The following is a 57,671-nucleotide window of genomic DNA, read 5'->3' as shown; positions in this document are numbered from 1 at the left end:
CATGGTCGGCGGCGTTGCAGCCCTTGTCGGTGCTGCAATCCTCGGTCCCCGTATCGGCAAGTACACTAAGGATGGCAAGGCTCGTGCAATCCCGGGTCACTCCCTGACGCTCGGCGCTCTCGGCTGCTTTATCCTGTGGTTCTGCTGGTTCGGCTTCAACGGCGGCTCTACCGTTGCACTGTCGGGCGGCGGCGCTGAGGTCGCATCCCGTGTATTTGTAACCACCAACATGGCAGCTGCTGTTGCAACCGTAACCGTTATGTGCATCACCTGGATCCGCTACAAGAAGCCTGATGTTTCCATGACGCTGAACGGCTCTCTGGCAGGTCTGGTAGCTATCACCGCAGGCTGCGATGTGGTTACTCCGTTCGGTTCGGTTATCATCGGTATCTGCGCAGGCTTTGCCGTTGTATTCGGTATCGAATTTGTCGATCAGAAACTCAAGGTCGATGATCCGGTCGGCGCTGTCGGCGTGCACTGCATCAACGGCGCACTGGGCACCATCCTTACCGGCCTGTTCGCTTACTATAATGGCACTGAGGTTGAGCCCCTCGGCGTATTCTACGGCGGTGGCTTCCACTTCTTCGGCATTCAGGTTCTCGGTGTCGTTGCAGTCATTGCATGGGTTGCAATCACCATGACTATCGTATTCAATGTTATCAAGCACACCATCGGCCTGCGCGTAAGCGAGGCTGAGGAGATCATGGGTCTGGATAAGCCGGAGCACGGCCTGTCCTCCGCATACGCAGACTTTATGCCGGTCGTTCCTGCTGTTCTGGGCACCAAGGCTGGCGAAACCGCTGCAAAGATCAAGGACACCATTCCGGTTGCAGTCGAGAAGGCTGTTCCGGTCACCAAGGTGACGACCGAGGGCGCTTCGCACGAGCATAAGCTGAGCAAGATCGTTATCATTGCAAAGCAGTCCAAGTTTGAGGTTCTGAAGGAAGCGCTGGCATCCATCGGCGTATCCGGTATGACCGTGACCAACGTAGTCGGCTGCGGCGTACAGAAGGGCGCTCCTGAGTATTACCGCGGCGCTGAGGTTGACGTAACCCTGCTGCCCAAGATGAAGATGGAGGTTGTTGTATCCAAGGTTCCGGTTGAAACCGTTGTTGAAACGGTCAAGAAGGTTCTGTACACCGGTCATATCGGTGACGGCAAGATCTTCGTTTACGATGTGGAGAACGTCGTAAAGGTTCGTACCGGCGCAGAAGGCTTTGATGCCCTGCAGGACGATAACTAAATCGCATAAAGGAAAACGCTGAGCGGTGGCTCAGCGTTTTCTTTTTGCGGAATGAAACCGTTGTGTTCATTCTCCGTTTTCCATTACTCACGGCTTGAAATTCGGAAAATACTTCTTCACGAACGGAATATCTTTAACCTTAAAGGTTTTTCCGTTGAGGTACTGCAAGGCTCCCGCGTCCTGCGCGAATCGGAAGGTGAGGGAATAGGCATAGAGCGCCTGACCGGTCTCGCCGTAGGGACGGTTGAGTTCGTTCGTGCCGTATTTGCCGTCGCCGAGCAGCGGGCAGCCGATGGACGCCATATGTGCACGGATCTGGTGCGTACGGCCGGTCAGCAGTTCACACTCCACGAGCGACAGTCTGCCGTGCGACGTGAGCGTGCGGTAGCGCGTGCGTGCGGTTTTGGCACCCGGCACGCGGGTCCTGTGCAGCGTGACCTGCTTGCGCTTTTCATCACGACGGAGATAGTTCTCAATCAGCCACTCGGGCGGCTTGGGTCTGCCGTGCACGATGCACAGATACCGCTTTTCCATCTCGCGGTCCTTGATCTTATCATTTAATATGCGCAGCGCTTCAGCGGTCTTTGCCGCGATGACGATGCCGCCGGTGTTGCGGTCGATACGGTTGCACAGGGCTGGTGCAAATGACGCAGCATCATCCGGATTCCACGCACCGGACTGAAACAGGTACGCCTGAATGTGTGCGATGAGCGTATCCGTGTCGCCGTGCTCATCTGCGTGAACGACCATGCCCGGCGCCTTATCCGCCAGCAGGATGTGCTCGTCCTCGTACACGACGCGCACGCGCGGTGTTTTGATGCGGCGGAAGGCTTCTTCCTCCTTGGGCGCGTCAAAATATTCATCATTGAGGTAAAGCTGTACGGAATCGCCCTCAGCGAGCTTGTAGGCAGCTTCAGTGCGCTTGTTATTGACCTTAATGCGCTTTAACCGCAGGTATTTATGCATCATGCCGCCGGATAAAAGCGGCACGGCTTTTTCTAAAAATTTATTCAGACGTTGTCCACTGTCGTTTTTTGTGATATAATATTCTCTCAAGGCAGGGTATCCTTTTCCGTTGATTTGCCCGTTTGGGTGAAACCAGTATACCGCATTTTCCGAAAAAAGAAAAGTGCGGGCGGACAGTTCGGAAAAATACCGTGTTTTGTAGATTTTTTGGTTGACAAAGACCGATTGTTTGTAGTATACTATCTTAGTACCATGTGAGGTTGACATGAAGATTGACTTAAAAAAGCTGAACGCGTCTGCACATGCGTCGATTCCGTTCGATGAAACGATCGACCTGACGGACGAAAAGCTCTATGGCGCGAAGCCGTTTCAAAGCCCTGTCCACATCAAAGGCGTGGTTTCCAATGAAAGCGGTGTTGTGAGACTGGCGGGTTCGATCGAAACGATCTACTCCACCGAATGTGCACGCTGCCTGAAACCGCTCGAGATTCCGCTCTCAGCCGAGGCTGACATGATGCTCTCGGATGACCCCGAGGCGGAGGAAGAGGACGATCTTTTTGTGCTGACCAGCGACAGCGTGGATCCTGCGGACGTATTGGTGCCGGCATTGATCCTGCAGGTACAGATGACCTATCTGTGCAAAGAGGACTGCAAAGGCCTCTGTCCGCACTGCGGCGCCGACCGCAATGTGACCGACTGCGATTGCGACAAAAAGCAGATCGATCCGCGATTTGCCGCGCTGCGCGCCCTGCTCGATTCCGACAAGGGCGAATGAGTTTGTATTGAAAAATAAGACGATAGAGTAGGAGGTGTATCCAACATGGCAGTACCTAAGGGTAAAATTTCTAAGGCACGCCGCGACAAGCGTCGTAACTCCCACTGGAAGCTCTCTCTGCCCGGCATGGCTAAGTGCCCGAAGTGCGGCGAGATGAAGCTGGCGCACAGAATGTGCAAGGCCTGCGGCTATTACAACGGTCGTGAGGTTAAGTCCGTTAAGGAAGCGTAAGCCTTAAAACAGAACAGGAAAAATGGAGAAGGCCGGATAGCTTTCTCCATTTTTTTTCAGGTTTCGATGAAAAGGTTCGCCTTTGCATCGAGAAGGGACGTACCGAGCACGGCTCGGATATGTCCCGGGCGCAAATCGGCGCGTCCTTGCGGCACACTGATTTGCTTTCTTGCATAAAAAGTCACATACATGCTGCGGCTTTTTATGGATTTGCGGAGCAAATTCGATTGAATGCGCGCTGACGCGCGACTTTTAACGAATTTCTTGCTTGTAATTTGTTTGCAAATGTCTTAAACTGACCTTAAAGGAGGGGAATTTATGGCAAAGCCTATTGTTGCGATCGTCGGTCGTCCGAATGTCGGCAAGTCGCAGCTGTTCAACCGCTTGGCGGGCAAGCGGCTTTCCATCGTTGAGGATACGCCGGGCGTTACCCGCGACCGTCTGTACGCTGACAGCGACTGGCGCGGTCGCGATTTCACTGTCATCGACACCGGCGGCATTGAGCCGTCGAACGATAACGAGATTCTGCAGTTCATGCGCTTTCAGGCAGAGACTGCGATCTCGCATGCGGATGTCATTATCCTGATCACCGACCTGCGCACTGGCATTACTGCCGCCGATCAGGACGTTGCGTCCATGCTGCTGCGCTCGGGCAAGCCGCTCGTGCTGGCTGTCAACAAGTGCGACAAGCCGGGTGATCCTCCGGCGGAGTTTTATGAGTTCTACAACCTCGGTCTGGGCGAGCCGTATGGCATTTCTGCACTGCACGGCTACGGTGTCGGTGAGCTGCTGGATGCGGCTTACGAATACTTCCCGCCGGCAGACGAGGAAGAGGAGGACGCGGACCGCATTCGCGTGGCTCTCATCGGCAAGCCGAACGTCGGCAAGTCCAGTCTGCTCAACCGCGTGCTCGGTGAGGAGCGTGTTATTGTCTCCAACATCGCGGGCACGACCCGCGACAGTGTTGATGCCGATGTGGATAACGCGCACGGCAAGTTTACGTTCATCGACACCGCCGGTATCCGTAAGAAGAGCAAGGTGGACGAGAAGATCGAGAAATTCTCGGTTATGCGTTCGCTGCTGGCGGTAGAGCGCGCCGATGTATGCGTTATCATGATTGACGCGACCGAAGGTGTTACCGAGCAGGACACCAAGGTGGCCGGAGAGGCGCACAACGCCGGTAAGGCGTGCATCATCGTGGTAAACAAGTGGGATCTGGTTGAGAAGGACGGCTCCACCATGAAGGAGTACACGCTGCGTGTCCGTGAGGGTCTGGCATACATGCCGTATGCACCGGTGCTGTTCATTTCCGCGCAGACCGGTCAGCGCGTGGACAAGCTGTTCTCGCTCATCCATGAGGTATATGAGCAGAACCATATGCGCATTCCGACCGGCCGACTCAACGCCATTCTCGCGGAGGCAACCGCACGCGTGCAGCCGCCTACGGACAAGGGCCGCCGTCTGCGTATCTTCTACATGACGCAGGCCTCTACCTGCCCGCCGACATTCGTCTGCTTCTGCAATGACGCGCGTCTGTTCCATTTCTCCTATCAGCGTTATCTGGAAAACCAGATCCGTGAGGTGTTCGGTCTGACCGGTACGCCGGTACGCATGGTCATCCGCGAGCGCAGCGACAAGTCGCAGTAAGGAGAGGGCAACATGACACTTACGCATTTTGCGATCATTGCCGTGTGCGCGTATCTGCTCGGCTCGCTCAGCTTTGCGATCATTGTCAGCAAGGTGACGCTTGGCAAGGATATCCGCAACTACGGCAGCGGCAACGCCGGTCTGACGAACGCGTACCGCACGATGGGTGCGAAAAAGACGCTGTTCGTTCTGCTCGGTGACATTGCCAAGGGTGCCGCAGCGGTTTCGGTCGGCTGGGCGCTCGGCGGTCCGGTTGGCAAGCTGACAGCGGGTATTTTTGTTATCCTCGGCCATATGTTTCCGCTGTATTTCGGCTTTAAGGGCGGCAAGGGCGTGCTAGTCGGCGCGGTTATGCTTGCGTTTTTTGACTGGCGCGTGTTCGCCATTGCATTTGCGCTGTTCATCCTGTCGGTCGTGCTGACAAAGTGGATCTCGCTCGGTTCGATCCTCGGCGCGGTCAGCTTTCCGATCACGACATGGCTGTTCTATCGCGATCCGGTGCTGACGGCGATGGCGTTCGGCATGGCGGCGGCAGTTGTTTTCATGCACCGCTCGAATATCGGACGCATCCTGCACGGCACGGAAAATAAATTCTCTTTTAAGAGCAAAAAGACGATCGAAGCATCGCCTGACGGAGAGGAGAAGTAACATGAAGGTTTTTGTACTGGGTACCGGTGGCTGGGGCATCGCACTGGCGATGCTGCTGCACCAGAACGGACATGAAGTAACCTCGTGGACCTATCTGCAGGAGGAGTGTGACCTGCTGCACCGCGAGCGCTGCAACGAGAAGCTGCTGCCGGGTGTTGTCATTCCGGAGGGTATTGAGATTACGACCGACATGTCCGGCGCTGCCAAAGCGGATCTGGTCGTGCTGGCGGTGCCGTCCTTCGCGGTAGCGAGCACGGCGGAGCAGCTGGCGAAGATCGTGCCGCCGCATACGGTTATCGTCAACGTCGGCAAGGGTCTGGACTCCAAACACGGCTACTGCCGGTTCTCCGAGACCATCTCGAACGCGATGAACGGCAGCAATCCGGTCGTTGCACTGACCGGTCCGACGCACGCCGAGGAGGTTGCACGCGGCATTCCGACGGCTATCGTAGCCGCTTCGGAGAGCCGTGCGGCGGCTGAGCTGACGCAGGCGGCGTTCATGAACGATACTAATTTCCGCGTGTACACCTCGTCCGACATTATCGGCTGTGAGCTGGGCGGTGCGTTCAAGAACATTATTGCGCTCGGTGCCGGTATTTCGGATGGTCTGGGTCTGGGCGACAACTCCAAGGCGGCATTTATGACCCGTGGTCTGACCGAGATCGCGCGTCTGGGCGTCAAGTTGGGCGCCAAGCAGGAGACATTTGCAGGCCTGTCCGGTGTGGGCGATCTGATCGTAACCTGCTGCTCTATGCACTCGCGCAACCGCCGTGCCGGTATCCTGATCGGCAAGGGCGCAACGGCGCAGGAGGCGATGAAGGAGGTCGGCGCAACGGTCGAGGGCTATTACGCGACCGAGGCAGGCTACCACCTTGCGCAGCAGCAGGGCGTGTCCATGCCGATTACCGAAGCGATGTACGCCGTGCTGTACGGCGGCATGCCTGCACAGGAGGCGATTCGGCATCTGCTCAATCGTCCGCGCCGCGGCGAGCACGAAGAGGTCTGGGTGCACTGAGAAGCTGAAAGGAAAAAGGGAAAGAGAAAACCGACGGTGTGCGCCGTCGGTTTTCTGTACTTCGGAAAAATTTACGAAAAAAGAAAGAAAAGTGTTGACAGGGGACACGTTAACTGATATAATAAATCTTGCTTTGAGGCGGTAAGCCAAAAGCGAGATGAAAGGAATATGCGGCTGTAGCTCATCTGGTAGAGCGCCACCTTGCCAAGGTGGAGGTAGCGAGTTCGAGCCTCGTCAGCCGCTCCAGTTAGTCCACTTGCGAAAGCAAGTGGATTTTTTGCTTTTTCTGTTCGCTGAAGATTGAGGAATGGGCGCCAATCTTTGGCGGGAAGTCGCCGCACCCTGCGGCGGGGCAAGAGGGTAGACACCAAGGTTTCTACCCTCTTAACTCCCACTTCCTTTTGTTTGTTAGTCTGGCGCAGATCAGAGACCGGCGACCGCTTCGAAAAAGGGGAACAGCAGAGGATTTTTATTACCGCAGGGGAGCACAGTGTGCTCCCATTTCTTTACCTCTGCGCAGTGCCGGATTCCGTACTGCTACACATATCGGCAGCTCTACGCAGGCGCGACATACCCGTGTCGCGCAACTCGTTTGCTCGGTGGTCATGGACGGCATCTGCGGGTTTTGTTTGATAACGGATGATACCGTAGGGTGCGACCTCGGCGCACCGCTTGTAACCCATCTGCACCTTGCGTAACCGCAGGGGCGGCCGTTGGCCGCCCGCACAACGCTTTACCGCTGCGTAATTCTCCATTCTCCATTTTCAATTCTCAATTTGCAGAATCTCCTCCGCAAACTGTCCCCGAACACCTTCTTTATCTGAGAGAAAATCATTCCACCGGAACAACCCTGTATGCGGATTCTCAGACAGCTTCCCATAAACTGAATACGGCAGCAGCTGCGCCTGATATCTTGCGCTCCATCTCAAATACCGCTGCATAAAGCGTTCTGCAAGCCGATACGCCTGACAGTTCTTATCCGCATCACTCGCGGGATTGAGCGCGCTGAGCTGCACGCCGCCGCCTTTACAATCGGTTTTACTGGGCGAGGGCGTAGAGTGCGCGATGACAATGCTGCCGTCTCGGCAGGGACCGATGCACAGCCACACATGACCGTCCATGCTGAAGATATCGCCGGGACGGAACGAGGACGGCTCCTGCAGGCCGTTGCCGCAGTTCTGACGGGAAAGGGTACCCCAGGCTCTTTGGGCAAGCATATGGGCAAACTCGGCGGCGGGCGTGACATAGCCATCACAGTCGGAGACAGACGCACTCTCGGTATGCAGGGTATTGTACAGCGTCCAGCCGAGGTAGCCCGAGCAATCCAGACCGGAATAGCCGTACTGGTTCCAGCCGCCGGTCGGGTAGTAGCTGTGCGCGGGATTGCTGTCGCTGCGGTAAGTATAGCAGGCGTTCTGACAGTCGAAGAAGTCGATCCAGCTTTGCGGCAGGCCAATGTGCATGGCAGTATTGCCGGAGCCGGTATCCTGCCAGTTCCAGCCGCCGCCGTAGACGTACAGCGCGGTGCCGACGGGCATCAAGGCGGTTCGGAGCAGGTTCTGCAGCGTGCGCCGACCGGGAGTGCCGTGAACCGGCGGATGGTACATCTGCGGAGCAGGCCGGATATACGCAGCACCGCCGAATACCTGTGCATAACTTCCGACGATCCGGCCGGTGAGAAAGCACGGCAGAACGACAGCGCCGCCGGCTCGTGTGCGGATTTCAAACACAGCGCGGCAGGGAAGGTGCATGCCGTCTACTGTGATGGAATTGCCGCTAACGGCATGGATTACGCCTTGTGCGTCTGGACGGCTGAGAATGGCCTGTATTACCGTTCCCTGCCGGATGGTCAAATAATACGCCTGACCTTCCTGCAGGCGGTTCTGGATGGCGTATCGGCCTTTATCGCACACGGCATAGCAGCATACGCTGTCGTCCTGCCGAAACCGATGCGCAAACCGATCTTTATCCTCGGCACGGGCGCAGCCGTAGCCTTGTACCCCTAAGTAAATGGACAGACCCATTTCATCACACTCCTTACCATCACAGTATAGGGCAGAGGAACGCGGAATATGAAAACAGCGTCCCGAGCGGAACGCTGAATGCAAAAAACGAGCCTGCTTTCACAGACTCGTTTTTGTTATGCAATTAAAGTGCAGCCTTAGCCTTCTCAGCCAGTGCAGCGAATGCAGCCTGGTCGTTTACAGCCAGGTCAGCCAGCATCTTGCGGTTCAGGTCGATACCAGCCTTCTTCAGACCGTTCATGAAACGGCTGTAGTTGATATCGCAGGTCTTGCAAGCTGCAGAGATGCGGGTGATCCACAGACGACGGAAGTCACGCTTCTTGTGCTTACGGCCGATGTAAGCGTACTTCAGGCTCTTCATTACAGCCTGGTTGGCTACACGGTAGTGGGTAGACTTGGAACCCCAGTAACCCTTAGCACGCTTCAGGATCTTCTTTCTTCTTTTACGGGTCATCATTGCGCCCTTAACTCTTGCCATTGTGTTTGCCTCCTATATGAAAGATGTTGTTTTCTAACTTACTTGTACGGCAGCAGACGCTTCAGCTGTGCTACGTTGGTAGAATCTGCGAAGCCTTCCTTGCGGAGGTGGCGCTTCAGCTTAGTGGTCTTGCCATGGCCGTTGAGCAGGTGGCGCTTGCCAACGTGACCGCGCTTGAACTTACCGTTCTTGGTAACGGAAAATCTCTTTTTTGCACCGCTGTGCGTTTTGATCTTAGGCATAAGGTTTTGCTCCTCTCTGAATTTGCGCTATATATGCGCGTTGGTTTTACTTGTCCTTTGCGGGTGCCAGAAACATCAGCATCTGGCGGCCTTCGAGCTTGGGCTGCTTTTCTACCGTGCTGCACTCCGAGCACAGCTCCGCGAAGCGATGGAGCAGATCCTGACCAAGCGACGCGTGCGTGACCTCACGGCCACGGAAGCGAACCGAAACCTTGACCTTGTTGCCGTCCTGCAGGAAGCGGCAAGCGTTCTTTACCTTGGTGTTCAGGTCGCCGATGTCGATATTAGGCGTCAGGCGAATCTCTTTGATCTCCACGACACGCTGATTCTTTCGCGCTTCCTTCTCGCGCTTTGCCTGCTCGAAGCGGAATTTACCGTAATCCATGATCTTGCAGACAGGCGGCTTAGCCTGCGGCGCGATTTTGACCAGATCCATGCCCTTTTCTACGGCGATATCCTGTGCCTGCTGAATAGGCAGAATGCCGAGCTGTTCGCCGTCGTCACCGATCAGACGAACTTCCTTGTCGCGGATCTCTTCATTGATTTGATGTTCCATGCTGCTGATTGGTAAGCACCTCCAAACGAAATCGGTTTAAGACAAAAAGAAAAAGGACTGATCATTCAGACCGTCCTCCAAATAAAATCGCAGAGCGCGCAAAGCGGCTTCTGTGCTTTATTGACCCGTTTGCTTCGCTGCGGGTGAGGACATGCCTTCTTCCTTGTTACCTCAACTACTATACCAGAATTAATTTGCAAAGTCAAGGCTTTATTTCATGTTTTTTAACTGGTATGATTATTACAGCAACAGACATACTATGATCGTGTAAAGTGTAGTGCTGAATGCACAACATAAGGCTTTACAAATACGTCATAATTTGTTATGCTTAATACAAGGGACAGGAAACACCTGATTGCTCCCCTTTACTATGAATTTAAGGAGGTGCCGGACCCATGAGCGAGGAATACGGCAATGATTTTGTAACCCTGATCGACGAGGACGGCAACGAGGTCGAGTTTGAGCATATCGACACCGTGGAATATAATGGCGTGACCTATCTGGCGTTTATCCCTGCAGAGATCTCCATCGAGGAGGATGCAGAGGTCGTTATCATGCAGATCGTTGAGGAGAACGGCGAAGAGCTGCTCGAGGCGGTCGAGGATGACGAGATCGCAGATGCAGTGTTCAACATCGTTATGGAACGCGCCGAGGCAGAGGAGGAGTAATTCTCCGACCGATGGCATAAAATAAGAGTAAACAGCGCAGCTTCGTTATCGGAAGCAAAGCATTTTATTTCGGTAAGATCCTGCCCTGTTCGACAGCAGTCCTTTTTTAACCCACATTTTTAGTACGGGACTTCGGAAAGTTTTGATACTGAGCAGCAGGCCTCCCGGGTATACACGGAAGTTGGAAGCGCAGAGGTATCAAACAGAGGACCCACCTGCATGAGTCGTGCAGGTTACTAATTGGACTGCATCGGCAGGGTGGGGTTTTATTTTTGCATGAGTACGGAAATCGAACTTCGAGTTTGTTAAATCGTTATATACGAAGGTTTGTCGCTTGCGAAGCGAACGAATCTTGCCTGCCCGGCAGGGGCACAAGAGGGTAGACACCAAGGTTTCCACCCTCTTGTGAATCACCCCTTTCCTTTGGGATAGCCTGGCGAAAATCGGAGAGCGGCGACCGCTCCGAAATAGGGGAACGGCAGAGGATTTTTATTACCGTAGGGGAGCACAGTGTGCTCCCATTTCTTTACCTATACGCAGTGTCAGATACTTTGCTGCTACACATAAGGGCAACTCTGCGCTGGGTGCGGCACAAGGTGAATTGCCCGAAGGGCAAGAGAGGGTCCCCTGGGGGATAGCAGTGCCGCACAATTCGTTAGCGTGTTATTACAGACAGCACCTGCGGATTTAATCTTTGAAATTTATATTATATCATATCCGTAGAGCACCCCGCCCTACGATAACATTTAACTGTATATGTCATTCGCAGGCGCTGTTCGTAATCTCTAGACTAACAGAAAAGAAAACACCCGAGGCATTAAAAATGCTTCGGGTGTTACGTTTTTGTCCGTAACGCGGGACTGGATGATTCCATTTTTATATGTTTCCTTTCAAAAACAGGTATAAAAAAACCACGCGGCTGCTGTTTCTCTGCAAGCCCTGCGTGGAACCGATCAAAAAGTGCGGTTACTTTTCGCTCTGCGTCTTATGGTCATCACCAAAGATCAGATCGTCGATGTCCGGACGGTCGGGCTTCTGCGGAATAGAAAGTCTTCTCATGATGTCATGCCTCCTTGCTAATTTACTCTATATATCATTATAGCATGTTATTCTAAAATTGCAAATTAAATTCCTGTAAAGTTACACAAATTTCACAAAAGATAAGGGGCGGCTAACGATAAGCCGTCCCTTCTTTTGCCATTTCGTATGTAGTGCTTAGCGGCCGAAGTAGCTGAAGTGCATGTAGTCGCGCTTGGTGCGCCAGCCGTTGCCGCCCCAGGTAAAGCCGTACTTGGTGAAGGCATTGTAAACATCGCCGCCCTCGGGGATGGAGTACGGATCAATATACGGCGTCCAGTGGGTGCCGCAGGTCGGAGACAGGGAACCGTCCGAGTTGATGGTAGCTTCCATGTTCTCGTCCGGGTTGATATCAACTGCGGTGCCCTGCGAGTGCTCGCCGGTGCGCCACGAGTAGCAGCCTACATCATAGATCGGGAACTTCTCGGAGCCGTTGAAGATCTCCTCAAAGATTGCCTGATAGATGGAAGCCAGCGAAGCGTTTACCTGCAGATAAGCCTTGGAGGCCACCTTGGTGCCGTCGGACTGCAGATGCCATACCGGAACCACGATCTCTACCATGTGAGCCTCAGCCTCAGCTGCGGACTGGTACTTGCCGTTGCCTGCGCCGTAAACGTAGGTCATCTTCTCAGCCTCGGTCTTCGGCAGACCGGTGATGGTGGTTGCGGCAGAGGTGGAAGAACCGGCGGTGGTCGGCAGGTTAGCGGAGCCGTCAACCGCTGCGATCGGCGTCTTATCCGGCTTGAAGGCGGTGCAGAAACGGTTTGCCATGATCAGCGCCTGCTCACGGGTGGTGGTGCCGGACGGAGCCAGAATGGTGGTGTCCGTGCTGGTATCGGTGATGCCGTTGATGACCGAATGATCGACCATGGTAACGACCGGCTGCATTGCGTAATCGCTGATCATGCTTACATCGGGGTAATCCTCGATGCAGGCATCACCTGCGATCTCGGTTGCTTCGATATCGGCAGCGGCGAGGATGTTGTCGAGTATGGTGCACATTTCCTCACGGCTGATCTTGGCATCTGGATCAAAGTTGCCGTTGGTGCGGCCGTTTACAATGCCGAGCAGGTAAGCTGCGGTGACATTGGGATCCGAGCAGTCCTCGAACGGCTTTTTGCCCGAAACATAGACAGCCTTGCCGCTGACAGCCTTGTAGGCGTTCAGCGCAACGGCACAGAACTCTGCGCGGGTGATAGAGCCGGAAGCGGCACTGTTGGCCAGGGACGAAGGTGCCAGACCGGCATTCTGCGCAGCGGCAACGCCTTCCTGCGCCCAGCTGGACACATCGGATAATGCTCCCGCGCTTGGCATGAGCATTGCGGCAGTCAGCGCAAGCATACCGGCACGGCGAGCGATAGGATGAGACATTGAATTTTTCCTCCTGACTGGTTGTTGGTTTGCGGATAAAACAAACCAGTATGTTAAGGCAACACCGCACAATTAAAGCGGCGGTGCTTTGCGGAAATTTTGTGCCCTGATTTTGTTGCAGTTTCACGGTAATACATCAAGTATTACCACAAAACTGCGCCTCGTCAGTACGCAAAATTTACTCGCAAATCACTCTTGTTCAATTATGCGGTATTGCCTTAAATAAAACGAAATGGTCGAATTTAGACGAAGTTACAGTAATTGTAAATTTATACACATCATCCACAGACTTTTCCACAAGCTGTCAAGAACCTGCGGCCCTGTCGAGTGAACGGTACTGCAGAGCCTCGGCGAGATGTTCTGCCTCGATGACATTGCTGTCGGCCAGATCGGCGATCGTGCGGGCAACACGCAGTACGCGGTCATGCGCACGAGCGGTCAACCCCAGTCGCTGAAATGCGGCCGCAAACATACGAGACGCATCCGCGCTCAGCGGGCAGTGCTCGGCAAGCTGCGGCGGCGGAATGGCGGCGTTGCACACGTCGGCGCCCTGCCGGGCATACTGCCGCTCGCGCGCGGCGAGCACGCGGGTACGAATGTCGGCGGAGTGCTCCTCACTGACCTGACCTCGTGCAGCAAGCGCGGCGTATTCAACCGGCTGCACAGCAACCTGCAGGTCGATTCGGTCGAGCAGCGGACCGGACAGACGGTGCAGATACTGCTGAACGGCGGACTTGGTGCAGGTGCAGCGTTCCGTGCCGTACCAGCCGCATTTGCAGGGATTCATCGCGGCAATGAGCTGAAACCGTGCCGGATACGTCACTTGGCCGGCGACACGCGAGATGGTAACTCTGCCGTCCTCAAGCGGTTGGCGCAGGGTTTCGAGCACATCGCGGCGGAATTCCGGAAATTCATCCAGAAACAGCACACCGCGGTGCGCGAGCGTGATCTCGCCGGGGACGGGCAGCCGGCCTGCGGCACCCGAACCGCCTGCCATCGCGTTGGCCGAGGAATTATGGTGCGGTGCACGGAACGGCCGTTCGGCACGCTCGACCGCCTCCTGCCCTCTGCCAATGGCGGACCAGACACGGATAACCTCCAGCCGTTCGCTGTCGGATAGCGGCGGCAGGATGGTGGAAAAGCGTTTTGCAGCCATGCTCTTACCCGAACCGGGCGGTCCGGAAAGAAGCACGTTGTGTCCGCCTGCGGCCGCGATCTCAAGCGCGCGTTTGACCGCGTGCTGACCGAGCACATGCGCAAAATCCAGCGCATCGTCCTGCGGTTCGGGTCTGGGCGGAGGAGCACACGGCGTGAGCGGCTTTCTGCCGTTCAAATGTCCGAGCAGCTCATTTAATGTACGGATCGGAAACACCGTCACACCGGAAGCATAGGATGCTTCGGCGGCGTTCATCGCGGGAACGAATACGGTTTTGAAACCGGCATCACGCGCAGCAAGTGCCATGGAAAGCGCACCGCAGACAGGCCGCAGCTCTCCGGTGAGGGAAAGCTCGCCGAAGAAGAGAGCGTTGTCGGGCGGTGCGTCGATCTCGCCCGCTGCCGCCAGAATGGAAAGCAGAAGGGGCAGATCGTATGCTGTTCCTGCCTTTTTGGTGTCGGCAGGTGCGAGGTTGACGGTCAGTCGGGATACGGGCCAGTCAAAGGCACAGGCCTTTGCGGCGGCACGGACGCGCTCTCCGGCTTCGGATACCGCGCCGGTCGGCAGACCGACGACATCCAGCCGGGGAAGACCGCCGGAGAGGAAGCACTCGACGGTGACAATGTAGCCGTCAATGCCGCTCAGTCCTGCGGAGAATACGCGAGATACCATGCCGATCCCTCCGATACGTATGACATAACCAGATAACTATACATCTAATACTATACTATGTGTCATCAGATTACGCAATAAAAAACACGGAAAAAACACAGAAATTCCATGATAAAAAGTTTGTATGCGTTTCATAATATGAAACATCTTATCAAAATTTGAAAAATAGTGCGGAAAATAGTACATTTACTGTTTACAACTTTGTGCGTGAGTGCTACAATGAAGGGGCAGGTAAGGCTTAGTTTAGGTTAAAATACACCAAAACGAGGGCTTTTAATTCCGATTGAGAATTATAATTTTTTATAGGAGGACATCAACATGGCAAGAAAGATGAAGTCCATGGACGGCAACACTGCGGCCGCGCACGTATCGTACGCGTTTACCGAAGTTGCGGGTATCTATCCGATCACCCCGTCCAGCCCCATGGCAGACAGCGTTGACCAGTGGGCTGCCGCAGGTCAGAAGAACATTTTCGGTACTACCGTTAAGGTAATCGAAATGCAGTCCGAGGCAGGTGCGGCGGGTACCGTACACGGTTCTCTGGCAGCAGGTGCGCTGACCACCACCTACACCGCTTCTCAGGGTCTTCTTCTGATGATCCCGAATATGTACAAGATCGCAGGCGAGCTGCTTCCGTGTGTATTCCACGTTTCCGCTCGTACCGTTGCATCTCATGCACTGAACATCTTCGGTGACCATTCCGACGTTATGGCTTGCCGCCAGACTGGTTTCGCTATGCTGGCTGAGACCAACCCGCAGGAGGTCATGGACCTGTCTGCAGTAGCACATCTGGCTACCATTAAGTCCCGCGTTCCGTTCATCAACTTCTTCGACGGCTTCCGTACCTCCCACGAGATCCAGAAGATCCAGGTTTGGGATTACGAGGATCTGAAGGAAATGTGCGACATGGATGCTGTTGAAGCATTCCGCAAGCGCGCACTGAACCCGGAGCACGCTATGATGCGCGGCTCTCACGAGAACGGCGACGTATTCTTCCAGCACCGCGAGGCTTCCAACAAGTTCTATGAAGCTGTTCCGGGCATCGTTGAGGAGTACATGGGCAAGGTAAATGCCAAGCTCGGCACCAACTACCAGCTGTTCAACTACTACGGCGCTGCTGACGCTGACCGCGTTATCATCGCTATGGGCTCCATCTGCGACGTTGCAGAGGAAGTTATCGATTACCTGAACGCACACGGCGAGAAGGTCGGCCTGGTTAAGGTTCGTCTGTACCGTCCGTTCCGTGCTGACAAGCTGATCGCAGCTATCCCGGAGACCGCTAAGAAGATCGCAGTCCTCGACCGCACCAAGGAGCCGGGCTCCCAGGGCGAGCCGCTTTACATGGACGTTGTTACCGCTCTGGCTGATGCAGGCATCACCGATAAGGTAGTAACCGGCGGCCGTTACGGTCTGGGTTCCAAGGATACGCCCCCGTCCTCCGTATTCGCTGTATACGAGGAGCTGGCTAAGGCAGAGCCGAAGAAGATGTTCACCCTGGGCATCAACGACGACGTTACCTACCTGTCCCTCGAGGAGAAGCCGGCACCGAACACCGCAGCAGAAGGCACGACCGAGTGCAAGTTCTGGGGTCTCGGCGGCGATGGTACCGTTGGTGCGAACAAGAACTCCATCAAGATCATCGGTGACCACACTGACAAGTTCGTACAGGCTTACTTCCAGTACGACTCCAAGAAGACCGGCGGCGTAACCGTTTCGCATCTGCGTTTTGGCGACAAGCCGATCCGTTCTCCTTACTACATCAACAAGGCTGACTTCGTAGCATGCCACAACCCGTCCTACATCACCAAGCACTTCCCGATCGTGCGTGACGTTAAGCCGGGCGGCGTATTCCTCATCAACTGCCAGTGGACTCCGGAAGAGCTGAGCAAGCATCTGGCAGCTTCCGAGAAGCGCTACATTGCTAAGAACGACGTTCAGCTTTACACCATCAACGCTATCGACCTCGCTATCGAGATCGGCATGGGCAAGCGCACCAACACCATTCTGCAGTCTGCATTCTTCGCACTGGCTAAGGTAATGCCGAGCGAGCAGGCTATCCAGTTCATGAAGGACGCTGCTACCAAGTCCTACCTGAAGAAGGGCCAGGACATCGTTGATATGAACCACAAGGCTATCGACATCGGCGCTACCGCATTCAAGAAGATCGACGTACCGGCTGACTGGGCTGACGCACAGGACGAGGCTGATACCCGCGATCTGCAGGGCCGTCCGGAAGTTGTCAAGATGGTCAAGGACGTTATGGAGCCGATCGGCCGCATGGACGGCGACTCCCTGCCGGTATCCGCATTCGCAGGCGAGCATGTTGACGGCTCCTTCGAGCACGGCGCAGCTGCTTACGAGAAGCGCGGCGTAGCAGTTACCGTTCCGCAGTGGAACGAGGCTACCTGTGTTCAGTGTAACCAGTGTGCTTACGTTTGCCCGCACGCTACCATTCGTCCGTTCGCTCTGACTGAGGAAGAGGCTGCTGCTGCACCGGCTTCCACCAAGCTGGTTGACATCAAGGCCGGCAAGGGCAAGGGCGTTTACAAGTACACCATGGCTGTATCTCCGCTCGACTGCATGGGCTGCGGCGTATGTATCGGCGTTTGCCCGACCAAGTCCCTGACTATGGTTCCGCAGGCTGACGAGGCTGCTCAGCAGGATGCATTTGATTACTGCGTAGCAAAGGTTTCCGAGAAGGCCGACATGATCTCCACGAACTCCGTAAAGGATTCGCAGTTCAAGAAGCCGCTGCTTGAGTTCTCCGGTTCCTGCGCAGGCTGTGCAGAGACCTCTTACGCCCGCCTGATCACTCAGGTTTGCGGCGACCGCATGTACATCTCCAACGCTACCGGCTGTTCGTCCATTTGGGGCGGTCCGGCTGCTACCTCCCCGTACACCGTTGATGCAAACGGCCACGGTCCGGCATGGGCTAACTCCCTGTTCGAGGATAACGCAGAGCACGGCCTTGGCATGTACTACGGCCAGGAAGCTCTCCGTGAGCGCCTGATCTCCAAGCTCGAGGTTATGGCTGGCTCTGAGAACGCTACCGACGACTTCAAGAACGCTGTCAACACCTTCATGGATACCAAGGACAACGGCGCTGCTAACGCTGAGCCGGCAAAGGCACTGGTTGCAGAGCTCGAAAAGGGCGCAGCAGCAGGCTGCCCGGACTGCAAGGATGTTCTGGCTCACAAGGAATACCTCGCTAAGAAGTCCGTTTGGATCTTCGGCGGCGACGGCTGGGCATATGATATCGGCTTCGGCGGTCTGGATCACGTTCTGGCATCCGGCAAGGACGTAAACGTTATGGTATTCGATACCGAGGTTTACTCCAACACCGGCGGACAGGCTTCCAAGGCTACCAACATCGGCGCTGTTGCACAGTTCGCAGCTTCCGGTAAGACCACCAAGAAGAAGAGCCTTGCTGAGATCGCTATGAGCTACGGCTACGTTTACGTTGCACAGGTAGCTATGGGCGCTAACCCGGCTCAGACCCTGAAGGCCATCGCTGAGGCTGAGGCTTATCCGGGCCCGTCGCTGGTAATCGGCTATGCTCCGTGTGAGATGCACTCCATCAAGGGCGGCATGACCAACTGCCAGGCTGAGATGAAGAAGGCTGTTGACTGCGGTTACTGGAACCTGTTCCGCTTCAACCCGCAGCTGGCTGACGAGGGCAAGAACCCGTTCATTCTGGAGTCCAAGGAGCCTAAGACCGAGGATTACCGCAAGTTCATGATGAACGAGGCTCGTTACTCCGCACTGACCCGTGCATTCCCGGATCGTGCAGAGGGCCTGTTCGAGCGTTCCGAGGTAGAGTCTACCAAGCGTTACGCTCACCTGAAGCGCCTGCAGGATCTGTACGCTCCCGAGGCGTAAGATCGCGCAAAGCGCTTGCTGAAATAGCATAATAAATCCCGCAGAGGTTTTCTCTGCGGGATTTTTTTGCGTTTATTTCATAACATACGCGAATTATATCCGATGTTAGACTTTACCATAGGGTGCGGCAAGGTGAATTGCCCGTCAGGGCAAGAGAAGGTGCCCTGGGGTGCGACCTTTCGGCTCACCGCCTGTAAATTCATCTGCACACGCGCAATCGTAGGGGAGTACAGTGCGCTCTCGCATCACCGACAACCAGACGCGGACAAACGATTTTGCCGCTGCATGATACATTTCTGTTTCAAAATACAAAGAGATATATCCTTCCGGAAAAATTTATGCTATACTGAAACCAGATAAGACAGGCAGGACAATTAGATAGAGAAAGGCGGATGTTTATGAACAGAGATCTGCTCAAACGTGTGGGAATGTTGACGGCGGCAACTGCCGCCTGTACAGCCGGTGTTTTCGGGGCGCTGGCGGTGAATGGCTTACGCTACATGAGGCCAACGGCAGATAACTGGTGGCTGCTGCCGTGGGTCGCACCGGCGGAACGCATCGAGCAGTGCGTTATGGACTTCGGTGAGGGCGACCCGACCTACACTGTCACCGGATACGATGCACAGAACCGCGAGATTTGGTCGCGCACGACATTCGGCAAGCTGGCATCGGTCGGCAGCAGCCGTGATGTGTACATCGGCAATATATCGGCGCGGTATTTCTTCGGTCAGGGCGGAAAAGCGGACTCGGTTTGCCAGTATGATGAACAGGGACGGCTTATCCGTATGGAAACCGACTATGGCGGCATATCGACGTATTACTACCGCGGCGATGCGACTGAAACGTATCTGGAGGAAACGCACAACGCGCAGGGCGCGTTGACCGGCCGCAAGATCACCGAAACCGACCCGCAAACAGGCAGTACCGTCACCAATATGGACATATACGAAGACGATGGTACCTATCTTGCCTCGCAGTACTGCATACTGGATTCGCATGGCAACATCGTAAAGCAAGTGCATGTCAGCGCGGGCGGACAGATGAGAACCTGTGACTATCAGTGGACGTATGACGATGCCGCGCGCACGGCCACCTGTGTGGACGAGGCGGAGGGCACGACCGAGAAATACTGGTATGACGAACAGGGACGCTGGATAAAAAATGCATATAGCTTTTCGGAGGATGGTTTTTCGCGTGAGATTACAACAACATACACCGATGTCACCCGCTGAGGAGGTGTTTGGGTGAAGCTGAACATTCTTAAACGAGCCGGAATGCTGGCGGCGAGCACTGCCGTCTGCTGCGGCGTTGTTTTCGGCGGCTTATCGATGAACGGACTGCGGTATGTCCGTCCGACAGCGGAAAACTGGACACTTTTGGCGTATATGCAGCCTGCTGCTCGGATTGAACAGCAAAAGACAACGCGCGTGATACCGGATGAGAAGGAATGGTCCTATCTCAGAATCACCGGCTACGATGCGCAGAACCGCGAGATCTGGTCGCTGAATTGCAAGCGTCCGTTCGGTGTGAGTTCCAGCGAACGCAAGGTTTACAGCGGCAGCCAAATGACATGGTATTCCACAACCTGCGGTGTAAAGACGGTTTCTTACACAGAGTATGACGAGCAGGGGCGTATCATTCGCACAGCGAATGCGGACGGAATAGAGACTTACACCTATCGCGGAGACGAGGAAGAACCGTATCTGGAGCAGAGTTACGACACGGCGGGCAACATGCAGTCACAGGCGGTGTCGGAATACAATCCCAAAACCGGAGAAACGACCAGAACCAGTACGGTTTTCGAGGGTGTGCTGACCGGTGCATGGATTACGGTGAAGGATGCACGCGGCTCCACGCTGCACATGGAAAATGATGTGCATGATCCGAATTACGAAATGATGCAGGACAACGAGTGGACGTATGACGACGCTGAGCACACCGCAGTCTGCGTCAGCAGGGACGGCGTAACCGAGAAAATATGGTATGACGAGCAGCAGCGCGTCCTGCGGGATGAATACTACACGCCGGACGGTATGCTGCAGACCTGCACCGTCAATGATTTTTTTGACATTACCCGATAAATCTGGGAACCTTTTGCAGATACCAACGTCAAATACAATGCAGCGATCAGAAAACAGCGCGCGATACCGGGAACAAAGAAAACACATCACTGACCGCTGAATTAAAAGGAGGATTTTCTATGAAACGAACGATTGCAGCGATTTTATCTGCGGCTATGCTGGTAACGGCAGCTGCGGCAGCGGAAGCGCCGAGCAGTTGGGCCAAGTCGGCGGTGGATACCGCGCGGAACGCGGGCATTGTGCCGGAGCAGGTCGATCAGGCGTACACGCAGAGCATCACCCGTGCGGATTTCTGCGCGCTGGCGGCAGCGGTTTACCACACTTGGGAAAAGAGCGGCAACGTAAAATCCGTTGATAAGGCTGTGGTCTCCTTCTCGGATACCAAGGATGAGGATGTGCTGCTCTGCGCGGCTCTGGGCGTGGTAAACGGTGTCGGCGGCGGAAAGTTTGCACCGCAGCAGCAGCTGACCCGTCAGCAGGCGGCAAGCATGCTGCACCGTCTGGGCAATCTGCGCAAGAATGCCAAGGACAACGTAAAGGACCGTATGCCGCACGTTTTCGCGGACGGCGCGGATATTCAGGCGTGGGCACGGAATGATGTGTACTGGGTCTACAATCAGGGCGTAATGAACGGCGTCAGCGGCAATCGTTTTGCACCGAATAACAGCTATACACGCGAGCAGTCCATCGCGACCATGCTGCGCCTGTATGATACCAAGTATGCCGAGGTGCCGAGCGGCGAGACTGCGGCAGAGTACGCCGTTGTCATGGACGATGAGGGCGGTGCCGGTGCACGGTCGCAGATGCACATCGAGAACGCAAAGGGCAAAAAGCTGCTGACCGATTATAAGGATACCAAGGGCACCTTCGAGAATATTACTATGCTCGGTGTATGGGCCGGTGTGACGATGGAAAACGGCACGAAATATGACGTGGTGAACCTCAAAACCGGCGAAAAACTGGAGGATTACCGCATTCTTGTCGCAGACGGCGAGCAGGCAGGCTGGCTGTGTCCGATGGACATCACCAAGGTGACTTACGGTAAGGACTACATTGCGCTGGCTGACGGCACTAAGAGCACGGCGACTTATGATCGCATGACCAACTTCAAGGACGGCAAGGCGGTTGTCAACGTGGACGGCAAGACTATTCGTGCCATCGACACCACCGGCAAGACCCTGTGGAGCATGAATTTTGCGTTTGACCGCAGCAAGATGGAGATTCGTGATGGTGCGGGAGACCGCTTTACTGTGTGGGGCAATAATTCGGCTGCCATTATCGCAGGCGGCAAGCGCATTGCATCCAGCTCGGGCGGTCTGTATCTCAATCAGTACAGTGATACCTACATCTACTCCGAGAATACAGGCTACTATGCGCTGTACAACTTTAACGGCAGAAAGCTGACAAAGACCTATCAGAATGCGTTCGATGAGGTCGGTCAGAACATTTACAGCCACTGGATTAACGACAAGGAATACGAGTACATCCGCTGTGACGCGGACGGCACGAACAAGGTTCTGTTCCGCGTGAAGTGCCCGAACGGCCGTCCGGGCGCACTGCCGACCGACGGCGCAGGCGTGTATGCGCTCCGCACGGATGAGCATACCGTTACCTGCTTTGACCGCTTCGGCACGACGCTCGGCACCATCAAGCAGGATGGTGAAATCACGCTGGAACCCACCTTTGAAAACGGCTGTGTCCGCGTGATGGATAAGCTGTACCTCCCGACCGGCGAGGAAATCTGATAAACATGAAAAAGGCACCGATTCGGTGCCTTTTTCATTTGCTGTGCCTTGTAACCGAGCAATGAAACGGTTATAATAGAACCTGTACGACAAAAGACGAAAAAGGAGGAATTTCCTTGCAGTTAGAACAAACGCTGCGGACGCTGTGCGCGCTGCCGGCGGTCAGCGGCTTTGAAATGCAGGCGGCAAAGGCCGTCGCGGAGCTGTTCCGGCCGTACTGCGACACCGTGGACGCGGACAAGAACGGCAATGTGATCGGCAGCTTGTCCTGCGGTAAAGAGGGCGCGAAAACCGTCCTTCTGGACGCGCATCTCGACCAGATCGGCTTTCTTGTCACCGAGGTACTGGACGGCGGCTTTCTGCGGTTCGCGCCGGTCGGCGGTGTGGACCCGCGCATGCTGCTCGGCGGTGAGGTGACCATTCTCGCAGACGAGCCGCTATACGGCGTGGTATCCTGCATGCCGCCGCATCTGCTCAAGGCAGGTGAGCAGAACAAGTCCGTCCCCATCGACCAGATGGCGATCGACACCGGTCTGCTCGATGCCAAAAGCCGCATTCGTGTCGGCACGCCGATCGTGTTCGCGCAGCAGCCGATCAAGCTGGCGGGCGGTCAGCTTTGCAGCAAGTGCCTTGACGACCGCGCAGGCGTTGCCGCCATCCTGCTGGCGATGGAGAAGCTGCACGCGGCAAAGGACAAGCTGAAGTGCAATGTCGCAGTGCTCATCAGCACGCAGGAGGAGGTCACCGAGCTGGGTGCACAGACCGGCGCGTTTACGGTTCAGCCGGAGTACGCCATCGCGGTGGACGTGACCCACGGCAGAACGCCGGACGGTCCGTCGGACGGTGTGTTCGACCTCGGCAGCGGCGTGGCAGTCGGCATGGGACCGAACCTGCATCGCGGCTTTACCAAGGCGCTCATCAAGACCGCCAAGGCGAACGACATCGACTATACGCTTGAAATCATGGAGGGCAACACCGGCACGAATGCGTGGACGATGCAGATCGTCGGCCGCGGTATCGCAATGGGTCTGCTGTCCATTCCGGAAAAATACATGCATACGCCGGTCGAGGTTGTGGAGCTGTCTGATGTGCAGGCAGTCGCTGACCTGATGGCAGAATTCCTGCGCGAATTTGACGGGGAGGTGGGCGCATGATCGAACTGATGAAGCAGCTGTGCGCGCTGCCGGGGCCGTCCGGCTGTGAGGATGCGGTGCGCGAGTTTGTGCTCGAGAAGGTAAAGCCGTTCGCGGACGAGATAAAGACCGATGCCATCGGCAACATTATGGTGTTCCGAAAGGGCAAAAAGGCGCTCGAGCGTCCGGTCGTTGTGTGCGCACACATGGACGAGGTCGGCGTTATCATCAAGCAGATTACGGACGACGGCATGCTGAAGTTCGGCTTTGTCGGCGGCGTGGACCCGCGTGTTGTCATCGGCCGACCGGTTCGCTTCGGTGATGTGCAGGGCGTGATCGGCATCAAGGCAGTTCATTTGACGACCGCAGCAGAGCGCCGCACCATGCCCAAGACCAAGGATTTGTATATCGACATCGGTGCAGCGAGCAAAGCTGCCGCCGAGGACAAGGTTTCGCTTGGCGATTACGGCGTGTTCGACTCGGCGGTTGTCGAGTTCGGCGACGGTCTTATCAAGGCCAAGGCGATTGATGACCGCGTCGGCTGTGCTGCGCTCCTCAAGCTCATCGAGGACGAGCCGCCGATCGACACCTGGTTCTGCTTTACTGTGCAGGAGGAAGTTGGTCTGCGCGGTGCGGCAAGCATGGCGTATGCGCTCGACCCAGGATTTGCAATGGTGCTCGAGGGTACGACAGCTGCTGATCTCGCAGAGGTGGAAGGCGGCAAAGCTGTTTGCCGTGTACGCGGCGGTGTGGTTCTGCCGTTCATGGATGGCGCGACTATCTACGATGCGGAGCTGTTTGAACTTCTGCGCAATGCCTGCGACAAGCGCGGCATCTGCTGGCAGACGAAAACGCGCGTAGCTGGCGGCACGGACGCAGGCCGCATCCACAAGAGCCGTGCGGGCGTGCGCGTGTGCGCGGCTGCGGCTCCGGTACGCTATATTCACTCGCCGTCCTCGGTGGCGGCAGTAGCCGACTGCGAAGCGGTGCTCGCTGCCGCACGCGCATTTCTGGAAGAACTCGGAGGGAACGACGAATGAGCAAGATTTTTGATTTATGGAACACGGTCGCGGGGGCATTCGGCCCTTCCGGCCGTGAGGATGCGGTCCGCGAGACCATCGCGGAGATTGCAGGCGCGTATATCGACGATGTGACGACGGATGCACTCGGCAACCTCATCTGCCGCAAAAAAGGCGCAAAGAATGGCAAAAAGCTGTTGTTTGCCGCGCATATGGACTCTATCGGTGTGGTTGCCACCTATATTGAGGACAAGGGCTTTATCCGTTTTTCGCAGATCGGCGGCCTGTATGTCGGCGACCTGCTGAATATTCAGGTGAAGTTTGCCAACGGCACGCGCGGCGTGATCTCGTACGAGGAAAAGACGCCGCTCAAGGATTTGACACTGGATAATCTGTTCATCGACATCGGTGCAAAGAATGCCGATGAAGCGCGCAAACTGGTGCAGATCGGCGATTTTGCCGTGTACGAAGCACCGCGGTTCGAGCAGAACGGCGTGCTGTGCGGCCCGTATCTGGACAACCGCATCGGCTGTGTGACACTCCTGCTGATGATGGAGCAGTTGGCGGACAAGGAAATCGAGAACGACCTGTACTTCGTGTTTACGGCACAGGAGGAGGTTGGCCTGCGCGGCGCAGGCGCGGCAGCGTTCGCAGTTGAGCCGGATGCGGCTATCGCAGTGGACGTGACCGATACCGGCGACCTGCCGGAGATGAAGTCCGCGATGGCGGTCGAGCTGGGCAAGGGACCGGCAGTCAAGGTGATGGACCGCTCGGTTATCTGCACACCGGCGGTTGTAGATGCGCTCGAGCAGGCGGCGAAGGACTGCGGTGTATCCGCGCAGCGCGAAATCCTGCTGTGCGGCGGCACGGATACGTCGGCGCTGCAGAAGGCGCGCGCAGGCGTGCAGGCAGGCGCGGTCTCCATCCCGACTCGCTATATCCATTCTCCGAGCGAGCTGTGTGCGGTTTCCGATGTCGAGGACGCGGCAAAGCTGCTGGCACAGTACGCACTCCAAAAATAACCGATAGAGTTACTGGGAATTTTGTAAAAAACGACAGGTGACAAGCTGCCGATTTTGCAGTATGATAAAGACACAGCAAGGGGGCTGATACCGATAAAAGGTGCAGGACTCTTGCTGTTTTTTTATACCTTTTCTCATTTCGACCACATCTTACTTACATACTACTCTTTGCCTGAAGCTGTTCTACCTTATGGTAGAGCGGCTTCGGGCATTTTACGCTCTTTATTCGGCAAAACGTGCACGTTGTCCGTGCTATACTGAATCTTGTTCGGGAGGTGCGGTATGGTCGTCTATCTGGATGTGCTGTTTGCCGTCAACGCGCTGATGGATGGCGCAACGCTGCTTGCGGCGGCTCGCTTAGGCGGCGTGCAGGTGCGGAAAATGCGGCTGATTTTCTCAGCAGCACTCGGCGGCGGTTATGCCGTGCTGGGTGCGGTCTGGCCGGTGCTGACACTCGCGCCGCTGCGCCTGCTTGCAGGACTGGGCCTGTGCATGGTCGCTTTCGGCAGAGAGCGGCACCTTGCGCGGCTGTGTGCACTGTACGGCGTGGTCGCGGCCTCGTTCGCCGGACTGGCGGCGGCGCTGAGTGCCGCAAGCGGCAGGAGGCTGCTGCTCTCGTGTGGGTACTACTTTGCGGTGCCGATACAGGTGCTCGTGCTGGCGGCAGCTGTCGGCTACGCGGCAAGCGGGATACTCCTGTGCGGAGACGCGAAGCACGGCGCGCTGCACCGCGAAACGGAAACGCTGACCATCCGGTTCGGCAATCGGCAGACCGCCGTGCGTGTGCTGCACGACACGGGCAACGACCTGATCGAACCGGTATCCGGAAAGCCGGTCGTGGTGCTCGAGCGCAAGGCCGCCGAGTGCCTGCTGGGCACGAAACTGCCGTTTGGCAGTGCGTCCGCGCAGTTGGCGGCTCTGTCGGAAAATCTGGCTGCACGCTGCGGTCTGCTGCCGTTTCACGCGGTCGGCACGGATGGCGGTCTGCTGCTGTATTTCCGGCCGGACAGCGTGCTGAGAGCGGACGGCACGGCACTCGACTGTGTGTGTGCAGTCGGTGCGGTCTCCATCGGACAGGGCGCGTACGAGGGACTTATCGGGGTGTGAAAGGGAGAGCAAAAATGAAAATTCTGCAGTGGTTAAAGATGGTTTTGCGGCGGTTTCGAGCGCAAGGCGTACATTATATCGGCGGCAGCGATGTTCTGCCGCCGCCGTTGTCTCCGGAGGAGGAGGCCGCCGCCGTGGAGGCGAACAGCGGGGGCGATGTTGCGGCGCGCAACCGTCTTATCGAGCACAATCTGCGGCTGGTGGTGTTCCTGGCGCGCAAGTTTGAGTCGAGCGGTGTGGGAACGGAAGATTTAATTTCTATTGGAACGATCGGACTCATCAAGGCGGTGAGCACCTACCGGAGCGACAAAAACGTCAAGCTGGCGACGTATGCGTCGCGGTGTATCGAGAACGAGATCCTCATGCACCTGCGCAAGATCGCCGGACGGCGGAGCGAGGTTTCCATCGACGAGCCGCTGTCCTCGGACTGGGATGGCAACGAGCTGCTGCTGAGTGATATTCTCGGCACCGAGCCGGACAGCGTCATGCGGCCGCTCGAGGATGATGTGGACAAAATGCTGCTGCATCGTGCACTGGGTCATCTGCCGCCGAGAGAGCGGCAGATCATCTCGCTGCGGTTCGGCATCGGCACGCCGAAGGCGCTGACGCAGAAGGAGGTCGCAGATTTGCTGGGTATCTCGCAAAGCTATATTTCAAGGCTGGAAAAGCGGATTATCGCGCGAATGCGAAAAGACATTTTGAAGTATTCGGCGTTTTAAGGCAATACCGCATAATTGAACAAGAGTGATTTGCGAGTAAATTTTGCGTACTGACGAGGCACAGTTTTGCGGTAATACTTGATGTATTACCGTGAAACTTCGGCAGCGCGGACGGAACTCGCGCAAGGAACCGAAGCCAAAGTCAGGACACAAAATTTCCGCAAAGCACCGCGGCAGCGCGACCGGAGCCTGCGCAAGGAGCCGCCGCTTTAATTGTGCGGTGTTGCCTTAAGAAAGAGCGAGGAGTGAAAAGTTGAGAGGGGAGAGAACGCAATGGGTTATCGTTCGGCAAGTCGCAGATAATTCACAAATGCTGTGCAGAATATTCTCCAGACCAACGAGTTGCGCGACACTGTCATGCATGCCGCGCTTGCGGAGAGTAACCTGCATGTGTAGCAGTAAGGTATCTGACGTTGCGTAGAGGCAGAGAAATGGGCGCACACTGTGCGCCCGCGCGGCGTCAGCGCGTTTCCGCGGTTTGCAGCCGATGCGACAGTTTTCTTTTCTCCTGCACTATGCTATAATAAGAGAAAACCCAAGGGATGAGATACCATGCAGATCGAAATTCGGCAGTACGAGCAGCGTGACGCTGCACAGGCAGCAGAAATTTGGAACGAGGTCGTTGAGGACGGCAAAGCCTTTCCGCAGATGGAAAAGCTGGACGAGGTGACCGGTCATGCCTTTTTCACTGAGCAGACCTATACCGGCGTGGCGTACAATACGGAAACCGGTGAGTTGGTCGGTCTGTATATTCTGCACCCGAACAATGTGGGCCGCTGCGGTCATATCTGCAACGCAAGCTATGCAGTTAAAAAGTCTGTGCGCGGACAGCATATCGGTGAAAAACTGGTAAAGCACTGCATTGCACAGGGAAAAACGTGCGGATTCCGCGTGCTGCAGTTCAACGCAGTCGTCAAGAGCAACAAGGGCGCACTTGCGCTGTACAAAAAGCTGGGATTCACACAGCTTGGTGTGATTCCGGGCGGATTTTTGAACAAGGACGGCGAATACGAGGATATTATCCCGCATTACCATGTTCTGTAAAGAGAAAAGGAGAAAACAATGCTTTTTTGCAACATTGATCTGTTGGATGAGAATTTTGCGCTCAAACGCGGGCAGTACGTCGGTGTGAAGGACGGCAAGATCGCCTATATCGGTGACACCGAGCCGCAGGAGGACTACGGTGAGCGTTACGACGGCAGACACCGTCTGCTGATGAGCGGCTTCTACAACGTCCACAGCCACGCGCCGATGACGCTGCTGCGCGGCTACGCGGAGAATCTGCCGCTGCAGCGCTGGCTGGGTGAGAAGGTATTTCCGTTTGAGGACAAGATCGATGACGAAGCGGCGTACTACGGCACGCAGCTTTCCATTGCGGAAATGCTGGCGAGCGGTACGGTTTCGTTCTCGGATATGTATTTCTTCTTCGACGGCATGATGCCCGCGATCCGCGAGAGCGGCATCAAGTGCAACCTCAGCCGCGGCCTGACCGTATTTGACGACAGCGACTACGAGAGCCTTGCCGCCTACAAGGACAATCTGCGCCTGCTGAACGGGTGGAACGGCGAGCTGGGCGGCCGTCTGATCGGTGATCTGTGTATCCACGGCGAGTATACCTCGACACCCAAGGTGGTCGAGGCGGTAGCCGCTCACGCGAAGGACGCGGGTGCGCGTATCCACATCCACCTGTCCGAGACGCAGACCGAGCACGAGGAGTGCAAGCAGCGTCATGGCCTGACGCCGGCGGCGTACATGGAGGCACACGGCATTTTCGATTCTCCGACCACGGCGGCGCACTGCGTCTGGCTGGAGGACGAGGATTTCGATATCCTCAAGAAGCACAATGTTTCGGTCGCCTGCTGTCCGGCGAGCAACCTCAAGCTGGCATCCGGCTACGCGAACATCCCGAAAATGCTGGAGAAGGGCATCAATATCGCGCTCGGCACGGACGGCGCAGCCTCCAACAACAACCTGAATATTCTGCAGGATATTTACCTGTTCGGCGTGGTATACAAGGGTTTCTATCACGATTCCACACTGCTGACGCCTGCACAGGTGCTGCACACCGCAACGCGCGCCGGTGCGCTCTCGCAGGGACGCACTGACTGCGGCAAGCTGGCGGTTGGATATAAGGCTGACTTGTGCGTCATCGATACCGATACGCCGCAGTTTACGCCGATGACCGATGCCGCCTGCAACGTGGTCTATGCGGCTCAGGGCGCAGACGTTCGCCTGACCATGGTAGACGGCGAGGTGCTGTACCGCGATGGTGAATTCAAGACCATTGACATTGAAAAGGTAAAGGCGGAAACGCAGAAGCGCACGGACGCTATCCTGCGTCGGCTGTAAGGAGGGACAACCTATGCTGACAAAAGCAAATGTAGTGGAATCTGCAGCATATCTTAAAGAAAAGCTGCCGTTTGTGCCCGAAATCGCACTTGTGCTCGGCTCGGGCATCGGCCCGCTGGCAGATGAGGTGGAGAACCCGACGTATGTACCTTACGGCGAGATTCCGCACTTCAAGGTATCCACCGCGCCCGACCACGCAGGACGCATGGTGTGCGGCACACTGGCCGGACGCCGCGTTATCTGCATGCAGGGCCGTCTGCACGGCTACGAGGGCTACGCGCCGGACGAGGTGGCATATCCTGTTTATGTGCTGAAAGAGTTGGGTGTGAAGGCGCTTGTCGTGACGAATGCCTCCGGCGGCATCAACACCGGCTATCATGCGGGTGATTTTATGCTGATCACCGACCACATCAACATGACCGGTAAAAGTCCGCTGACCGGCAAAAACGATCCTGAACTCGGTACTCGTTTTCCGGATATGACGTTCGCCTACAGCCATGAGCTCGGTGAAAAAGCCCTGCAGGCCGCTGCGGACTGCGGTCTTAAGCTGCATCAGGGTGTATACTGCGGCGTAAACGGCCCGCAGTTTGAGACACCGGCGGAGATCCGCATGTTCCGCACGCTCGGCGCGGATGCGGTCGGCATGTCCACCGTGTTCGAGGTCATTGCGGCCGCGCATTGCGGTCTGCCGCTCGTCGGTATTGCCATGATCACCAATATGGCGGCGGGCGTGCTTATGCAGCCGCTCTCGGGCGCTGAGGTCAACGAGACTGCCGAGCGCCGCGGCGCAGAGCTGCGCCGTCTGGTGGCAAAGCTGCTCGAGAAAATTTAAGGAAAATTTCAAAAAAGTGTTGACAGAAAGCGATTTCTGCGATATACTAATAAAGCTGTCACGGAAAAGCGTTGGCAGCTTGATTTCGAGGTGTGGCTCAGCTTGGTAGAGCGCTTCGTTCGGGACGAAGAGGCCGCAGGTTCAAATCCTGTCACCTCGACCACAGAAACTCTGAAAACCACATGGTTTTCGGAGTTTTTTGCTATCTGATGAAAATTTTACTTACCACTTAATATATCGAAAGAGAGGACGGCATTGATGCAGAACGCAGAACAGAAGACCGCACTCATTGCGATGAGCGGCGGCGTAGACAGCTCGATCGCGGCTTACCTGATGCGGCAGGCGGACTTCCGCTGCATGGGCACGACCATGCGGCTGTACCGCAACGAGGATCTCGGCGCATGTAATTTCCGCACCTGCTGTTCGGAAAAGGATATCGAGGACGCAAGTGAGGTTGCGTTTCAGCTGGATATTCCGTATGAGGTGCTGGATTTTACACTGGATTTTCAGGAGAAGATCATCGGCAAGTTTGTCCGCACCTATGAGGCAGGCGGCACGCCCAATCCCTGTATTGACTGCAACCGCTTTATGAAGTTCGACAAGCTGCTGGATTTTGCCGAGCAGCACGGCCTGTATTACGTTGTCACGGGTCACTATGCCCGCATTGAGCAGGATGAACAGACCGGTCGCTGGCTGCTCAAAAAGGGCGTGGACGCGGGCAAGGACCAGAGCTATGTGCTGTACACGATGACGCAGCGGCAGCTTGCGCACACCAAATTTCCTCTGGGCGACCGCAACAAGCCGGAGATCCGCGAGCTGGCGGAGCAGCTCAGCTTCTGCAACGCACGCAAGCACGACAGCCAGGATATTTGCTTTGTGCCGGACGGCGATTACGTCAAGTTCATGGAGCAGTACACGGGCAAGCACTATCCGGCAGGCGATTTCCTCGATTTAGACGGCAAGCCGGTGGGAAAGCACGAGGGTGCTGTCCGCTATACCGTCGGTCAGAGACGCGGCCTCGGTCTTGCGATGGGTGAGCCGGTGTACGTCTGCGGCAAGGATATGGAGAAGAACACGGTTTCGGTCGGACCGGAGGCGGCGTTGTTCTCGAACACTGTGATCGTAGATGACATGAACTGGATTTCGATTCCGGAGCTGACCGAGCCAATCCACATCAAGGCGAAGATTCGCTACCGCCATGCGGAGCAGCCGGTGACGGTTTCTCCGATGGAGGACGGCCGTGTCAAGCTGGTGTTTGATGAGCCGCAGCGAGCCGCAGCGATCGGTCAGGCGGCGGTGCTGTATGACGGCGATGTAGTTGTAGGCGGCGGCACCATCGTGGATGTGCCAAAGCAGGCAGGCAGGTGAGGCGCGGCATGAAATTTCTCATTGCATCCGATATTCACGGCTCGGCATACTACTGCGAACAGCTGCTGCAGGCGTTCGAGCGCGAGCAGGCTGCGCGTCTGCTGCTGCTCGGCGATATTCTTTACCACGGTCCGAGAAACGATCTGCCGCGCGATTACGCGCCAAAGAAGGTGATTGCCATGCTGAACGGCATGGCGGATACAATCCTATGTGTGCGCGGCAACTGCGACACCGAGGTGGATCAGATGGTGCTCGAGTTTCCAATCCTCGCGGACTATGCCGTCCTGCCGACAGGGGAGCGGCTGGTGTATGTCACGCACGGACATCAATTCAACACGAAAACACCGCCGCCGTTGCGTAAGGGCGATGTGCTGCTGCACGGGCATACGCATATTCCGGCATGGGAGCCGTTTGGCAGGGAAAACCTGTATCTGAACCCGGGTTCAGTGTCCATCCCGAAAAATGATACCGCACATGGCTATATGACACTCGAAAACGGTGTTTTTACATGGAAAACGCTGAGCGGCGAACCATATCACACGCTTGCATTGTAAAAAAGAGGCTGACAGTTCACAGCTGTCAGCCTCTTTTTTATTGAATGTCGGTTTGCTTGCAAACCGCGTCCGCTAAAAGGCTTTGCCTTTTTATCGGAATCAGTCGATTTTTACAGTCCAGCCCAGCTCATCCGGCAGCTTGCCCCACTGGATGCCGGTCAGGGTGTTGTACAGCTTATGGGTAACTTCGCCGATCTCACCGTTGTTGATGTGAGCAACATCGCCCTCGTAGCGCAGCTCGCCAACCGGAGAGATAACTGCAGCGGTACCGGTGCCGAATACCTCTTCCAGCTTGCCATCGTGGGAAGCCTTCATAACGTCAGCGATCGGCAGGCGCTCCTCGGATACCGGAATGCCCCAGTGCTTGAGCAGCTCGATGCAGCTCATACGGGTAACGCCCGGCAGAACGGTGCCGACGGTCGGAGCGGTGTAAACGGTGCCGTCGATCTTGAAGAAGCAGTTCATGGAGCCGACTTCCTCAACGTACTTGTGCTCAACGCCGTCCAGCCACAGGGTCTGCTCGTAGCCCAGCTCGTGTGCCTTTACCTGAGAGATCAGGGATGCAGCGTAGTTGCCGCCGCACTTGGTGAAGCCGGTGCCGCCCGGGCAGGCACGAGTGTACTCATCCTCGACGAAGATCTTAACCGGATTGATGCCGGTGGAGTAGTAAGCGCCGACCGGAGAGCATACGATGATGAACTTGTGGGTGCGGGAGGTGCGAACGCCCAGATGCGGCTCGGTAGCGATGACAAACGGACGGATGTACAGGCTGGTGCCCTCAGCGTGCGGAACCCAGTCCTGATCGAAGGAAACAATGGCCTTGACAGCCTGAACGAAATCCTCTACCGGCAGGCTCGGCAGGCACATACGATGGTTGGTGTTGATCATACGCTGTGCATTCTTGTCCGGGCGGAACAGCTGAATGGAGCCGTCCGGGGTGCGGTAAGCCTTCAGACCCTCAAAGGACTCCATTGCGTAATGGAAAACCATCGCTGCCGGATCAAGCTCAAGCGGCTGATACGGTACGATGCGGGCATCGTGCCAGCCCTGTTCCTCATCGTGATCAATGATCAGCATGTGATCGGTATAATGAACACCAAAGCCGAGGCTGCTTTCGTCCGGCTTTGCCTTAGGAGTAGTGGTGCGCTGTGTTGTGATCTGCAGCATGGTTGATTCACTCTTTCTTTATAAGAATTTGTACTCTTTTATTATAGCACTCGATTCTCACAACGCAAGGTGTTTTTCGGCAGAAAGGGTGACAAACCCGCTGTGCTTTGGTATAATATGTTCGTACGAATTGCTGAAAGGAGTGAGTGCGTATCAAAAAAATCATCAGCTGTGTGCTGTGTGCCGCGCTGCTGCTGACGTTTCTGCCTGCACCGGCGCATGCGGTGACGCTGACAGCGGTAAACGACTCCATCCTGCCGCTCGACGAGAGCACCATGCCTGCACGTCTCGGCGGCGAAACCTATGTGCCGTACAGTGTGTTTACCACGCTCGGTGTGTCTGCCTCGGAGAATGACGGCGTGCTCGATCTTTCCGCAAACGACGAAACGCTCAGCTTTTCGACTGCGGAAGGCTATGTGTACGATCAGAATCTGAACAGCTATTCCACACCCGCGTATGAGATGAACGGAACGGTTTATGTGCCGGTCAAGCTGTGTTGTGCGAAGTTTGGCTTTACCTATTCTTCACTGACCCTGCAGGGGGAAAATGTGCTGCGTGTCGCGGACGGCTCGGCACAGAGCGATTCGGCGTTTATTGCGGCGCATACCAAGGTGATTGAGAACACGATCGACAACTACAAGGGCAGCACTTCCGGGTCGGACCGCAGCAATAACACGAATACCAATCCCGCACCGGCAAAGCCGGTGGACAACGATACCATCGAAATACCGAAGGTAGAGGAAAAGCCGGCGAAGAAGCCGGTCCGCGTGTATCTTGCCTATTACGGCGCGCCGAACGAAAACACGGCGGCTGTTCTGGACAATCTGCATGACGCAGGCAGGCAGGCGGCGTTTTTCCTGCCGACGGATACCTCCGAATGGGACGATGATCTGGTTCGCCGAATCGCAGCGGAAGGACATACGGCAGCCTTTCTGCTACAGGCGGACAGCAAAACCACAGGAGCAGACATGCTGGCCGACCTTGCCGCTGCGAACGAGCGCCTGACACTGCTGACCGGTGTGGCAGCCCGCATAGCCGCCAACCAGAGCGGCAGCGACGCGCTCACCGAAGCACAGCGCAGCGTGCTCATCGGTGCAGGCTACCGCCTGTGGGATGCCGGTCTGGACAGCGGCGATGCCGAGAAAAATGCGGCGGAAGCGTATACGCAGACCGTACAGTATTTCGCCTCCACGTCCGGCGTGGTAGTTGTGCGGCTGCATCACAGCAAGGCAACCCCGAGACTGACCGAAGCACTGTGCTCGTATATCGGACGGCAGGGTATTTTGGCAGGACACATCACATACAGCGTTACGCCGGTCAACAGTGCATCCGATACCCGATGAAGGGAGGACTCTATGAAGCTGATCTTATGTGTGGATGATAAAGGCGGCCTGGCCTTTAACCATCGCCGCCAGAGCCGCGACCGTGTGCTGAATGAGCACATTCTTAGGCACTGCGGTATGCACAGGCTGTGGATAAGTCCGTACACCGCAAAGCTGTTCGGAGCGGATACGGCAGTACGGCTTTGCATCGCTGAGGATTGCCTCGAGCGGGCGGCAGAGGACGATTACTGCTTCGCTGAGGTGCACGATCCTGCACCATACTTAAACAGGGTGCAGCAGGTGATAGTATATCACTGGAATCGTGTCTATCCCGCCGACCGGTATTTCACCTTGCCGGAAACCGGATGGACGAAGCAAAGCGAGACCGAATTTGCCGGTTCCTCGCATGAGAAAATAACAGAGGAAGTATTTGTTAAATGCGAAAATTGACCCGCGCGTTTGCGCCGATTGTATTCGTGCTCAGCCTGCTGCTTTCCGGCTGTGCACTGCCCATGCCGTCGAGCAGTATGGTTTCGATGGACGATCTGCCCGCCTACTCGGATTCTGCTTATGTCGAGATCGATGGCAATCAGCCATTCTTCACCGACGCAGACAAACAGGAGACCGGATCGTTTGAGGAATATTCGGATTTGGATTATCTCGGACGGTGCGGCACGGCATACGCCAATGTCGGACAGGATCTGATGCCCGCAGATGGAGAAAAACGCGGTTCGATCGGTCAGGTCAAGCCAACCGGATGGCATACCGTCAAGTATGACTGTGTGGACGGCAAATACCTGTATAACCGCTGTCACCTGATCGGCTGGCAGCTTACCGCCGAGAATGCCAACAAGCAGAATCTGATCACCGGCACGCGATACCTCAATATCGAGGGTATGCTGCCGTTTGAGAATATGGTCGCTGACTATGTGAAGGAAACCGGCAACCATGTGCTCTATCGGGTCACGCCGGTGTTTGAGGGCAGCAATCTTGTTGCCTCGGGCGTGCAGATGGAGGCGTGGTCAGTCGAGGACGACGGCGAAGGCATTTGCTTTAACGTGTACTGCTATAACGTCCAGCCAGGCGTGGAAATTGATTATGCCTCCGGCGAAAGTCAGGCAGCGTAAAGAAAAACAGCAAGTTCAGTCGGACTTGCTGTTTTTTCTTTCATTGAGAATGGAGAATTGAAAATTGAGAATTTCGGTAACGCGAAAGGGCGTTTATTCAATAACCGCCCTTCGGGCAGTTTCTTTCATTCTCTATCCTCAATTTGTTAAATTTGCTTGCGGATATGCTCCAGTGCGCCCTTCTCCAATCGGGATACCTGCGCCTGTGAGATGTGTATCTTATCAAACGAAAGGATGTGATCTGCAGGATGATTTCTGCGCTTATCGTACGGTAAAAGTGCGGATTTGTCAAGATGGACAGGGAAAATCAAGTGATTGACCAATAGAGAAGCAAAGCCGCAAGAAACCCATCACATCCGTCTTTTTCACCGGAAAAATTTATGCTATAATGGTATCAACTACTAAGGGGAAAGGCGGGATACCGTTGCGCACAAGACCAATCCTTGCGGCAGCGGCGCTGCTGCTGGCGGCCGGACTTGCCGCCGTGACGCATCAGGCCCTATCGCAGGCGGACGAGCCGCTCCGCATTGGCACGACGTACATGACGATGAACAACCCGTTTTACAGCGTCATTGACGAGGAACTGCGGTTGGTGATCGAAAGCCGCGGCGATATTCTGCTGACGCGTGATCCGGCGCTCGATCAGGAGCGGCAGAACGAGGAGATACGCGATCTGCTGCACGAAAATATCGACCTGCTGGTGCTCAATCCAGTGGACTATCGTGAGATCGAGCCGGCACTGCGGGAGGCACAGAAGGCGGGCGTACCGGTCGTAGTTATCGACTCGCAGGTCGGCAACCCGGATTTGGTAGCGTGCACGATCGCGTCCGACAACTACGGTGCGGGTGTGCTCTGCGCGGAGCACCTGATGAACACGCGCGATTCCGCGAAGGTCGTGCTGCTTGAGCACGCATCTACCAAGTCCGGCCGAGACCGTATCCAGGGCTTTTGCGATACGCTGGCATCCGACGTCAACTATCAAATCATCGGTCGCGCGGACAGCGCCGGTCAGCTTGAAGTCGCCATGCCGGAGATGGACAAGCTGCTTGAACAGGGCATTGTGCCGGACGCCGTGATGTCACTTAACGACCCGAGCGCACTTGGCGCGATGGCGGCTCTGCAGGAGCATGGCATGCTGCAGGATACGGCGGTTTACGGCGTGGATGGTGCTCCCGAAGCGAAAAGCATGATCAGCGAGGGCGCTATGACGGCGACAGCGGCCCAGTCCCCCATTCGGCTGGGGCAGATTACCGCGCAGACGGTCTACGCCATCTTAAACGGCGAGGACTACGAAAAGGAAATTACGGTTCCGGTAGCACTGGTGACCAGGGACAACGTAAACAGCTACGACATGGACGGCTGGCAGTAGGGGGGACGGTATGGCACAGAGTTTGCAGTTTTTCCGCCGGATTATGCTGCTGCTGAATATCACCGTGTGCGTATTCCTCGCATGGGTGTTCGGCATGACGCCGGTGCTGGCGGCGCGGCAGTCGGACGGTGTGGCGTTCACGCAGAATTTAAGCGCGCTGCCGGCCAAGCCGTGGACGCTGACCGTAGCGATTCTCAGCATGGCGGCGCTCATTGTGGTTGGTGTACTGCGCAGACGCAGCTATCATTTCGTCGGCTGGACCGAGCCGTTATTCGCGCTGTGCGTGATTTTTGCGCTGCATCTGGACTACAACGGCCTGCTGCTGTATGTGGTTGTGGATTTGATCGACGGCCTGCACGGCAGAACGCGTCGCCGGTTTCTCGGCGTCATGACGGCGCTGTTCCTGCTGACCGGTTTGGGTGCCTTGCAGGGAGCGCTGCACACGGTTCCGTTTTCGGGATATCTGCTGTATTTTGACATGCACACGCGGCAGCTTTTGCAGAGCACGGTGGATTTGCTGGGTGCACTGCACCTTATCCTGTTCGTGGTGTACATGGTGGTGCTCATTGGGCAGCGGACCGAGGAAAACTCGGCGATACGCCGCCTGAACGGCGAACTGGAACAGGCGAACGATCGGCTTTCGGTTATGAACGAGCAGCTCAAGGCTTACGCCGCCGAGAGTGAACGCATGGCCGAAACGCGCGAGCGCAACCGCCTTGCCCGCGAGATTCACGACACGCTCGGCCACGCACTGACTGGCATTACCGCCGGTGCAGACGCATGTCTGCAAATGCTGGAAATCTCGCCCGAGATGGCGAAAAAGCAGATGGAACGCATTGCGGCTACCGCTCGTGAGGGCATGAATGAGGTGCGCCGTTCGGTGCGGGCACTGCGGCCGGATGCACTTGAACGCATGCAATTAACAGATGCGATAGCGAAGCTGTGCACCGAAATGCAGGCGACTTCGCAGGCGGAGATTATGCTCGATCTGCAGGCTGAGGATCTGCGGCTGTCGCCGGACGAGGAGGACGCGGTGTACCGCATCGTGCAGGAGAGCATCACGAATGCTATCCGGCACGGACACGCAACCGCGGTGCGTGTGCGCATTGCAGCGGAGGAGCGTCGGCTTGGCATAACGGTAACGGACAACGGCTGCGGCTGCACGAAAATTGAGCCAGGATTTGGTCTGCGGCACATGCGCGAGCGGCTTAAGCTGTTAAATGGCACGTTAAAGGTGAAGAGTGAAAACGGATTTGAGCTGCACGCGGAAATTCCGTTAAGATGGGGTGATGTATATGATTAAAGTGCTGCTGGCAGACGATCAGGAGCTGATTCGGGAGAGTTTAGGCTTTGTTTTGAACGCACAGAGCGATATTACCATTGTCGGCATGGCGAAGAACGGCCGCGAGGCCATCGAACTGGTGCGCAGCGAAAGGCCGGATGTTGTGCTGATGGACATCCGCATGCCCGAGGTGGACGGCGTGGAGTGCACGCGCCTTATCAAGTCGGCATACCCGAATATCAAGGTCATCGTGCTGACGACGTTCGACGATGACGAGTATGTGTTCAACGCTCTGCGGTTCGGCGCGTCCGGATATCTGCTCAAGGGTGTGTCTGTTGCGGATTTGACCAATGCGGTGCGCGAGGTCGTGCGCGGCGGCTCCATTATCGCGCCGGATGTGGCAAGCAAAGCCTTGCAGATGTTCGCGCGGATGGCCAAGGGCAACCTCACCATCGGTGTGGACGAAAAGCAGACCGAGGATTTGCAGGATAACGAATGGCGCATCATCCGTGAGGTCGGTGCCGGACTGTCTAACAAGGAAATCGCGGCCGCGCTCTGCCTGTCCGAAGGCACGGTGCGCAACTATCTGAGCAGCATTCTCAGCAAGCTGGATCTGCGCGACCGCACGCAGCTTGCCATCTGGGCGGTGCAGACCGGCGTAGCAGGCCGTCCGTTTGGAGGTCCGCAATGAAGGGGCTGGCGAAGCGTCTGACAGCGATCATCGTGCTGACAGCGGTGTGCCTGACGATGGTCGTTTACAGCCGCACACGTCCAGTCGAACTGCGACTCGGCTTTATGGCGGGCAGCTACTGGGATGCGCCAAACGGCAACTGCTACGCCGTCATCGACGCGGCGATCGAGCGGTTCGAGCGGGAGCACCCGAATGTGCACGTCACCTACACAAGCGGCATCCTCAAACGGGATTACTCGGAGTGGCTTATCGACCAGTACCTGCTCGGCAGTGAGCCGGATGTGTTCCTCGTGCTGCCGGAGGATTTCGGTGAGCTGTGCGAACTCGGTGCACTCGCGCCGCTGGACGGCTATCTTGCGCAGGACGAGGCGGTGTCCGACACGGATTTCTATCCGGCGGCGCTGCAGAGCGGCGCGGAGAATGGCGTGCAGTACGCGCTGCCGTATGAGTGCGTACCGACGCTGATGTGTGTCAACAAGACGCTGCTCGAAAGCGAAGGCATTGCTGTGCCGTCCGGTGACTGGACGTGGGAGGATTTTTACAACATCTGCGCCAAGGTCACGCACGACACGGATAGTGACGGCGAAATCGATCAGTTTGGCTGCTATGGATATACCTGGCAGGATGCGCTGATCGCGAACGGCACATCGCTGTTCACTGAGGGCGGCAGCAGCTGTCTGATCTCTCTGCCAAGAGCCGTGCAGGCGGTGGCGTTTGCACAGCGGCTGGACAAGCTCACCGCAGAGACCGCGCCTTCTGCGCGGGACTTTGACGAGGGCAGGGTGGCGTTCCGGCCGTTCCTGTTCTCGGATTACCGGACGTATCAGCCGTATCCGTGGCGCATCAAGCGGTACTCGGATTTCTTGTGGGACTGCATTCCCATGCCGCACGGTCCGGCAGGCGGCAACAGCTCGGAGCTGAGCACCGTGCTGGCCGGTATCAGCAGCCGCTCGGCACATACGACGCTCGCGTGGCAGTTTCTGCGCGAGCTGACCGCTAATGCGGACAATCAGTCCATGCTGTTTACGGATTCGCACAGTGTGTCCGCGTTGCGGAGCGTGACTGACTCGGAAAAAACCCGCCAAATTCTCCGGCAGGACACACCAGGCGAAAGCCGGTCCGGCGTGGAAATGCTGTCGGATGTCATGGAGCAGGCGGTGGCGGCGCCGCGGTTCCGCAATTACGATCAGGCGCTGCTGTTGACCGAAGGACTGGTACAGACCGCGATGGAGGATGAGCATAATTTGTCACTCCAGCTGCAAAGAGTACAGCACGAAGTGCAGGAATATTTACAGAAAAACTGACGATATCGAACGCGATACGCGCTCTGTTTGTGCAACACGCACAGACAGAGCGCATTTTATTTGCATATTTTGATAATCAGCATGACATTTGTCATAGAAAAACAGGACGATTATCACACGAGGGTCATGACAAAATACAGATTTCACGCTTCCTCAAATCCGGTATACTATGCTCAACAAACAGGAAAGAGGGAACGGAAAATGAGATATCTGATTTTGGTCAGTCACGGCACCTTTGCACCGGGTCTGCACAACGCGCTCGGCATGATGGCAGGCAGCGACCGCGAGGACATCCGCTCGACCAGCCTGCTCGACGGCATGGATGTGGACACCTTCCGTGTCAACTTCGCAGAGCTGGTTAAGGACATTACCACAGAGGACGAGATCATCCTCACGGCGGACATCATCGGCGGTTCGCCGCTGACAACTGCACTCGATGTGCTCACCGAAAAGGGTCTGCTGGGCAAAACGCTTGCCATCGGCGGCATGAACCTGCCGCTCGTGCTGACGGCCGCCTTCGCGGATGCGGAGACACCGCTCGATGAGCTGGAACAGGAACTGACCGGCGAGGCCAAGGACCAGATCAAGCGGTTTGATCTCGGCGGCGATGAAGACGACGATATTTAACCACAATAGAGTAGTATAAGGAGGAAAAAGTTATGTCAATCTCTTTTATTCGTGTTGACGACCGTATGATCCACGGCCAGACCTGCACGCGCTGGGCGCTCGAGTATCCCTGCGACGGCCTCATTGCCGTAAACGACAAGGCGGCTACCACGCCGGTGCTCAAGGCGGCGTACAAGAACGCAAGCGACAAGAAAACTTTCGTGTGGACGCTCGACGAGTGGCGCGCCAAGTGCGGCAAGGTGCTCGCCAGCAAGGATCGCTACTTCCTCATCACCAAGGACCCGATCACGATGAAGAGCATCCTCGTGGACGACGGCTTTGATCCCGGTGAGGTAAAGACGGTTATCATCGGACCGTGCAACGACCGCCCGGGCGCGACTAAGCTGGGCAACAATCAGGCGATCACCCAGCCGGAGGCGGACGCACTCGAGGCCATTATGCAGAAGGGCTACGAAGTAGAGTTCGCGCTCATCAAGGAGGCCGCCATCGGCAACTGGAAGAAGTTCCGCGGTCAGTTCGGCTACTAAATTCTATTTCACAAAATAAAAAAGAAAAGAGGGAGAACTTATGCAAGTTCAAGTTTGGCAGGCTGCATTGTTCGGATTGCTCGCATGTCTGGCATCCATGCCCGGTCTGGGCGGTACGGTGTTCGGTAACTACACACTGGGCCGTCCGTTGGTAGCGGGTCTGATCGTCGGCCTCATCATGGGCAATGTACAGACGGGCATTTATCTCGGCGCGGCCATTCAGGTCGTATACATCGCACTGGTAACGCCGGGCGGCACGGTTTCCGCTGACGTTCGCGCGATCTCTTACATCGGCATTCCGCTTTCCATGGTTGCCGTGCATTCCATGGGTCTCAATCCCGCATCCGCTGAGGGACAGGCAATGGCGGTAACGCTCGGTTCGGCTGTCGGCACCATCGGCACCGTGCTGTTCTACGGAACAGCTACCGTAAACCTCGTTTGGCAGCATATGGGCTGGCGCGCTCTGGAAAAGGGCGATCTGCGCAAGCTGTATGTGGTCGATATGGGTCTCCCGTGGATTTCCCACATCCTGTGCTCGTTTATTCCGACGTTTATCATCACCAAGGTCGGCACCAGTATGGTAGATCTGATGAAGGCCTACCTGCCAATGGACGGCGTTGCAATGAAAACACTGTTCACCGTCGGCTCGCTGCTTCCGGCAGTCGGTATCGCCATCCTGCTCAAGCAGGTTGCGACCAAGCCGGTTGATATTCTGGTATTCGTATTCGGCTTCACGCTGGCCGCGTGCATGGGCCTTAACCTGATCGCGGCATCTATCGTCGGCGGTTTCTTTGCGGTCATCAACTACCGCATTAAGATCCTTGCTTTGCAGAAAGCCGCTCCCGCAGCTGCATCTGCTGCCGCAGCGGAATTTGACGACGATGAGGAGGAGATTTGATCATGGCAGAAAAGAAACTTTCCAAGAAAGCGCTGAACAAATCGTTCCGCAACTGGTTTTACGGCCATCTGACCTGCTTTTCGCAGGAGCATATGCAGACGTTCGGCTACCTGTGCGCCATGCTGCCGCTGGTAGAGGAGCTGTACGACACCAAGGAGGAGCAGACCGAAGCCCTCAAGACTTATTCCGCATTCTTCAACACCGAGCCGCAGCTGGGCACCGTCATCGTCGGCATGACCGCCGGTCTGGAAGAAGCCAAGGCCAACGGCGAGGACATCGACGGCGAGATGATCAACGGCATTCGCGCCGGTCTGATGGGACCGGTGGCCGGTATCGGTGACAGCCTGCTGGTCGGCACGCTGATTCCGATTCTGCTGGGCGTTGCGCTCGGCTTATCCTCTGGCGGCTCGCCGCTCGGCGCGATCTTCTACATCATCGCGTACAATGTCATTCTGACGCTCGGCATGCGCCTGCTGTATTTCAAGGGCTATGAGCTCGGCGGCAAGGCCGTTGAGATGATCGTCGGTGAAAAGGCGAACGCCATCCGCGAGAGCATCATCATGCTCGGCACGGTCGTTATCGGCGCGGTTGCTGCAAGCTGGATCTCGATCACGACGCCGCTCGTCCTGCCCGGTGATATATCGCTCCAGAAGGATGTGCTGGATACCATATTCCCCAAGATGCTGCCGCTGGCTACCGTTATGCTCTGTTATTGGCTGATGAGTAAGAAGAAAATGGCACCGACGACCGTTATGCTCGTGCTGGTCGGCATTGCGCTGGTCGGCGTGCTGGTTGGATTCTTTGATCCGCAGCTTGCATACTAAAATCGTTTCACTCAGACTATATCACACTTTCACCCCTCTGGCCGCTGAACGAAATCGTTCAGCGGCCGCCGTACAGGAAAGGAGTTTTCTCAATGAACAAGACCGCATTACTGCACGAGGCCAAACAGCAGCAGCAGGCCCTTCGGCAGCTTTCCCTCTGGAAGCGAATCGCTATACTGCTCTCCTCCTGCGCGGCGGTGCTGGCATGGTGGGGCATCGCGGGCAGCGGATTGCGCTTTGCGGGCGGCGTATGCGGCGTAATTATCGCGCTGGTGTGCGCGGTCTGCGCGGCTGTGATCGGACTGGGCATCCGCAACGGAAACCGCAATGTCGCCAACATTTTGTCGGCGGCAGAGCAGGCATAAAGGAAGAAATGCAATGAATCAACAACAATATCGGTTGCTGTGCATGGATATTGACGGCACGCTTCTGAATTCGGCGCACAAGCTGCCGCTCGCCAACCGCGAGGCTGTGCAGTTTGCGGCGAAGAACGGCGTGACCATCTGCCTGATGAGCGCACGACCGCCGCGGGCGGTGTTCCCGATTCGGGATGCGCTCGGCGTGGATGGACCGCTGGTGTGCTGCGGCGGAGGACTTATTCTCTCGGGCGAAAACCGGCTGGCGGACAGCCGCCTGACCCGCGCATGTGCGCAGGCTGTCCTGCAGGAAACACAGGCGAGAGGTATCCACTTGAGCGTTTACCGCGATCTCGACTGGCTCATTTCCGCCAAGGACGAGTGGAGCCGCGCCGAGGCGCAGATAACCGGCGTACAGCCGACCGTCGCGCCGCTGGAGACGCTGTTTGCAGACTGGGGCGACGCAGGCGCGCACAAACTGCTCTGCATGGGCGAGAAATCGCAGATTGACGAAATGCTTCCGGTACTGGAGGCAAAGCACCTGCCGATGACGCTTGTGCGCTCCAAGGACGAATATCTGGAGGTCATACCGGCAGGCGCGGGCAAGGACACGGCCATGCATGTGCTGTGCGATTCGCTGCACATCTCGCCCAATGAGGTGATGGCGCTCGGTGATCACGACATTGACGCGCCGCTGCTCCGCGCCGCCGGACTGGGCATTGCAGTGGGCAACGCTTCTCCGATTGCACGGGCAGCCGCCGACGAAGTGACCGCTTCGTGCGACGAGGACGGCGTGGCGTGCGCCATTTATCGCCATATCGGGGGAGGTACAGGCATGAAATACCGTTTGCTCGCGCTCGATCTGGACGGCACACTGCTGAACTCCCGCAAGGAGGTAACGCCCGAGGTCAAACAGGCGCTCCGGTGGGTCAAGGAACGCGGCGTACACGTTGTGCTCTCGACCGGACGCATTGTCGGCGAAGCGGCGGAGTTCGCCCGTGAGCTGCCCTGCGAGGATTTGATGGTCACGGCGGGCGGCACGGCGATTGCCACTGCATCGGATGAGCGCATTCTGCAAAGCTGGGACATGCCGTGCGAAATCGGTGCAAAGGTGGTCGAGGCGGTGCAGAGCCGGCCGGTGCGCGTGATGATCTATGTTGGCAGCAAAATCTATATCAATGAATATTCTAACCGCGATTTTGTCGCAAATTACCGCGTAGAGGGCTTTCATGCGAATAAAATTGTCGTGGAGGACATCGCCGGTGAGATTCGGAAAAACCATCTGAACGTCACCAAGGTGTACGCACTCGGCGAACGCGAGGTGCTCGAGCAGGCGCTTGCGGAGATTCGGCCGCTGCCGGGTCTAACGATTACAAGCTCAGGCTCGGACAACTTTGAGATTCTGCCGGCCGGTGCGGATAAGGGACGCGCACTCACTCGCTTAGGCGAGATGTTCGGCGTGACGCCCGCTGAAATGGTCGCCATCGGTGACAGCGACAATGACGCGGAAATGCTCCGCGCAGTCGGGATGCCGGTGGCGATGGGCAACGCGGATGCAGCGCTCAAGGATCTGGCAAAATACATCACTGCAGACTGCGACCACGATGGCGTGGCACAGGCGGTCTATCACCTATTCAAATAACACAAGAGGAGGAAGAGACATGCCGTTTATGACCATTCCGGAAGCTGCGGTTTTATGGCACATTTCCGCCGCCGAACTGCGGCAGCTTTGCGAAAATCATGCGATTCTCGGCGCGGTACGCGTGCATCAGCGCTGGTTTATCCCGGAGGACGCAGCCTGTCCTTCCGAAATCCTTCCCGTATCCTGAACCTTGGCGGAGGTCTTTCCATGGCACAAACCGATCTGCAAATCCACAGCAGCCTGACTGCAGGCGGTGAGCTTTCACCGCGTGCACTGGCCGAACGCTGCTGTGAGGAACGGCTGACGCTGGCGGCTTTGACCGACCGGCGGGCGGTCAGCGGTGTGCCGGAATGTATCTGGCGCGGCGCACAGCTCGGTGTGCGCATTGTGCCTGGCATTGAACTCGACTGCCGCTGGCGGGAACAGGATTTTCTCACGCTCGGCATCGGCATTGACATCACCTGTCCGGCGCTGTTCGAGATCGAGCGGACGCGGAACGATTCGGTGCAGTCGTTTGCAGCCGAGCAGGCGATTCACACGATTCACGAAGCAGGCGGACTGGCCGTGCTCGTGCCGCCGAATGAGATGGACGACACCTTTCCGGTGGCGGCATTCGACGGCATTGCAGCATACGGCAGTCACAGCCGAGCAGATACCGCGCGGTATCACACACTGGCACGCAGACACGGTTTGGTCGTCACCGGCGGCAGCGGATTTCTCAGTGAGGACAAGCCGCCGCACCGACCGGGTGCAGTGGACTTTTATGGACACGAACCGCAGGCTGCAGCGGCATTTCTCGCCGCAATCCACCATTTGAATGAAGAAAAAAGGAGTTTTCATCATGACAGCATTTGAGTACACCATTACGGATTCCATTGGCATTCATGCACGTCCGGCAGGCATGCTGGCGAAGGAGGCCGCGAAGTTCAAGAGCAAGGTTTTCCTGCATTTCGGCGATAAAAAAGCGGATGCACGCCGCCTGATCGCCATCATGGGCATGGGCATCAAGCACGGCAATACCGTTCGTGTGGAAGTGGAAGGCGAGGACGAAGCGGAAGCGGCAGCGCAGATCGAGGCATTTTTCAAGGCGAACCTGTAAGGAGTGAGCGAGATGGAGCAGATTTTCGGCAAAGGTGTATCCAAAGGCGTAGCGGCAGGCCCGATCAGCTTTTACCGCAGAGCAAGCGGCGTCATTCCGCGCCATGAGGTGAGCGACACTGCGGCAGAGCTGGAGCGATTCCGTGCAGCGCGGGAGACGGCGAAGGAGCAGCTCGCAAAGCTGTATGACAAGGCACTTGCTGAGGCCGGTGAGGACGCGGCAATGCTGTTCGAGGCGCACCAGATGATGCTGGACGATCTGGATTTCGTGGAGAGCATCGAGGGTATGATTGAGAACGACCGTGTAAACGCCGAGGCCGCCGTCAGCGACACCGGTGCACAGTTCGCGGAAATGTTTGCTGCGATGGACGACAGCTACATGCAGGCGCGTGCGGCGGATATCCGCGATATTTCCGCGCGGGTGATCGGCATTCTGACCGGCGAAGGCGAAAGCGGCATCGTGTCCGATGTGCCGTGTATCGTGGCGGCAGATGATCTTGCGCCGAGCGAGACCGTGCAGCTGGATAAGGCTCTTATTCTGGGATTCATCACGGCAGGCGGCTCGGCGAACTCACACACGGCGATTCTGGCCCGCACGATGGGCATTCCGGCCATTATCAGTGCAGGAGATGCGCTGCAGCCGGAAATGGAGGGCAAGTACGCCATCATTGACGGCCAGACCGGCGAGGCGGTTATCGAGCCGGATGATGCCGAGCGCGAGCGTCTGCTCAAAAAGCAGGCCAAGGAGAAGGCGCTGAAAGAGCTGCTCAATCAACTCAAGGGCAAGCCCAACGTGACCAAAGACGGCCGAAATGTGATGGTTTACTGCAATATCGGCTCTCCGGCAGATATTGATGCGGTTCTGCAGAATGACGGCGGAGGCATCGGCCTGTTCCGCTCGGAATTTCTGTACCTGCAGGGCAGCGACTATCCGACCGAGGACGAGCAGTTCAAGGCTTATAAGACGGTCGCGGAGCGCATGGGCGGCAGGCGCGTTATCATTCGAACGCTGGACATCGGCGCGGACAAGCAGGCGGACTATTTCCACCTCGACAAAGAGGAAAACCCGGCGATGGGTCTGCGCGCCATCCGCATCTGTCTGACCCGTCCGGAGGTGTTCCGCACACAGCTGCGGGCGCTGTACCGCGCATCGGCGTACGGCAAAATCGCTATCATGTTCCCGATGATCACCTCGGTCTGGGAGGTACAGGAGATCAAGCGCATCTGTCGCAACATTCGTGCGGAACTCGCGGAGGAAGGTGTGCCGATGGCGGACAAGGTGGAACTCGGCATTATGATCGAGACACCGGCCGCCGTCATGATGAGCGCAGAGCTGGCACATGAGGTAGACTTTTTCTCGGTCGGTACGAACGATCTGACGCAGTACACGCTGGCGGTTGACCGACAGGGTGTGGGTCTCGACCGGTTTTTTGATGCCCATCATCCGGCGGTGCTCCGCATGATCCGCATGGCAGCCGAGAACGCGCACAAGGCCGGAATCTGGATCGGCATTTGCGGCGAACTCGGCGCGGACGCGGAGTTGACCGAAACCTTCCTGTCGATGGGTATCGACGAGCTTTCGGTTTCGCCGTCGGCGGTGCTGCCGCTGCGGTCGGCGATTCGCTCGATTGATACGACAACACTGGCTCCGCTGGAATTGTAAAAAAGGATAAAAGCAGTGATATGCTTCCAAATTGGAAAGGTATCACTGCTTTTTATTCCAAATGCCAGCGCACGAGATACGTCACCGTGTACTCACCCTGATAACCGGATCGCGCCCGCTGAAAGCGCATTTGCAGCTGCGCGTTAGAGGTTTGCGTCTCAGATACGATCGGCTCTGCACCGGTGGTGAGGAAAATATCGAGCGAGATACGGGTTTTGCTCTCGTCCGAGTCCACGACGATATGGTCAACGAGCGCCTTGGACATCTCACGCGAGAACCCGCAGCTCATCTGCCACCGTTCCTCGATGGTGCGGCGCAGGTTTTCCACCCGCCGGATACGTTCTTCCAGTGTCTTGTCTGCGTTCTGTAGTTCTGTTCGCTGCTGCTCGAGGGCGGCAAGCTGCTCGTTGCAGGCCTCGTTGCGCTGTTTGAATTCGTCGTTGGAGAGCGCACCCGCAAGCACCAGATCGAGCAGCTTGTCCTTGCGTTTGGTGACGGTTTCGATTTCCCGCTCGACTTGAGCAAGCGCAGGTGCGTTGTCCTGCCGGGCGGCAAAGGCGCGGAGATTGTCGATGTACTCCTGCACGGCGGCTGAGCGCTCGTCCGTCACCTGCTCGAACACGCGCTCCAAAATGCGGTCCAGCTCGTGGCTGTAAACCGTCGGGGAATTGCAGCCGCCGGTTTTGCCCTTTTCACGGTACAGCCTGCAGTTCCAGCACTCCATTTCGCCGCGGCTTTTGCTTTTATACACATGCCTGTGGAAAGTTGTGCCGTGCCTGGCACAGATCAGCTTGCCGCTGTAGGCGTAGCGATTCTGAGATGCCTGCGCGTGCGCCTTCATGGTCTTGCCGCGTGAGGCAAGCAGACGGTTAGCCTGCTCCCACAGTGCTTCGGGCACGATGGCAGGCACACGGTCGTCCTTATGCACGAGCCATTTGTCTGCACTCAGGCGGTAGCTGCGTTTGTCGCGGTAGTCGCGCGAGGCGTACCGCCGACCGGCATAGCAGCCCTTGTATTTCGGGTTGCGGATCATGCCGTACAGCGTGGAGTAGGTAAGCGGCTTGCCCTGCCGTCCGCGTATACCGCGGCTGTCCAGGTTGTTGGCAATGGCGCGAAGACCGAGGTCCCCGGCGGCATAGCGCTCGAACACCTCACGGACGACGGCGGCTTCCGGCTCGACAATCTCCAATCGCCCGTCAACCTTGTTGTACCCGAACAGATTGTTCTGTCCAAGCAGCACGCTGTTCTCCTGCGCACGCTTAAAGCCGAAGCGCGTGCGCTCGGACAGCTTGCGCACCTCGTCCTGCGCGATGGAGGACATGATGGTGAGCCGCAGTTCGGCATCCTTGTCAAAGGTGTTGATGTTGTCGTTCTGAAAGTACACGCCCACGCCGCAGCGCAGCAGCTCACGCGTGTAGCGCAGACTGTCGAGTGTATTTCTGGCGAAACGGCTGATTTCCTTGGTGACGATGAGGTCAAAGCGGCCGCGCTTGGCATCCTCCACCATTTTGAGGAACTGCTCGCGTCCCTCGACAGACGTGCCGCTGATACCCTCATCCACATAGCCTCCGGCGAATGTCCAGTGCGGATTTGCGGCGATATAGTCCTCAAAATAGCGTTTCTGGTTGCCGAGACTGTTGATCTGCTCGTCTTTGTCGGTCGAAACGCGGGCGTAGTACGCCACAGCAAGCTCGGTATCGAAAATACTGCGGCCCTGTGCCTGCATTTCGTCCAGTCTGCGGACGTCCATTGGGCGGCCTCCTTACGGCGTGCTGTGCAGCCGGGTCAGCTTGTCCGTCTGCACATGGCGGACAAAATCGTGCTCGTCGCGGGTGATGCAGCCGCTCCTCAGCATTTCGTCGTTGAGTGCGAGAATCTGGTAGATCTGCGCACACAGGAAATTGTTGGTCATGGAAATTCCTCCTTCTGGTAGTTAGGATTGCCGTGATGCGGGCGGTTTAATCATTCATACATATAAATATTATATCAATGACAGGCGTGGTTGATACGCTTATCGAAAGTACTTCGTGATACCCTTCCACACCTTGTTCGGCTCGCGCAGAACCTTTTTTAGCGCCTTCAGACGCTTTTTGCCGCGGGAAACGGTTTCGGGGTCGCGGCTGCTGTGGATAAGGTTTTTCACCACATACTCGTCCGACGGCGCGTAGAGCAGTACGGCGCGAGCTTTCTTTCCGTCGCGTCCGGCGCGGCCGATTTCCTGCGTGTACGCGTCAATGCCGATGGGCAGTCCGGCGTGCACGACCAGACGCACGTCAGGACGGTCAATGCCCAGACCGAAGGCGTTCGTAGCTACGATGATCGGGCGCTTTTTCGTCAGAAAGTAGTCCTGCACGTGGGCGCGTTTGCAGCGTTTCATTTTGCCGTAATAAGCCTTCACTGGATAGTCACGAGAACGCAGCCATTTGGTGGTGCGCTTGGCATCCTTGACGCGTGGGCAGTAGATGATCGTGGCACCGTGCTTGCGGTACTTACGCAGTACATTGTCCAGCATGATGAGCCGCGCGTTCTGCAGTTTGCGGGTCTTTCCGGTCTTATCGCGGATGGTAATTTTCTTGACATAAATTTTGACATTCTTCCGACGAACCGGAAACAGCAGACGCTTAGGGTCGCGCATACACAGCCGCTCGGCGATGTAGTTGAGGTCAGACACCGTGGCGGTCGCGGTGAACGCCAGCACCTGCGGGTGCTTGGGCAGCGACTCGATGAACGGCCCGATACGGCGGTAATCCTTGCGAAAGGCGTGCTCGACCTGCGGCAAAATATGCGCCTCGTCAACGACCACGCGGCGCACATGCGCGGCGACAAGTGCGGTGCGCACATCCTCACGGCGGAGCTGCTCCGGCGCAAGGTAGAGAAGGCCGCCGTTTGCGGCAAAGTCTCGCAGAATATCAGCGTGCATGGACGTGCTGAGGTCGGAGTTCAGCAGGGCGGCGTGCACGCCTCTGCGCTCGAGTGCCTGTACTTGATCGCGCTGCAGCGCGCGAAGCGGAGAGAAAACAAGCGTGAGCGAACCCGGCTCATCGAGCAGTGCGGGCAGATGATACAGCAGCGACTTTCCGCCGCCGGTGCGCAGCCGAACGAGGACATCACGTCCGGCAAGAATCGGCGTCAGTGCACGTTCCTGTTCATCGCGCAGATGTTCGATACTGAATGTCTGCAGTGCAGGATATATATCCTTATTATACATTATTGTCCTCCTCGTTGCCCGCCGGAATGGATGGAATGCTGGAATTTATGAACTTTTTCGTTGGAATTGCAAGATAGCGCCTGCCAGCCCCCTCAGTGTTGATTTTTATCTTTTCAGACGTGCAGAGCGAACGGTCCTTCAATGCCTGTACAACATCTTCGACAAGCTCGGGACCGACTCCGGCACGCTGCAGCAGACCAGCGAAGCGGTCGGGATGATAGACTAGCAGCGGCTTGTTCTGATACGTGTATTCGAACGCCGTTGTCTCAGCAAGTTCCTCGAGTGACTGCGGCCGCGGATGGATCGCGTCCTTGTAACGCTCCGGCTCGAGCAGGAAGGCAACACCCTTATCGATTGTTTCTGCGCGGGAAAGCTGTGCCTCTTTTGCGACGCGCTCAGCCTCGCCGGAGATGCGGTCGAATGCAGCACGGCTGTTTTCATTGGTCAGCAGAGCGTGGCGGATAAACTGCCGTGCAATGGTAATCCAGCGCTCCGGAAGATTCAGCCGGTAGGCGTGTGGATTGCCGGCAAGATCATCAATGGCCTCGTTGAGCGTGCCTGCTGCTCCAGAAATGCAGCACAGTAGCTTGGCAGCCGCCAGGCGAAGGCAGTCTGCGTCGGACTCGCGTAGAGAGTGTGCCTGTTGGGGCACAGTGACGGTGTACGCATACGCCGCCGGAAAGGTACGCGTGGAGATGACGATGGGGAACGCGGCAAACGGGCGTGCCTCGGCGTTGCTGGTAAGCAGCCGAATGCGCGAATGCTGTTCGATCGTGTCAATCAGCAGCTTGCGCGGTGCGTCTCCGATCGGCTCGAGCAGGACAAGACGCCCGCTTGCAGCGGGGCTGTACACCGGCGGCTGGCTGTTTTCGAGGCGCAGCGTAAGTGGGCGCTCGAACGGTGCAGATGGAGAGCGGAGCAGGTCAACCGTATGGAAGTGTTCCTCGAGGTTTTCGCGAACCGAAAGGGCCTGCGCGTTCGGCAGTGCGAAAACCATAAGGAAATTCGGGACGCTTTCCAGTGTCGATTCGCTCCATACGCTTGCGAGCAGTACGGCCTCGAGAACCGGCAGGACAAGCGGGTCATTCTGCAGCAGTTCGATGAATCGGGATTCGTCGAAAGCACCGAGCGACTTGGCAGCGTACGTGTTGCTGAGAATGTCGGCAAAAAGCGTCTTTTCCGTCGAAAAATCTTTCTCAATGTACGCACGATTGCGGGATAAGGTGTCGCACATCTCGTATACAAGGTCAACCTCTCGGTCGCTGAGATCAAGACCCGGAAAGCGCGGTTTCTTGTCCCATGCGGTCGTGCGGACGGCGTACGATAGACGGAGGTACGGCCAGTATACTGTGATAATTTTCCAACGTACGTGCACATCATCGGACGAAATGCCGACCGCGCCGACCTGCTCGGCGAGAAAGGGCACGCGCATGTCGCTGGCGATCACCGCACCGCGGTTCGTGATGAAGTAATCGCTCGCATCGACACGATCGCAGAGCTTGGCGGGAAATGCGTCGTCGGGCCAGATTTTTTCAAGCAGGACGACAGCGTCAGCCGCATGCGCGGCAAGGGTACGGATAAGCTCTTCTTTGTTCATGATTTTGCTCCTTTTTGTGGGGTTGATGATTTGAAAAACGTTTTTCGCTGTTTGTGATTTTATTATACATAATGAAAGAACTCCAATCGAGTTAACGTGCTCACAGCAGGGGAAATATAACAGCTAGTTTTGAAAAAAAGTAAAAATAGATATAATACGATTTTAAATAGAAATATTGTTCGGGAAATGTAATGTGTAATGATATGAGCAGGGAGAAAAGAAGATGTGTGCTCACAGCAGGTAAATTTATGTTATGAAAAAAACGACCGTCTGCACAAGGCAGACGGTCACAGTGAAAAATAGGAAATGGGAATGTTTAATCATTCGCAAAAGGATCTTGATTCTGGCGAATGGAGTTCCAGTAATCAGCACCTTTTGAAAGATAGTCTTCAGCGCGTGAGATAAGCTGATCAGACGGCAACAAGAACCAACATGAATCAAGCAGTTTGTCTTCTGTGGAAAGCAATATATCGTACATCAGGTTAGTTAGAGTATCTTCTGGATAGAACCATTGGATTGTATGGGTCAGTAATGGAAAATCGGTACCGGACATCTTCAGCGGCAGTTTGTGAGGTACTTGTGCTGCATGTCCTTCATAGTTATCCACATACTGGGGATAAGATTGCGCGGTTTTCAAAAAGTTCTGTGCCCATAGCCAGAGATTTGTAACTTCAGATTCTTCATCTTCGTCCAGAAAAGAATCCCCCGGAAAGTAAACTTCATCAAGTGCAGGTGATGGAGCAGAGACCATCTGCTGTTCCAGAAGATGCGCTGTTACAAAAGCACCGATGAAATAGTCCGCGGTGGAGTAAGATGTGTTTGGATCAGAAGATGCCTTTGGCCAAATGATACGATGAAGACGGGTAAAAAACATCTTGGTACAGGGTCCGGTCACATAGTCATTCGGTTCAAACAGTATCGGAACAGATGGAGGATCCCCTTCAAGCATATCGAGGGCATGTGGCTCACATTGAAACCAGAAGGGGTGGGTATATCCATACGAGTGACGTTGTTTCTTGTGCTCCAGAGACAGCTCGAGTGCGTCAGCGGTAAAATCATTTAGTGCTGCAACAAAAGAGGCAACAGAGGAGGGAAGCTCTTTTCTGGCTGCCTGTGCCTGTTTGCGGTATTTGCTGATTTCTTTGTTCAATGTTTTGTTATCCATCAGTTTTGATGGAATTGGCGGTATTTTAAATGATTTCGAATCCGAGAACAATGCACTTAGCGTACAGAAGATATCATCATACTGATGGCTGCGTTTTGCAGATTCCAATGCGGTCTGCAGTTTTTGCAAATAAACATGCAGATTGGTATCGGTATCTTTATTGGAATCCGAGGATACTTTTTTTAAGCTGGCTTCATTTAAAGTATAGGCCAATCGTCGCGTGATCTCTGGGGAACAAACCAGTTCACGGAATTGGCGTAATGCGGAGAATTGAGGATTTTCTACGAATTCAAGAGTGGAAAAGCAAAGGTAAAATAGTTTGCTGATATTGGTAGGAATATCGTTTTTATGTAGTTGCTTTTTTAAGCTGCAAAGAATCTTGTATCGATCCTCATCATAGCTTGTACAGAAAAAAGAATAATAGAGTTGCTTGTCCAAGTCGGGAGAGAGTGAATGACCACGCTTTTTGAGAAGATTAACGGCAAAGCGGTAATGCTTAAGTCGCTCTTTTGTAGTAAAGCAGTTGTATATCAATGGATCGATTGCGACAGCATCATCGGCGTTTTGAAAGCGGAGAAGTGAATTGCTGTTGCCTTCATCTTGAAATGCGAAACTGTAATACCGATTGGAAAATAGTCGGAGCCATTCTCGCAGCAGCTGAACAAGTTGGAAAAGCGAATAATAGTAATCACGGGTTGCATCTTTGAGATCGTATGAAGTTTCTGTTTGAAGGGCTTCATATAAATCTGTGATATCGTCATAAGAGGTTGGCAAATCCTCGCATACGACCGGAAAATCGTTATAATAGGCCAGAAGATTTTCATAAGAAGTAGAGAAGTCTTGATGAGCAGTCTGAAGATTATCGTATAAATCAAAGTCATCATAGCGTAGCTGATTTTTTTTTACATACAATGGAGAAATCCTCATAGTAAGATAGAAGATCCGTATATGAAACGCAGACAGACCTATAGAAGGCTTGCAAGTAATTGTAAATATGTGGAGAATAATCATAATCATCATATAGAGAACGAATAAGTTCGTCACATGTAGAAAGAGAGAAATCATTTCGCTTGCAATGTGTCTGGTAATAACCAAAATATTTTTCAAGTGAATAGACGAAATAGGGGTGCTGTTTCATCAGAGGCAGGAAACAGGCAGGTGATAACATATAGCGCAGATCGCCTTTACGCAGATAGTTGTTATACAGAACGGTTATTGCTTGGAGAAATTCCATGTCCAGCGTTCGCGGCAGGAACGAATTGTCGTCTGTGTCGTTATAATAGCTGTGCAGCGGTTTGCGTCGGAGATTTGACATTTTGATGCTGTCGGATAGGTTGGGGAACAGCCAATCAAAATAGGCTTTGGATTCCAGAATATAGTTATTCGGGGGATCCTTTTCAGTAGTTTGTGGGTGCAGGACAGTGCGAAATTCTTTTATACGGTACTGCTTTTCATATTTTTGAAGCGCAGCCATGATCCAGTCTGTGATGACACAGCTGATCAAAATGTCGTATAAGGATTGTTGTGTTCCGTTAAAAGTTGAGGTTTGTGTGTGCAGAAAAGATAGGAAATTTTTTGTATGTTTCTGCAGATACGGAAATTTTTTTAGTTTTTTATCAAGCCAATTTGGCAGAGTCTTAGCGTTAGATTTAGATGGTTTCCAAGCAAAGAAAAACCGCAGATCATCTTCGACCTCTTGAATATTTTTTCGGAGTTTAAACGATTCGGAAGGTGATAGAAATTGAGGAGTTTCTTTAAATGTAATCATAAGAGTATCACCTCTATATATAAAGTATATTTATTCCAATCCTATAGGATAGAAATGATCTATCCATAGGATATTTTCAATTCTCAGTTATAGTATAAACTGACAGGATAGTAATTGCTATATATTTCTATCTTGTATAACAAATATCGTTCTTGAATGATTACTGTTTATTACTGTATTGTTCGGACGATATAACTTTTTATCTGTGCACAACAGTCTGATAAAATTATAAAAGAAGAAGGTATATGAGATGGACATTTATCATTCTATACATACAATCACGTTACAGCGGAAGATTCCGCTTGAGGAAGTAAGCAGCTATCGCAGTCTGCTGTATGGCTTGTCTGACAGATATGGAACAGGCAGCTATCGAAAATCAGAAAATGAATACTATTTTTACATGTACGCACCGCAGGGCGTGATGATCAGCCTGCGGGCCGCACGAAACTGCGGCTTTATCAAATTAACAATCAATCTCAATTCGCTGCTCTATATGGAGATACAGAGAGTAGCATTATTCAGCCCGTGCCGAGATTATATGAGAACACTGGACTGCAATCTGCGCGATATACTGCGGGATGCACAGCTCGGCACACCGGAGACCTTCATGTTTGCGCGGGTGGATTTCAGTGTGAACGCCCAAACGTCGGACCCGCTCGCATATATTGCGCTAGCGCACAGAGGCGGTGTGCCGAACGGCTTTAAACAGACCTATCCGCGGTTTGACAACAAAAAGCGGAATAGACCCATTCGATACGCGTATTCCTACGATTTAACGTACAGCATAGAGGAGTATGCCATCTCGCTGTACTCCAAAGCGGATCAGATGCGGGACGATTACAGCGCACAGCTGACCGACTATCAGCAGGCACAGGGTATACTCCGGCTGGAGGCGAAATACGGCGCCGCCATGCTGCAAAAGCACTTCGGCATAACCGATCTGTCGTATTCACCGGAATTGCTGTACCGGTTCCTGCAGGAATCATCGTGTATCCTGTGCAAAGCTATGCAGGACTGCTTTCCGGCGGGAACATATTACTCGCTTGCGGCGGTGCAGGAGCAGCTTGCCCAAGCGGGAAAATCCGTGCAGAGGAAGCGGCTGGGCACATGGATTGCGCAGACCTCACGCATGGGCAGCGCCTGCAAGGCACGCCGTGCGCTTTGCGCGGAACTTTCCGGCTCGCAGTATGATGCGCTGATGAAATATCAGCGCGCAAGCGGGATCAATCCGGTAACAATCGGCCGCAAGTGGAAACAGCGGGCATTGCCGAGTCTGCAGAGTGTGTTCGGTTTTGACGAATAATGCAGGTTTCTATCAATTGTACAATAAACAAAATAGGAATCGTACAACATCGAACACGAGCGCACAAAACTCCTGCGTATCGTGCAACAATTCTGGCTTTTCTTCATTTTCGCTTTGGTACGAACACGGTACAATAATGCCAGTAGGGAAACCGAT

General features: G+C 55.6%; 52 protein-coding genes, 2 tRNA genes, 1 other RNA gene and 1 pseudogene (1 of these 56 cut by a window edge). 42 read left to right on the top strand and 14 right to left on the bottom strand.

Annotated elements, in window-relative coordinates; translation table 11 throughout:
* Nucleotides 1-1,243 carry the 3' portion of an ammonium transporter gene (locus PGY33_RS01765; protein WP_270418119.1) on the top strand. It extends 479 nt beyond the left edge of the window, so the window shows 1,243 of its 1,722 coding nt (coding positions 480-1,722); the start codon falls outside the window, past its left edge; it ends in the stop codon at nt 1,241-1,243.
* 87 nt (nt 1,244-1,330) lie between these two features.
* Here the strand turns inward: PGY33_RS01765 and PGY33_RS01760 are convergent, their stop codons facing one another.
* Nucleotides 1,331-2,299 carry an RluA family pseudouridine synthase gene (locus PGY33_RS01760; RefSeq protein ID WP_270477056.1) on the bottom strand — a complete coding sequence of 323 codons (969 nt, stop codon included), beginning with the start codon at nt 2,297-2,299 and terminating at the stop codon, nt 1,331-1,333.
* 175 nt (nt 2,300-2,474) lie between these two features.
* Between PGY33_RS01760 and PGY33_RS01755 the strand changes: the two genes are divergently transcribed.
* The 6 genes from PGY33_RS01755 to PGY33_RS01730 all read left to right on the top strand — a co-directional run bounded on the left by PGY33_RS01755 (nt 2,475) and on the right by PGY33_RS01730 (nt 6,771).
* Nucleotides 2,475-2,984, top strand: coding sequence for a YceD family protein (locus PGY33_RS01755; protein WP_117751772.1), 510 nt, complete (start codon nt 2,475-2,477; stop codon nt 2,982-2,984).
* A 45-nt stretch (nt 2,985-3,029) separates the two neighbouring features.
* A complete protein-coding gene (gene rpmF / locus PGY33_RS01750; RefSeq protein WP_110436149.1) occupies nt 3,030-3,215 on the top strand; it encodes a 50S ribosomal protein L32 in 186 nt (61 codons plus the stop codon).
* Between the two features lie 318 nt (nt 3,216-3,533).
* Nucleotides 3,534-4,862, top strand: coding sequence for a ribosome biogenesis GTPase Der (gene der, locus PGY33_RS01745; RefSeq protein ID WP_118284961.1), 1,329 nt, complete (start codon nt 3,534-3,536; stop codon nt 4,860-4,862).
* A gap of 12 nt (nt 4,863-4,874) precedes the next feature.
* Entirely contained in the window at nt 4,875-5,510 is a 636-nt protein-coding gene (gene plsY, locus PGY33_RS01740; protein WP_118729099.1) for a glycerol-3-phosphate 1-O-acyltransferase PlsY, read from the top strand.
* 1 nt (nt 5,511) lies between these two features.
* Entirely contained in the window at nt 5,512-6,525 is a 1,014-nt protein-coding gene (locus PGY33_RS01735) for an NAD(P)H-dependent glycerol-3-phosphate dehydrogenase (protein ID WP_118284960.1), read from the top strand.
* A 170-nt stretch (nt 6,526-6,695) separates the two neighbouring features.
* Nucleotides 6,696-6,771, top strand: a tRNA-Gly gene (locus tag PGY33_RS01730).
* Nucleotides 6,772-7,289: 518 nt separating this feature from the next.
* Here the strand turns inward: PGY33_RS01730 and PGY33_RS01725 are convergent.
* The 4 genes from PGY33_RS01725 to infC form a co-directional block, all read right to left on the bottom strand.
* Nucleotides 7,290-8,549, bottom strand: a complete 1,260-nt coding sequence (locus PGY33_RS01725; protein ID WP_270477052.1) for a hypothetical protein — start codon at nt 8,547-8,549, stop codon at nt 7,290-7,292.
* 124 nt (nt 8,550-8,673) lie between these two features.
* On the bottom strand, nt 8,674-9,027 hold the full coding sequence (rplT, locus tag PGY33_RS01720; RefSeq protein ID WP_110436155.1) for a 50S ribosomal protein L20: 354 nt from the start codon (nt 9,025-9,027) through the stop codon (nt 8,674-8,676).
* A gap of 38 nt (nt 9,028-9,065) precedes the next feature.
* Nucleotides 9,066-9,269 carry a 50S ribosomal protein L35 gene (gene rpmI, locus PGY33_RS01715; protein WP_054327617.1) on the bottom strand — a complete coding sequence of 68 codons (204 nt, stop codon included), beginning with the start codon at nt 9,267-9,269 and terminating at the stop codon, nt 9,066-9,068.
* 46 nt (nt 9,270-9,315) lie between these two features.
* On the bottom strand, nt 9,316-9,825 hold the full coding sequence (infC, locus tag PGY33_RS01710; RefSeq protein WP_118360706.1) for a translation initiation factor IF-3: 510 nt from the start codon (nt 9,823-9,825) through the stop codon (nt 9,316-9,318).
* Between the two features lie 395 nt (nt 9,826-10,220).
* Between infC and PGY33_RS01705 the strand changes: the two genes are divergently transcribed.
* Complete coding sequence (locus PGY33_RS01705; RefSeq protein WP_117492244.1) at nt 10,221-10,493, top strand: DUF1292 domain-containing protein; 273 nt, start codon at nt 10,221-10,223, stop codon at nt 10,491-10,493.
* Between the two features lie 74 nt (nt 10,494-10,567).
* Nucleotides 10,568-10,762, top strand: a non-coding RNA gene (ssrS, locus tag PGY33_RS01700) — 6S RNA.
* Nucleotides 10,763-11,708: 946 nt separating this feature from the next.
* On the opposite strand, the gene PGY33_RS01695 is transcribed toward ssrS, so the two are convergent.
* Both PGY33_RS01695 and PGY33_RS01690 read right to left on the bottom strand, forming a co-directional pair.
* On the bottom strand, nt 11,709-12,941 hold the full coding sequence (locus PGY33_RS01695) for an S-layer homology domain-containing protein (protein WP_118478906.1): 1,233 nt from the start codon (nt 12,939-12,941) through the stop codon (nt 11,709-11,711).
* Nucleotides 12,942-13,245: 304 nt separating this feature from the next.
* A complete protein-coding gene (locus tag PGY33_RS01690) occupies nt 13,246-14,769 on the bottom strand; it encodes a YifB family Mg chelatase-like AAA ATPase (RefSeq protein WP_270477046.1) in 1,524 nt (507 codons plus the stop codon).
* Nucleotides 14,770-15,087: 318 nt separating this feature from the next.
* On the opposite strand from PGY33_RS01690, the gene nifJ reads away from it, so the two are divergent.
* From nifJ to yfcE, 15 genes are all read left to right on the top strand, one after another.
* A complete protein-coding gene (gene nifJ, locus PGY33_RS01685; protein ID WP_118360709.1) occupies nt 15,088-18,648 on the top strand; it encodes a pyruvate:ferredoxin (flavodoxin) oxidoreductase in 3,561 nt (1,186 codons plus the stop codon).
* A gap of 398 nt (nt 18,649-19,046) precedes the next feature.
* On the top strand, nt 19,047-19,880 hold the full coding sequence (locus PGY33_RS01680) for a hypothetical protein (protein WP_270477043.1): 834 nt from the start codon (nt 19,047-19,049) through the stop codon (nt 19,878-19,880).
* Nucleotides 19,881-19,892: 12 nt separating this feature from the next.
* Complete coding sequence (locus PGY33_RS01675; protein WP_118753425.1) at nt 19,893-20,729, top strand: hypothetical protein; 837 nt, start codon at nt 19,893-19,895, stop codon at nt 20,727-20,729.
* Between the two features lie 119 nt (nt 20,730-20,848).
* Nucleotides 20,849-22,474, top strand: a complete 1,626-nt coding sequence (locus tag PGY33_RS01670) for an S-layer homology domain-containing protein (protein ID WP_118478914.1) — start codon at nt 20,849-20,851, stop codon at nt 22,472-22,474.
* A 116-nt stretch (nt 22,475-22,590) separates the two neighbouring features.
* Entirely contained in the window at nt 22,591-23,628 is a 1,038-nt protein-coding gene (locus PGY33_RS01665) for a M42 family metallopeptidase (RefSeq protein WP_118478916.1), read from the top strand.
* On the top strand, nt 23,625-24,647 hold the full coding sequence (locus PGY33_RS01660; RefSeq protein WP_118478918.1) for a M42 family metallopeptidase: 1,023 nt from the start codon (nt 23,625-23,627) through the stop codon (nt 24,645-24,647). Before PGY33_RS01665 ends, PGY33_RS01660 begins: the two co-directional genes overlap by 4 nt.
* A complete protein-coding gene (locus PGY33_RS01655) occupies nt 24,644-25,648 on the top strand; it encodes a M42 family metallopeptidase (RefSeq protein WP_270418089.1) in 1,005 nt (334 codons plus the stop codon). Before PGY33_RS01660 ends, PGY33_RS01655 begins: the two co-directional genes overlap by 4 nt.
* 282 nt (nt 25,649-25,930) lie before the next feature.
* Nucleotides 25,931-26,755, top strand: coding sequence for a sigma-E processing peptidase SpoIIGA (locus PGY33_RS01650; protein ID WP_118478922.1), 825 nt, complete (start codon nt 25,931-25,933; stop codon nt 26,753-26,755).
* A 14-nt stretch (nt 26,756-26,769) separates the two neighbouring features.
* Nucleotides 26,770-27,474, top strand: a complete 705-nt coding sequence (sigE, locus tag PGY33_RS01645) for an RNA polymerase sporulation sigma factor SigE (protein WP_118478924.1) — start codon at nt 26,770-26,772, stop codon at nt 27,472-27,474.
* Nucleotides 27,475-28,026: 552 nt separating this feature from the next.
* Entirely contained in the window at nt 28,027-28,518 is a 492-nt protein-coding gene (locus tag PGY33_RS01640; protein WP_118478926.1) for a GNAT family N-acetyltransferase, read from the top strand.
* A gap of 18 nt (nt 28,519-28,536) precedes the next feature.
* A complete protein-coding gene (locus tag PGY33_RS01635; protein ID WP_118478928.1) occupies nt 28,537-29,823 on the top strand; it encodes an amidohydrolase in 1,287 nt (428 codons plus the stop codon).
* A gap of 13 nt (nt 29,824-29,836) precedes the next feature.
* Nucleotides 29,837-30,655, top strand: a complete 819-nt coding sequence (locus tag PGY33_RS01630; RefSeq protein WP_118478930.1) for a purine-nucleoside phosphorylase — start codon at nt 29,837-29,839, stop codon at nt 30,653-30,655.
* Nucleotides 30,656-30,741: 86 nt separating this feature from the next.
* A tRNA-Pro gene (locus PGY33_RS01625) sits at nt 30,742-30,818 on the top strand.
* A 95-nt stretch (nt 30,819-30,913) separates the two neighbouring features.
* The gene (gene mnmA, locus PGY33_RS01620) at nt 30,914-32,023 is read left to right on the top strand and encodes a tRNA 2-thiouridine(34) synthase MnmA (protein ID WP_270477040.1); all 1,110 of its coding nucleotides are present in this window, start codon (nt 30,914-30,916) and stop codon (nt 32,021-32,023) included.
* Between the two features lie 8 nt (nt 32,024-32,031).
* The gene (gene yfcE, locus PGY33_RS01615; protein ID WP_118478932.1) at nt 32,032-32,577 is read left to right on the top strand and encodes a phosphodiesterase; all 546 of its coding nucleotides are present in this window, start codon (nt 32,032-32,034) and stop codon (nt 32,575-32,577) included.
* 99 nt (nt 32,578-32,676) lie between these two features.
* Here yfcE and PGY33_RS01610 read toward each other — a convergent pair whose 3' ends face one another.
* Nucleotides 32,677-33,744 carry a branched-chain amino acid aminotransferase gene (locus PGY33_RS01610; protein WP_118478934.1) on the bottom strand — a complete coding sequence of 356 codons (1,068 nt, stop codon included), beginning with the start codon at nt 33,742-33,744 and terminating at the stop codon, nt 32,677-32,679.
* Between the two features lie 146 nt (nt 33,745-33,890).
* Here PGY33_RS01610 and PGY33_RS01605 point away from each other — a divergent pair, with 146 nt between their 5' ends.
* The 17 genes and pseudogenes from PGY33_RS01605 to ptsP all read left to right on the top strand — a co-directional run bounded on the left by PGY33_RS01605 (nt 33,891) and on the right by ptsP (nt 48,474).
* Nucleotides 33,891-35,087: a hypothetical protein gene (locus PGY33_RS01605; protein WP_118478936.1), complete on the top strand. Its 1,197-nt coding sequence runs from the start codon at nt 33,891-33,893 to the stop codon at nt 35,085-35,087.
* A gap of 12 nt (nt 35,088-35,099) precedes the next feature.
* Nucleotides 35,100-35,516 (top strand): hypothetical protein, encoded by a 417-nt coding sequence (locus tag PGY33_RS01600; protein ID WP_118478938.1) that lies wholly within the window; start codon nt 35,100-35,102, stop codon nt 35,514-35,516.
* Nucleotides 35,504-36,181, top strand: a pseudogene (locus PGY33_RS01595) (DNA/RNA non-specific endonuclease); the annotation flags it as partial. The gene PGY33_RS01600 and the pseudogene PGY33_RS01595, both read left to right, overlap by 13 nt.
* Nucleotides 36,182-36,617: 436 nt before the next feature.
* Entirely contained in the window at nt 36,618-37,562 is a 945-nt protein-coding gene (locus PGY33_RS01590) for a sugar ABC transporter substrate-binding protein (RefSeq protein ID WP_243022879.1), read from the top strand.
* A gap of 10 nt (nt 37,563-37,572) precedes the next feature.
* The gene (locus PGY33_RS01585; protein WP_243022880.1) at nt 37,573-38,865 is read left to right on the top strand and encodes a sensor histidine kinase; all 1,293 of its coding nucleotides are present in this window, start codon (nt 37,573-37,575) and stop codon (nt 38,863-38,865) included.
* Entirely contained in the window at nt 38,858-39,535 is a 678-nt protein-coding gene (locus tag PGY33_RS01580) for a response regulator transcription factor (RefSeq protein WP_118478944.1), read from the top strand. Before PGY33_RS01585 ends, PGY33_RS01580 begins: the two co-directional genes overlap by 8 nt.
* Nucleotides 39,532-40,839, top strand: a complete 1,308-nt coding sequence (locus tag PGY33_RS01575; protein ID WP_118478946.1) for an extracellular solute-binding protein — start codon at nt 39,532-39,534, stop codon at nt 40,837-40,839. The genes PGY33_RS01580 and PGY33_RS01575 overlap by 4 nt, the downstream gene beginning before the upstream one ends.
* Before the next feature lie 201 nt (nt 40,840-41,040).
* Complete coding sequence (locus PGY33_RS01570; RefSeq protein WP_270477036.1) at nt 41,041-41,466, top strand: PTS sugar transporter subunit IIA; 426 nt, start codon at nt 41,041-41,043, stop codon at nt 41,464-41,466.
* 32 nt (nt 41,467-41,498) lie between these two features.
* On the top strand, nt 41,499-41,993 hold the full coding sequence (locus PGY33_RS01565) for a PTS system mannose/fructose/N-acetylgalactosamine-transporter subunit IIB (protein WP_117489526.1): 495 nt from the start codon (nt 41,499-41,501) through the stop codon (nt 41,991-41,993).
* Between the two features lie 40 nt (nt 41,994-42,033).
* Nucleotides 42,034-42,891, top strand: a complete 858-nt coding sequence (locus PGY33_RS01560; RefSeq protein WP_118478950.1) for a PTS mannose/fructose/sorbose/N-acetylgalactosamine transporter subunit IIC — start codon at nt 42,034-42,036, stop codon at nt 42,889-42,891.
* A 2-nt stretch (nt 42,892-42,893) separates the two neighbouring features.
* Nucleotides 42,894-43,715 carry a PTS system mannose/fructose/sorbose family transporter subunit IID gene (locus tag PGY33_RS01555; protein ID WP_117489529.1) on the top strand — a complete coding sequence of 274 codons (822 nt, stop codon included), beginning with the start codon at nt 42,894-42,896 and terminating at the stop codon, nt 43,713-43,715.
* A gap of 92 nt (nt 43,716-43,807) precedes the next feature.
* On the top strand, nt 43,808-44,080 hold the full coding sequence (locus PGY33_RS01550; RefSeq protein WP_118478952.1) for a hypothetical protein: 273 nt from the start codon (nt 43,808-43,810) through the stop codon (nt 44,078-44,080).
* Between the two features lie 13 nt (nt 44,081-44,093).
* A complete protein-coding gene (locus PGY33_RS01545) occupies nt 44,094-45,713 on the top strand; it encodes a Cof-type HAD-IIB family hydrolase (RefSeq protein ID WP_158575074.1) in 1,620 nt (539 codons plus the stop codon).
* A gap of 19 nt (nt 45,714-45,732) precedes the next feature.
* Complete coding sequence (locus PGY33_RS01540; protein WP_118284932.1) at nt 45,733-45,900, top strand: helix-turn-helix domain-containing protein; 168 nt, start codon at nt 45,733-45,735, stop codon at nt 45,898-45,900.
* A gap of 20 nt (nt 45,901-45,920) precedes the next feature.
* A complete protein-coding gene (locus PGY33_RS01535) occupies nt 45,921-46,568 on the top strand; it encodes a PHP domain-containing protein (RefSeq protein ID WP_270477031.1) in 648 nt (215 codons plus the stop codon).
* Nucleotides 46,555-46,812: an HPr family phosphocarrier protein gene (locus tag PGY33_RS01530; protein ID WP_117489539.1), complete on the top strand. Its 258-nt coding sequence runs from the start codon at nt 46,555-46,557 to the stop codon at nt 46,810-46,812. The genes PGY33_RS01535 and PGY33_RS01530 overlap by 14 nt, the downstream gene beginning before the upstream one ends.
* A gap of 12 nt (nt 46,813-46,824) precedes the next feature.
* Entirely contained in the window at nt 46,825-48,474 is a 1,650-nt protein-coding gene (gene ptsP, locus PGY33_RS01525; RefSeq protein WP_270477029.1) for a phosphoenolpyruvate--protein phosphotransferase, read from the top strand.
* A gap of 52 nt (nt 48,475-48,526) precedes the next feature.
* Here ptsP and PGY33_RS01520 read toward each other — a convergent pair whose 3' ends face one another.
* The 6 genes from PGY33_RS01520 to PGY33_RS01495 all read right to left on the bottom strand — a co-directional run bounded on the left by PGY33_RS01520 (nt 48,527) and on the right by PGY33_RS01495 (nt 56,212).
* Nucleotides 48,527-50,224, bottom strand: coding sequence for a recombinase family protein (locus tag PGY33_RS01520; protein ID WP_118478960.1), 1,698 nt, complete (start codon nt 50,222-50,224; stop codon nt 48,527-48,529).
* Between the two features lie 12 nt (nt 50,225-50,236).
* Entirely contained in the window at nt 50,237-50,386 is a 150-nt protein-coding gene (locus tag PGY33_RS01515; RefSeq protein ID WP_158575075.1) for a hypothetical protein, read from the bottom strand.
* A gap of 99 nt (nt 50,387-50,485) precedes the next feature.
* Nucleotides 50,486-51,682 (bottom strand): RecQ family ATP-dependent DNA helicase, encoded by a 1,197-nt coding sequence (locus tag PGY33_RS01510; RefSeq protein WP_118478962.1) that lies wholly within the window; start codon nt 51,680-51,682, stop codon nt 50,486-50,488.
* Nucleotides 51,675-53,279, bottom strand: coding sequence for a hypothetical protein (locus PGY33_RS01505; protein WP_118753422.1), 1,605 nt, complete (start codon nt 53,277-53,279; stop codon nt 51,675-51,677). The genes PGY33_RS01510 and PGY33_RS01505 overlap by 8 nt, the downstream gene beginning before the upstream one ends.
* Nucleotides 53,280-53,595: 316 nt before the next feature.
* Nucleotides 53,596-55,356 carry a hypothetical protein gene (locus tag PGY33_RS01500; RefSeq protein WP_118478966.1) on the bottom strand — a complete coding sequence of 587 codons (1,761 nt, stop codon included), beginning with the start codon at nt 55,354-55,356 and terminating at the stop codon, nt 53,596-53,598.
* Complete coding sequence (locus tag PGY33_RS01495; protein ID WP_118478968.1) at nt 55,325-56,212, bottom strand: hypothetical protein; 888 nt, start codon at nt 56,210-56,212, stop codon at nt 55,325-55,327. The genes PGY33_RS01500 and PGY33_RS01495 overlap by 32 nt, the downstream gene beginning before the upstream one ends.
* Before the next feature lie 250 nt (nt 56,213-56,462).
* Here PGY33_RS01495 and PGY33_RS01490 point away from each other — a divergent pair, with 250 nt between their 5' ends.
* Entirely contained in the window at nt 56,463-57,515 is a 1,053-nt protein-coding gene (locus PGY33_RS01490; RefSeq protein ID WP_118478970.1) for a hypothetical protein, read from the top strand.
* Nucleotides 57,516-57,671: the final 156 nt, after the last annotated feature.

It is taken from the genome of Butyricicoccus sp. AF18-9LB, from assembly GCF_027684505.1.
Classification (GTDB): Bacteria; Bacillota; Clostridia; order Oscillospirales; family Butyricicoccaceae; genus Agathobaculum; species Agathobaculum butyriciproducens.
This window is presented reverse-complemented; position numbering and strand designations above follow the sequence as displayed.

What these genes read in the sequence shown, in the direction of transcription:
- PGY33_RS01755 (WP_117751772.1), top strand. Translation starts at nt 2,475, where the DNA reads ATGAAGATTGACTTAAAAAAGCTGAACGCGTCTGCACATGCGTCGATT.
- rpmF (WP_110436149.1), top strand. Translation starts at nt 3,030, where the DNA reads ATGGCAGTACCTAAGGGTAAAATTTCTAAGGCACGCCGCGACAAGCGT.
- der (WP_118284961.1), top strand. Translation starts at nt 3,534, where the DNA reads ATGGCAAAGCCTATTGTTGCGATCGTCGGTCGTCCGAATGTCGGCAAG.
- plsY (WP_118729099.1), top strand. Translation starts at nt 4,875, where the DNA reads ATGACACTTACGCATTTTGCGATCATTGCCGTGTGCGCGTATCTGCTC.
- PGY33_RS01735 (WP_118284960.1), top strand. Translation starts at nt 5,512, where the DNA reads ATGAAGGTTTTTGTACTGGGTACCGGTGGCTGGGGCATCGCACTGGCG.
- PGY33_RS01725 (WP_270477052.1), bottom strand. Translation starts at nt 8,549, where the DNA reads ATGGGTCTGTCCATTTACTTAGGGGTACAAGGCTACGGCTGCGCCCGT.
- rplT (WP_110436155.1), bottom strand. Translation starts at nt 9,027, where the DNA reads ATGGCAAGAGTTAAGGGCGCAATGATGACCCGTAAAAGAAGAAAGAAG.
- rpmI (WP_054327617.1), bottom strand. Translation starts at nt 9,269, where the DNA reads ATGCCTAAGATCAAAACGCACAGCGGTGCAAAAAAGAGATTTTCCGTT.
- infC (WP_118360706.1), bottom strand. Translation starts at nt 9,825, where the DNA reads ATGGAACATCAAATCAATGAAGAGATCCGCGACAAGGAAGTTCGTCTG.
- PGY33_RS01705 (WP_117492244.1), top strand. Translation starts at nt 10,221, where the DNA reads ATGAGCGAGGAATACGGCAATGATTTTGTAACCCTGATCGACGAGGAC.
- PGY33_RS01695 (WP_118478906.1), bottom strand. Translation starts at nt 12,941, where the DNA reads ATGTCTCATCCTATCGCTCGCCGTGCCGGTATGCTTGCGCTGACTGCC.
- PGY33_RS01690 (WP_270477046.1), bottom strand. Translation starts at nt 14,769, where the DNA reads ATGGTATCTCGCGTATTCTCCGCAGGACTGAGCGGCATTGACGGCTAC.
- nifJ (WP_118360709.1), top strand. Translation starts at nt 15,088, where the DNA reads ATGGCAAGAAAGATGAAGTCCATGGACGGCAACACTGCGGCCGCGCAC.
- PGY33_RS01680 (WP_270477043.1), top strand. Translation starts at nt 19,047, where the DNA reads ATGAACAGAGATCTGCTCAAACGTGTGGGAATGTTGACGGCGGCAACT.
- PGY33_RS01670 (WP_118478914.1), top strand. Translation starts at nt 20,849, where the DNA reads ATGAAACGAACGATTGCAGCGATTTTATCTGCGGCTATGCTGGTAACG.
- PGY33_RS01660 (WP_118478918.1), top strand. Translation starts at nt 23,625, where the DNA reads ATGATCGAACTGATGAAGCAGCTGTGCGCGCTGCCGGGGCCGTCCGGC.
- PGY33_RS01655 (WP_270418089.1), top strand. Translation starts at nt 24,644, where the DNA reads ATGAGCAAGATTTTTGATTTATGGAACACGGTCGCGGGGGCATTCGGC.
- PGY33_RS01650 (WP_118478922.1), top strand. Translation starts at nt 25,931, where the DNA reads ATGGTCGTCTATCTGGATGTGCTGTTTGCCGTCAACGCGCTGATGGAT.
- sigE (WP_118478924.1), top strand. Translation starts at nt 26,770, where the DNA reads ATGAAAATTCTGCAGTGGTTAAAGATGGTTTTGCGGCGGTTTCGAGCG.
- PGY33_RS01640 (WP_118478926.1), top strand. Translation starts at nt 28,027, where the DNA reads ATGCAGATCGAAATTCGGCAGTACGAGCAGCGTGACGCTGCACAGGCA.
- PGY33_RS01635 (WP_118478928.1), top strand. Translation starts at nt 28,537, where the DNA reads ATGCTTTTTTGCAACATTGATCTGTTGGATGAGAATTTTGCGCTCAAA.
- PGY33_RS01630 (WP_118478930.1), top strand. Translation starts at nt 29,837, where the DNA reads ATGCTGACAAAAGCAAATGTAGTGGAATCTGCAGCATATCTTAAAGAA.
- mnmA (WP_270477040.1), top strand. Translation starts at nt 30,914, where the DNA reads ATGCAGAACGCAGAACAGAAGACCGCACTCATTGCGATGAGCGGCGGC.
- yfcE (WP_118478932.1), top strand. Translation starts at nt 32,032, where the DNA reads ATGAAATTTCTCATTGCATCCGATATTCACGGCTCGGCATACTACTGC.
- PGY33_RS01610 (WP_118478934.1), bottom strand. Translation starts at nt 33,744, where the DNA reads ATGCTGCAGATCACAACACAGCGCACCACTACTCCTAAGGCAAAGCCG.
- PGY33_RS01600 (WP_118478938.1), top strand. Translation starts at nt 35,100, where the DNA reads ATGAAGCTGATCTTATGTGTGGATGATAAAGGCGGCCTGGCCTTTAAC.
- PGY33_RS01585 (WP_243022880.1), top strand. Translation starts at nt 37,573, where the DNA reads ATGGCACAGAGTTTGCAGTTTTTCCGCCGGATTATGCTGCTGCTGAAT.
- PGY33_RS01580 (WP_118478944.1), top strand. Translation starts at nt 38,858, where the DNA reads ATGATTAAAGTGCTGCTGGCAGACGATCAGGAGCTGATTCGGGAGAGT.
- PGY33_RS01575 (WP_118478946.1), top strand. Translation starts at nt 39,532, where the DNA reads ATGAAGGGGCTGGCGAAGCGTCTGACAGCGATCATCGTGCTGACAGCG.
- PGY33_RS01570 (WP_270477036.1), top strand. Translation starts at nt 41,041, where the DNA reads ATGAGATATCTGATTTTGGTCAGTCACGGCACCTTTGCACCGGGTCTG.
- PGY33_RS01565 (WP_117489526.1), top strand. Translation starts at nt 41,499, where the DNA reads ATGTCAATCTCTTTTATTCGTGTTGACGACCGTATGATCCACGGCCAG.
- PGY33_RS01560 (WP_118478950.1), top strand. Translation starts at nt 42,034, where the DNA reads ATGCAAGTTCAAGTTTGGCAGGCTGCATTGTTCGGATTGCTCGCATGT.
- PGY33_RS01555 (WP_117489529.1), top strand. Translation starts at nt 42,894, where the DNA reads ATGGCAGAAAAGAAACTTTCCAAGAAAGCGCTGAACAAATCGTTCCGC.
- PGY33_RS01550 (WP_118478952.1), top strand. Translation starts at nt 43,808, where the DNA reads ATGAACAAGACCGCATTACTGCACGAGGCCAAACAGCAGCAGCAGGCC.
- PGY33_RS01545 (WP_158575074.1), top strand. Translation starts at nt 44,094, where the DNA reads ATGAATCAACAACAATATCGGTTGCTGTGCATGGATATTGACGGCACG.
- PGY33_RS01540 (WP_118284932.1), top strand. Translation starts at nt 45,733, where the DNA reads ATGCCGTTTATGACCATTCCGGAAGCTGCGGTTTTATGGCACATTTCC.
- PGY33_RS01535 (WP_270477031.1), top strand. Translation starts at nt 45,921, where the DNA reads ATGGCACAAACCGATCTGCAAATCCACAGCAGCCTGACTGCAGGCGGT.
- PGY33_RS01530 (WP_117489539.1), top strand. Translation starts at nt 46,555, where the DNA reads ATGACAGCATTTGAGTACACCATTACGGATTCCATTGGCATTCATGCA.
- ptsP (WP_270477029.1), top strand. Translation starts at nt 46,825, where the DNA reads ATGGAGCAGATTTTCGGCAAAGGTGTATCCAAAGGCGTAGCGGCAGGC.
- PGY33_RS01520 (WP_118478960.1), bottom strand. Translation starts at nt 50,224, where the DNA reads ATGGACGTCCGCAGACTGGACGAAATGCAGGCACAGGGCCGCAGTATT.
- PGY33_RS01515 (WP_158575075.1), bottom strand. Translation starts at nt 50,386, where the DNA reads ATGACCAACAATTTCCTGTGTGCGCAGATCTACCAGATTCTCGCACTC.
- PGY33_RS01510 (WP_118478962.1), bottom strand. Translation starts at nt 51,682, where the DNA reads ATGTATAATAAGGATATATATCCTGCACTGCAGACATTCAGTATCGAA.
- PGY33_RS01505 (WP_118753422.1), bottom strand. Translation starts at nt 53,279, where the DNA reads ATGAACAAAGAAGAGCTTATCCGTACCCTTGCCGCGCATGCGGCTGAC.
- PGY33_RS01495 (WP_118478968.1), bottom strand. Translation starts at nt 56,212, where the DNA reads ATGATTACATTTAAAGAAACTCCTCAATTTCTATCACCTTCCGAATCG.
- PGY33_RS01490 (WP_118478970.1), top strand. Translation starts at nt 56,463, where the DNA reads ATGGACATTTATCATTCTATACATACAATCACGTTACAGCGGAAGATT.